The 56754-nt window shown below is 71.7% G+C and carries 50 protein-coding genes, 1 tRNA gene and 1 pseudogene (2 of these 52 running past the window's edge); 32 read left to right on the top strand and 20 right to left on the bottom strand.

The genetic code is table 11. The features are described from left to right. The 4 genes from OHS82_RS26980 to OHS82_RS26965 all read left to right on the top strand — a co-directional run. Window positions 1-893, top strand: the final stretch of a protein-coding gene (locus tag OHS82_RS26980; RefSeq protein WP_057574558.1) for an ABC transporter permease/substrate-binding protein. The gene continues 1063 nt to the left of window position 1, outside the view; the window shows 893 of its 1956 coding nt (coding positions 1064-1956); its start codon lies off the left edge, out of view; its stop codon occupies window positions 891-893. Window positions 894-974: 81 nt separating this feature from the next. Next, the gene (locus OHS82_RS26975; RefSeq protein WP_057574557.1) at window positions 975-1904 is read left to right on the top strand and encodes a ribokinase; all 930 of its coding nucleotides are present in this window, start codon (window positions 975-977) and stop codon (window positions 1902-1904) included. After that, window positions 1901-2290 carry a D-ribose pyranase gene (gene rbsD / locus OHS82_RS26970; RefSeq protein ID WP_057574556.1) on the top strand — a complete coding sequence of 130 codons (390 nt, stop codon included), beginning with the start codon at window positions 1901-1903 and terminating at the stop codon, window positions 2288-2290. The genes OHS82_RS26975 and rbsD overlap by 4 nt, the downstream gene beginning before the upstream one ends. 387 nt (window positions 2291-2677) lie before the next feature. Then, window positions 2678-3889 (top strand): esterase/lipase family protein, encoded by a 1212-nt coding sequence (locus OHS82_RS26965; RefSeq protein ID WP_057574555.1) that lies wholly within the window; start codon window positions 2678-2680, stop codon window positions 3887-3889. An 89-nt stretch (window positions 3890-3978) separates the two neighbouring features. On the opposite strand, the gene OHS82_RS26960 is transcribed toward OHS82_RS26965, so the two are convergent. Beyond that, on the bottom strand, window positions 3979-4251 hold the full coding sequence (locus OHS82_RS26960) for a GntR family transcriptional regulator (RefSeq protein ID WP_328434695.1): 273 nt from the start codon (window positions 4249-4251) through the stop codon (window positions 3979-3981). A gap of 19 nt (window positions 4252-4270) precedes the next feature. Next, window positions 4271-4555, bottom strand: coding sequence for a GntR family transcriptional regulator (locus OHS82_RS26955; protein WP_057574553.1), 285 nt, complete (start codon window positions 4553-4555; stop codon window positions 4271-4273). 292 nt (window positions 4556-4847) lie between these two features. Between OHS82_RS26955 and OHS82_RS26950 the strand changes: the two genes are divergently transcribed. The 4 genes from OHS82_RS26950 (at window position 4848) to OHS82_RS26935 (ending at window position 5947) form a co-directional block, all read left to right on the top strand. Next, the gene (locus OHS82_RS26950) at window positions 4848-5009 is read left to right on the top strand and encodes a hypothetical protein (protein WP_242432909.1); all 162 of its coding nucleotides are present in this window, start codon (window positions 4848-4850) and stop codon (window positions 5007-5009) included. Further along, window positions 5006-5266, top strand: coding sequence for a hypothetical protein (locus OHS82_RS26945; RefSeq protein ID WP_057574551.1), 261 nt, complete (start codon window positions 5006-5008; stop codon window positions 5264-5266). Before OHS82_RS26950 ends, OHS82_RS26945 begins: the two co-directional genes overlap by 4 nt. A 151-nt stretch (window positions 5267-5417) precedes the next feature. Next, window positions 5418-5690, top strand: coding sequence for a type II toxin-antitoxin system Phd/YefM family antitoxin (locus OHS82_RS26940; RefSeq protein WP_057574550.1), 273 nt, complete (start codon window positions 5418-5420; stop codon window positions 5688-5690). Beyond that, window positions 5687-5947 (top strand): Txe/YoeB family addiction module toxin, encoded by a 261-nt coding sequence (locus OHS82_RS26935; protein ID WP_057574549.1) that lies wholly within the window; start codon window positions 5687-5689, stop codon window positions 5945-5947. Before OHS82_RS26940 ends, OHS82_RS26935 begins: the two co-directional genes overlap by 4 nt. A gap of 92 nt (window positions 5948-6039) precedes the next feature. Here OHS82_RS26935 and OHS82_RS26930 read toward each other — a convergent pair whose 3' ends face one another. Genes OHS82_RS26930 through OHS82_RS26920 form a run of 3 tightly spaced genes read right to left on the bottom strand, consistent with a single transcriptional unit; the run spans window position 6040 to window position 9184 of the window. Next, window positions 6040-6879: a sugar phosphate isomerase/epimerase family protein gene (locus OHS82_RS26930; RefSeq protein ID WP_057574548.1), complete on the bottom strand. Its 840-nt coding sequence runs from the start codon at window positions 6877-6879 to the stop codon at window positions 6040-6042. Beyond that, window positions 6876-8030 carry a dihydrodipicolinate synthase family protein gene (locus OHS82_RS26925; RefSeq protein WP_057574547.1) on the bottom strand — a complete coding sequence of 385 codons (1155 nt, stop codon included), beginning with the start codon at window positions 8028-8030 and terminating at the stop codon, window positions 6876-6878. The genes OHS82_RS26930 and OHS82_RS26925 overlap by 4 nt, the downstream gene beginning before the upstream one ends. After that, window positions 8027-9184: a Gfo/Idh/MocA family protein gene (locus tag OHS82_RS26920; protein WP_057574546.1), complete on the bottom strand. Its 1158-nt coding sequence runs from the start codon at window positions 9182-9184 to the stop codon at window positions 8027-8029. Before OHS82_RS26920 ends, OHS82_RS26925 begins: the two co-directional genes overlap by 4 nt. A 157-nt stretch (window positions 9185-9341) precedes the next feature. Here OHS82_RS26920 and OHS82_RS26915 point away from each other — a divergent pair. Next, window positions 9342-10526 (top strand): annotated as a pseudogene (locus OHS82_RS26915) (LacI family DNA-binding transcriptional regulator); the annotation flags it as partial. Between the two features lie 355 nt (window positions 10527-10881). Beyond that, on the top strand, window positions 10882-11682 hold the full coding sequence (locus OHS82_RS26910) for a sugar phosphate isomerase/epimerase family protein (RefSeq protein WP_057574545.1): 801 nt from the start codon (window positions 10882-10884) through the stop codon (window positions 11680-11682). A gap of 166 nt (window positions 11683-11848) precedes the next feature. Here the strand turns inward: OHS82_RS26910 and OHS82_RS26905 are convergent, their stop codons facing one another. Continuing rightward, window positions 11849-12481: a GNAT family N-acetyltransferase gene (locus OHS82_RS26905; RefSeq protein ID WP_328434694.1), complete on the bottom strand. Its 633-nt coding sequence runs from the start codon at window positions 12479-12481 to the stop codon at window positions 11849-11851. Further along, window positions 12478-13749 (bottom strand): 3-phosphoshikimate 1-carboxyvinyltransferase, encoded by a 1272-nt coding sequence (gene aroA, locus OHS82_RS26900; RefSeq protein ID WP_057574543.1) that lies wholly within the window; start codon window positions 13747-13749, stop codon window positions 12478-12480. Before aroA ends, OHS82_RS26905 begins: the two co-directional genes overlap by 4 nt. A gap of 375 nt (window positions 13750-14124) precedes the next feature. Here aroA and OHS82_RS26895 point away from each other — a divergent pair, with 375 nt between their 5' ends. After that, entirely contained in the window at window positions 14125-15909 is a 1785-nt protein-coding gene (locus tag OHS82_RS26895; RefSeq protein ID WP_057574542.1) for a glycoside hydrolase family 3 protein, read from the top strand. Between the two features lie 129 nt (window positions 15910-16038). Here the strand turns inward: OHS82_RS26895 and OHS82_RS26890 are convergent, their stop codons facing one another. From OHS82_RS26890 to OHS82_RS26875, 4 genes are all read right to left on the bottom strand, one after another. Then, window positions 16039-17454, bottom strand: coding sequence for a S28 family serine protease (locus OHS82_RS26890; RefSeq protein WP_057574541.1), 1416 nt, complete (start codon window positions 17452-17454; stop codon window positions 16039-16041). 113 nt (window positions 17455-17567) lie between these two features. Further along, window positions 17568-17981 carry a hypothetical protein gene (locus OHS82_RS26885; RefSeq protein ID WP_057574540.1) on the bottom strand — a complete coding sequence of 138 codons (414 nt, stop codon included), beginning with the start codon at window positions 17979-17981 and terminating at the stop codon, window positions 17568-17570. Window positions 17982-18096: 115 nt separating this feature from the next. Continuing rightward, window positions 18097-21816, bottom strand: coding sequence for an ABC transporter ATP-binding protein (locus tag OHS82_RS26880; protein WP_328434693.1), 3720 nt, complete (start codon window positions 21814-21816; stop codon window positions 18097-18099). A gap of 228 nt (window positions 21817-22044) precedes the next feature. Beyond that, entirely contained in the window at window positions 22045-22899 is an 855-nt protein-coding gene (locus OHS82_RS26875; RefSeq protein ID WP_057574539.1) for a serine hydrolase, read from the bottom strand. A 212-nt stretch (window positions 22900-23111) separates the two neighbouring features. On the opposite strand from OHS82_RS26875, the gene OHS82_RS26870 reads away from it, so the two are divergent. Then, on the top strand, window positions 23112-25373 hold the full coding sequence (locus tag OHS82_RS26870; protein WP_443061801.1) for a glycosyltransferase family 39 protein: 2262 nt from the start codon (window positions 23112-23114) through the stop codon (window positions 25371-25373). A 190-nt stretch (window positions 25374-25563) separates the two neighbouring features. Further along, entirely contained in the window at window positions 25564-26370 is an 807-nt protein-coding gene (locus OHS82_RS26865; RefSeq protein ID WP_057574537.1) for an endonuclease I family protein, read from the top strand. Window positions 26371-26440: 70 nt separating this feature from the next. Here OHS82_RS26865 and OHS82_RS26860 read toward each other — a convergent pair whose 3' ends face one another. From OHS82_RS26860 to speB, 3 genes are read right to left on the bottom strand one after another with little or no spacing between them, the layout of a single operon-like run. Next, window positions 26441-27118 (bottom strand): DinB family protein, encoded by a 678-nt coding sequence (locus OHS82_RS26860; RefSeq protein WP_057574536.1) that lies wholly within the window; start codon window positions 27116-27118, stop codon window positions 26441-26443. Window positions 27119-27130: 12 nt separating this feature from the next. After that, window positions 27131-28831: a thiamine pyrophosphate-binding protein gene (locus OHS82_RS26855; RefSeq protein ID WP_328434692.1), complete on the bottom strand. Its 1701-nt coding sequence runs from the start codon at window positions 28829-28831 to the stop codon at window positions 27131-27133. Beyond that, window positions 28828-29796, bottom strand: a complete 969-nt coding sequence (gene speB / locus OHS82_RS26850) for an agmatinase (RefSeq protein ID WP_057574534.1) — start codon at window positions 29794-29796, stop codon at window positions 28828-28830. Before speB ends, OHS82_RS26855 begins: the two co-directional genes overlap by 4 nt. Window positions 29797-30109: 313 nt before the next feature. Here speB and OHS82_RS26845 point away from each other — a divergent pair, with 313 nt between their 5' ends. Continuing rightward, on the top strand, window positions 30110-30895 hold the full coding sequence (locus tag OHS82_RS26845; RefSeq protein WP_057574841.1) for a phosphatase: 786 nt from the start codon (window positions 30110-30112) through the stop codon (window positions 30893-30895). A gap of 39 nt (window positions 30896-30934) precedes the next feature. Here OHS82_RS26845 and OHS82_RS26840 read toward each other — a convergent pair whose 3' ends face one another. The 3 genes from OHS82_RS26840 to OHS82_RS26830 form a co-directional block, all read right to left on the bottom strand. Further along, window positions 30935-31816, bottom strand: a complete 882-nt coding sequence (locus OHS82_RS26840; RefSeq protein WP_057574533.1) for an acyl-CoA thioesterase — start codon at window positions 31814-31816, stop codon at window positions 30935-30937. Between the two features lie 36 nt (window positions 31817-31852). After that, window positions 31853-33010 carry an acyl-CoA dehydrogenase family protein gene (locus tag OHS82_RS26835; RefSeq protein ID WP_057574840.1) on the bottom strand — a complete coding sequence of 386 codons (1158 nt, stop codon included), beginning with the start codon at window positions 33008-33010 and terminating at the stop codon, window positions 31853-31855. A 180-nt stretch (window positions 33011-33190) separates the two neighbouring features. Then, the gene (locus OHS82_RS26830) at window positions 33191-33787 is read right to left on the bottom strand and encodes an SACE_7040 family transcriptional regulator (protein ID WP_057574532.1); all 597 of its coding nucleotides are present in this window, start codon (window positions 33785-33787) and stop codon (window positions 33191-33193) included. Between the two features lie 97 nt (window positions 33788-33884). Here OHS82_RS26830 and OHS82_RS26825 point away from each other — a divergent pair, with 97 nt between their 5' ends. The 11 genes from OHS82_RS26825 to OHS82_RS26775 all read left to right on the top strand — a co-directional run bounded on the left by OHS82_RS26825 (window position 33885) and on the right by OHS82_RS26775 (window position 48055). Then, complete coding sequence (locus OHS82_RS26825) at window positions 33885-35501, top strand: carboxyl transferase domain-containing protein (RefSeq protein ID WP_057574531.1); 1617 nt, start codon at window positions 33885-33887, stop codon at window positions 35499-35501. Between the two features lie 12 nt (window positions 35502-35513). Next, window positions 35514-37466 carry an acetyl/propionyl/methylcrotonyl-CoA carboxylase subunit alpha gene (locus OHS82_RS26820; RefSeq protein ID WP_057574530.1) on the top strand — a complete coding sequence of 651 codons (1953 nt, stop codon included), beginning with the start codon at window positions 35514-35516 and terminating at the stop codon, window positions 37464-37466. Next, window positions 37463-38410, top strand: coding sequence for a hydroxymethylglutaryl-CoA lyase (locus OHS82_RS26815; RefSeq protein WP_057574529.1), 948 nt, complete (start codon window positions 37463-37465; stop codon window positions 38408-38410). The genes OHS82_RS26820 and OHS82_RS26815 overlap by 4 nt, the downstream gene beginning before the upstream one ends. Window positions 38411-38417: 7 nt before the next feature. Further along, window positions 38418-39578, top strand: coding sequence for an acyl-CoA dehydrogenase family protein (locus OHS82_RS26810; RefSeq protein WP_328434691.1), 1161 nt, complete (start codon window positions 38418-38420; stop codon window positions 39576-39578). Between the two features lie 363 nt (window positions 39579-39941). Next, window positions 39942-40991, top strand: a complete 1050-nt coding sequence (locus OHS82_RS26805; protein WP_057574527.1) for an ABC transporter substrate-binding protein — start codon at window positions 39942-39944, stop codon at window positions 40989-40991. 61 nt (window positions 40992-41052) lie between these two features. Further along, complete coding sequence (locus tag OHS82_RS26800) at window positions 41053-41874, top strand: siderophore-interacting protein (RefSeq protein ID WP_057574526.1); 822 nt, start codon at window positions 41053-41055, stop codon at window positions 41872-41874. Between the two features lie 179 nt (window positions 41875-42053). Then, entirely contained in the window at window positions 42054-43496 is a 1443-nt protein-coding gene (desA, locus tag OHS82_RS26795) for a lysine decarboxylase DesA (protein ID WP_328434690.1), read from the top strand. Beyond that, window positions 43480-44763: a lysine N(6)-hydroxylase/L-ornithine N(5)-oxygenase family protein gene (locus tag OHS82_RS26790; RefSeq protein WP_057574524.1), complete on the top strand. Its 1284-nt coding sequence runs from the start codon at window positions 43480-43482 to the stop codon at window positions 44761-44763. The genes desA and OHS82_RS26790 overlap by 17 nt, the downstream gene beginning before the upstream one ends. After that, complete coding sequence (locus tag OHS82_RS26785; protein ID WP_057574523.1) at window positions 44760-45320, top strand: GNAT family N-acetyltransferase; 561 nt, start codon at window positions 44760-44762, stop codon at window positions 45318-45320. The genes OHS82_RS26790 and OHS82_RS26785 overlap by 4 nt, the downstream gene beginning before the upstream one ends. Next, window positions 45317-47086 (top strand): IucA/IucC family protein, encoded by a 1770-nt coding sequence (locus tag OHS82_RS26780; protein WP_328434689.1) that lies wholly within the window; start codon window positions 45317-45319, stop codon window positions 47084-47086. Before OHS82_RS26785 ends, OHS82_RS26780 begins: the two co-directional genes overlap by 4 nt. Window positions 47087-47155: 69 nt before the next feature. Further along, complete coding sequence (locus OHS82_RS26775) at window positions 47156-48055, top strand: DUF4429 domain-containing protein (protein ID WP_328434688.1); 900 nt, start codon at window positions 47156-47158, stop codon at window positions 48053-48055. A 106-nt stretch (window positions 48056-48161) separates the two neighbouring features. On the opposite strand, the gene OHS82_RS26770 is transcribed toward OHS82_RS26775, so the two are convergent. Further along, window positions 48162-49724 carry a purple acid phosphatase family protein gene (locus tag OHS82_RS26770; protein WP_328434687.1) on the bottom strand — a complete coding sequence of 521 codons (1563 nt, stop codon included), beginning with the start codon at window positions 49722-49724 and terminating at the stop codon, window positions 48162-48164. 186 nt (window positions 49725-49910) lie between these two features. Here OHS82_RS26770 and OHS82_RS26765 point away from each other — a divergent pair, with 186 nt between their 5' ends. Both OHS82_RS26765 and glmS read left to right on the top strand, forming a co-directional pair. After that, on the top strand, window positions 49911-50168 hold the full coding sequence (locus OHS82_RS26765; RefSeq protein ID WP_057574519.1) for a hypothetical protein: 258 nt from the start codon (window positions 49911-49913) through the stop codon (window positions 50166-50168). Window positions 50169-50192: 24 nt separating this feature from the next. Next, complete coding sequence (gene glmS / locus OHS82_RS26760; protein ID WP_266718047.1) at window positions 50193-52010, top strand: glutamine--fructose-6-phosphate transaminase (isomerizing); 1818 nt, start codon at window positions 50193-50195, stop codon at window positions 52008-52010. A 97-nt stretch (window positions 52011-52107) separates the two neighbouring features. On the opposite strand, the gene OHS82_RS26755 is transcribed toward glmS, so the two are convergent. Then, window positions 52108-52674: a GPR1/FUN34/YaaH family transporter gene (locus OHS82_RS26755; protein ID WP_057574517.1), complete on the bottom strand. Its 567-nt coding sequence runs from the start codon at window positions 52672-52674 to the stop codon at window positions 52108-52110. 150 nt (window positions 52675-52824) lie between these two features. Beyond that, window positions 52825-53352, bottom strand: a complete 528-nt coding sequence (locus OHS82_RS26750) for a universal stress protein (protein ID WP_057574516.1) — start codon at window positions 53350-53352, stop codon at window positions 52825-52827. Between the two features lie 391 nt (window positions 53353-53743). Between OHS82_RS26750 and OHS82_RS26745 the strand changes: the two genes are divergently transcribed. The 5 genes from OHS82_RS26745 to OHS82_RS26725 all read left to right on the top strand — a co-directional run. Then, the gene (locus tag OHS82_RS26745; RefSeq protein WP_057574515.1) at window positions 53744-54085 is read left to right on the top strand and encodes a hypothetical protein; all 342 of its coding nucleotides are present in this window, start codon (window positions 53744-53746) and stop codon (window positions 54083-54085) included. A 386-nt stretch (window positions 54086-54471) separates the two neighbouring features. After that, on the top strand, window positions 54472-55692 hold the full coding sequence (locus OHS82_RS26740; RefSeq protein ID WP_057574514.1) for a helix-turn-helix domain-containing protein: 1221 nt from the start codon (window positions 54472-54474) through the stop codon (window positions 55690-55692). Window positions 55693-55820: 128 nt separating this feature from the next. Beyond that, window positions 55821-56423: an oligoribonuclease gene (orn, locus tag OHS82_RS26735; RefSeq protein WP_063894180.1), complete on the top strand. Its 603-nt coding sequence runs from the start codon at window positions 55821-55823 to the stop codon at window positions 56421-56423. A gap of 84 nt (window positions 56424-56507) precedes the next feature. Continuing rightward, window positions 56508-56580, top strand: a tRNA-His gene (locus tag OHS82_RS26730). Window positions 56581-56646: 66 nt separating this feature from the next. After that, a protein-coding gene (locus OHS82_RS26725; protein ID WP_328434686.1) for a GNAT family N-acetyltransferase crosses the window boundary here: on the top strand, window positions 56647-56754 show its 5' end (the start). The gene runs 411 nt beyond the window's last position; the window shows 108 of its 519 coding nt (coding positions 1-108); the start codon lies at window positions 56647-56649; its stop codon lies beyond the right edge, outside the window.

Genomic DNA, 56754 nt, shown 5'->3' with positions numbered 1-56754 from the left:
TGGCGATCGTGGGCGCGACCTCGTTCCTGCACGGCGGCGGCTCGTCGACCGCGAACCCGCGGATCGGTCTGGCCCTGTCCACGCTGAACAACCCGTTCTTCGTGCAGATCCAGTCGGGCGCGAAGGCCGAGGCGAAGAAGCTGGGCGTCGACCTGACCGTCACCGACGCCCAGAACGACGCCTCGCAGCAGGCCAACCAGCTGCAGAACTTCACCAGTTCGGGCCTCGACTCGATCATCGTCAACCCGGTGGACTCGGACGCGGCGGGCAACTCGGTGAAGGCCGCCGACAAGGCGAAGATCCCGGTCATCGCGGTCGACCGGGGCGTCAACAAGGCCACGGTGGACGCGTTGGTCGCCTCCGACAACGTGGCGGGCGGCGAGCTGGCCGCGAGGACGGTCGCCGAGAAGCTCGGCGGCACCGGCAAGATCGTGATCCTCCAGGGCCAGGCCGGCACATCGGCGGCGCGGGAGCGGGCGGAGGGCTTCGCCAAGGGGCTGAAGGCCTACCCGGGCATCCAGGTGCTCGCCCAGCAGCCGGCCGACTTCGACCGCACCAAGGGGCTCGACGTGATGTCGAACCTGCTCCAGGCGCACCCGGACGTGCAGGGCGTCATCGCCGCCAACGACGAGATGGCGCTCGGCGCGATCAAGGCGCTCGGCGCGAAGGCCGGCACGTCGGTCCAGGTCGTCGGTTTCGACGGAACCCCGGACGGGCTGAAGGCCGTTGAACAGGGGACGCTGTACGCGTCCGTCGCGCAGCAGCCGTCGCAGCTGGGGAGGATCGCCGTGGACAACGCGGTGAAGGCGCTGCAGGGCAAGAAGGTCGAGGAGACGGTGAAGGTGCCGGTGAAGGTGGTCACGAAGGAGAACGTGGCCGGCTTCAGCGGCTGACATTCGGCGGGCGGGCGGCGGTCGCCCCGGGGACTTCTCCGGGGGCCGTCGCCCCGAGTCACGTATCAGGGGAGTCACTTCATGTACGACCACGACCTTCTGGTCGTAGGGTCGGCCAACGCCGACCTGGTGATCGGCGTCGAGCGCAGGCCCGCCGCCGGGGAGACGGTCCTCGGTTCCGACCTGGCCGTCCATCCCGGCGGCAAGGGCGCGAACCAGGCCGTCGCGGCCGCCCGGCTCGGCGCCCGTACGGCCCTGCTGGCCCGGGTCGGCGACGACGCCCACGGGCGGCTGCTGCTCGACTCCCAGCGGGCGGCCGGGGTCGACACGGCCGGCGTCCTCGCGGGCGGGGCTCCGACGGGCGTCGCGCTGATCACCGTGGACCCGTCGGGCGACAACAGCATCGTGGTGTCACCGGGAGCCAACGGGCACCTGACACCGGCGGACGTCCGCGCGGCGGCGGGTCTCGTCCACGCCTCACGGGTGGTGTCGGCGCAGCTGGAGATCCCGCTGGAGACGGTCGTGGAGGTGGTGCGGAACCTGGCGCCCGGCAGCCGGTTCGTGCTGAACCCGTCCCCGCCGCGCCCCCTGCCGGCCGAGGTGCTGGCAGCCTGCGACCCGCTGATCGTCAACGAGCACGAGGCGAAGGTCATCCTCGGCGAGGAGCTCCCCGGCGGGAAGCCCGAGGACTGGGCGCGGACCCTGCTCGCCAGGGGGCCGAAGTCGGTGGTGGTGACGCTGGGCGCGGAGGGCGCGCTGGTCGCCTCGTCCGATCAGGACGTCACGCGGGTGCCGTCGGTGCGGGTGGACGCCGTGGACACGACGGGTGCGGGCGACGCCTTCACGGCGGCGCTGGCGTGGCGGCTGGGCACGGGGTCCTCCCTGGCCGAGGCGGCGGCGTACGCGGCCCGGGTCGGGGCGGCGGCCGTGACCCGGCCAGGAGCGCAGGAGTCGTTCCCGACGGCGGACGAGGTCGCGGCGCTCACCTCCGGGGACGGGGAGGTCCGGTGAAGAAGGCCGGGATCCTCAACCGTCATCTCGCCGGGGCGCTGGCCGAGTTGGGGCACGGCGACGGGGTGCTGGTGTGCGACGCCGGCATGCCGATCCCGGACGGTCCCCGGGTCGTCGACCTGGCGTTCCGGGCGGGCGTGCCGTCGTTCGCGGAGGTGGTCGACGGGCTGCTGGACGAGCTGGTCGTGGAGGGGGCGACGGCGGCGGAGGAGGTCCGGGAGGCGAACCCGGCCGCGGCCGGACTGCTGGCGGGCCGCTTCCGGGCGCTGTCGTACGTCTCGCACGAGGAGCTGAAGGAGCTGTCGGCCGGAGCCCGGCTGGTGGTGCGCACGGGCGAGGCCCGGCCGTACGCGAACGTGCTGCTCCGGTGCGGGGTGTTCTTCTGAAATCCGTCCCCGGCGGCCCGCCGGCCGGCGGGAAAAGCTTCGAGGGGGTCTGGTCTGTCGACCAGGCCCCCTCGGCTTTTCCCCTCCGTACCAGAACCCCCGCGATCCCCCCGGATCCCCCTCCAGAAGCCCTGATGCCACATACGACACACGGTGGTGCGGAAGGGTTGCACGGCTTCCGGAAAATTTCTGGCAGCGCGTGCGACGCCCACAGCGGTGCGAACAGCGGAGCGAACAGAACAGGCCGAAGGCACATGCCAGACGCATCAAACACCTTCCGGGCTCATTGCATCACTTGTAATGAACCGCGCTGGTCAAACGGGTGATCCGGGCAAATCGCCCCCCATGATGTGGTCGTTCACCATCCCTCCCACAAGGAGCACGACCATGTCGGAGACAGCCGAGCCCAACGTCGGCGCGTTCACCCTCGGTGCCGCCGTCACCGCCGCACCCGCCAGCCCGGTCGCGGTACCGGACCACGAGGACTGGACCCTGCCGAACGGCTTCGCCTGGATCTTCCGGGGCGAGGGCAACACCACCCCCGGCAATCTCGTCCGTCCCGTGATCATGGCCGACGGCTTCAACCTCGGCCGCAGCGAGCTCGACAAGCTGTACCAGGGGCTGGAGGGCGGCTTCCCCTTCATCAGCGAACTGCGCCGACGCGGCAGGGACGTGATCCTGCTCGGGTTCGAGGAGCGCCACGCGTCGATCCTGGACAACGCGGAAGCCGCGGTGGCCGCGATCATGCGCGCCAACGCCGAGAAGCAGGGCGACGCACCCCTGGTCGTCGGCGGGTTCAGCATGGGCGGCATCGTCACCCGTTACGCGCTGGCCAAGCTCGAGACGCAGCGGATGCACCACCAGACCGCGCTGTACTTCTCGTACGACAGCCCGCACCGCGGCGCCTCCATCCCCATCGGCGTGCAGGCGTTCTCGTACTTCATCCCGTTCGCGAACGACTTCGCGAAGCAGATGGACAGCCCGGCGGCCCGTCAGATGCTGTGGCGGCACTACGACAAGGACACCGGGAAGATCGACGTCGCCCCGGAGCGCACCGAGTTCCTGGCCGCGCTCGACCGGGTGGGCGGCTGGCCGCGGATCCCGCGCACCCTCGCCATCGCCAACGGACGCGGCGACGGGATCGGCCTGCCGGACGTCGCGCCCGGTGACATCGCGCTGCGGATCGACCGGATCTACCCGGGCACCACCTTCTACACGCAGGCCCAGGGCGACGACGTGACGGTCGCCTACCTGAACCGGCGCTTCCCCCCGGCCGAGGACACCATCACCACCGACGGCTTCCCGGAGCTGGACGGCGCGCCTGGCGGCACCCTGCACACGTACAAGATCCTCGCCGACGCGATGGAGAAGCTCGGCGGCACGGTGGACCTGCGGCACGAGGAGGTCTGCTTCGTACCGTCGGTGAGCGCGGTCGCCATCCGTGACTTCGAGACGCAGGCGGACCTGTACGCAAAGGTCGACGAACTGTCCCCGGACGACAGCGAGCTGGACGAATTCGTCTGTTCGTCGGCGACCACGCCGCACACCGGGATCACCGAGGAGCTGTGCACCTGGCTGCTGGACCGCCTGCCCGACTGATCCGCCGCGTCACGCCCTGACGTCACCGGGGCCGCCCACCGCTCACACCGGCGGGGGCGGCCCCTTCGTCACTCCCGGAGCCGGCGGCACTAGGCAGGCGGCACGGGCGCCCCGGGCGCGGGCGGCAGGGGGTCGGAGACGAACGAACCCCGGGCTCGTACGGTCACCACCAGGCCTCTGTCCCGAAGGATGTCCAGAGCGCGGCGCACCGTGCCCGGACCGACCTTGTGCTCGTGCGTCATGGTCAGTTCACCCGGCAGCCTGGTGCCCGGCGGGTACTCACCGGAACGGATCTTCCGCTCGATGATCGCGGCGAGCTGTTCATAGACGTACTGCGGCGAATCTGGGCTGATCTTGTCCACCCGCTGACCGTACCAACCACTACTGGGCAGGCGGCGCGGGCGATTCGAGGGCGGGCGGCAGGGGGTCGGAGACGAACCAGCCGCGTTGTGGAACGGCGTACACCCAGCCTTCGTCCGCCAGCAGGCCGAGTCCTCGCCGCACGGTCGTCCGCGCAATGCCGTACCTCTGCACGAGCTGAGCTTCGCTCGGCAGCATCCGCCCGGGCTGCCAGTCGCCGCGTCGGATCTGCGCCCGCAGAATCTCGGCGAGCTGCCGGTACGGGGTCAGTGGCGCGCCATGGTCGATTTCAGCGTCGGGGTTCATGGAGTCGACGCTAGGCAACGGGCGTACTCCCCACACTTTGAGATACGTATCGCGACGAGTCGATACAAGGCGATACGATGAGGACCGTCCAATGAAAGCGCCCCGGCGGGAAGGGTGAGAGCTTCCATGCCGGGGCTCAGCCGACGCTAGGAGTCGACCTGTGCGCAGCCTACTTGCCGCGATCCTGAGCCTGTTCCTGCCGCCCCGCGGAGCGCACCGCGCACCCGGCCGCCCGGCGCTTCGGACCGCGCGACCCGTCCCCCCGTGCCGTAGGCGGCCGTGCCCCGCGGACGTGCTCCTCGCCGACGGCCTGCCGCTGGTGAGGCCGTACCTCGCCGTCTGGGAACGCGAACGTGACGCGCTGGACCGCGAGCGGCTTCAGCGGGAGCGGCGGCGCGCCGCGGTCCTCGCCACCATGGGGCAGGACTACGTCCCCGTGCGGGCCGCCGTATGAGCGCGAAGCGATTCCGCAGCGTCGGCGTCGACCCCGCCACCGGCAAGGAGGCGTTCGTGCTCACGCAACCCGGCGGTGTGCTGGAGGAACTGGCCGACGCGCACGCGCTGAAGGCCTCCGCCGTCCTGGTGACGGTCGTCGGGGCCGTGCTGGAGGCCGGCAGGTCGTCCGACGCCGAACTCGCCGCGTTCGTACCGTCGCTGCACGCCGCGCTCGAGGAATGCGTCGGCATCATGGCGGCGGACAGGGAGCGCTGACGGGGAAGAGCCTGCGGGCACCGCACGTCCCAGCGGCCGTCGCACGGCACCCGCGGCAAGGCACCGTCCTCTGACGGCCGCTTCTGGTACCAAAAACTCGCACCACTACTGGTACCGTTTTCTTGTACCGGCATGAGAAGAGGAGTCCACGATGTCGATAAGTGCCAGCGAGGCGAGGAAGACCCTGTTCCCCCTCATCGAGCAGGTCAACAACGACCACACCGTCGTGGAGATCACCTCCAGGTCGGGCGACGCGGTACTGATGTCCGCCGATGACTACCGGGCATGGCAGGAAACCGTGTACCTCCTGCGGTCCCCCGCCAACGCGGCGCGCCTGATGAGGGCGGTCGCAGCCTACAAAGCCGGGGAAACCGTCGAGAAGACCGTCGACGAGCTGTACGCCGCCGCGGAGGGTGAGGGGTGAGAGACATCCGCTTCACTCCCGACGGATGGGACGACTTCGCGTATTGGGCGACGGCCGATCCGAAGATGTGCCGCCGTCTGGCGAAGGTGATCGACGACTGCCGACGCGATCCCTTCGCGGGGATCGGGAAGCCGGAGCCCCTGAGGGGCGAGCTGTCAGGGTTCTGGTCCCGCCGGATCAATGACGAGCACCGTCTGGTGTACGCCGTGGAGGACAAGGCTGTCGTGGTTCTCAAGGCCCGATACCACTACGGCTGACCGCTCGCCGCAGCGACACGAGCAGCCCTCGGGCCGTCCCGGACCCGGTGGGCCGTGTGGTCCGGGACGGTGATCCCTCTGGTGACGGGGGGCTACCGGTTCACGTGCGCCAGGAACCGCTCCGCCGTCTCCGTCAGGACCTCGCGGCCGTCCCGCGCCCACAGGCCGTCGTTGAACAGCTCGACCTCGATCGCGCCCGTGTAACCGGCCGCCTCCACGTAGCCCTGCCACTCACGCATGTCGATCGCGCCGTCGCCGATCTGGCCGCGGCCGGTCAGGACGCCCTCGGGCAGCGGCGTCGTCCAGTCGGCGAGCTGGAAGGTGTGGATGCGGCCGCCCGCACCTGCCCGGGCGATCTGTGCGGGCGCCTGGTCGTCCCACCAGATGTGGTAGGTGTCGACCGTGACGCCGACCTGGTGGGCCGGGAAGCGTTCGGCCAGGTCGAGGGCCTGGGCGAGCGTCGAGACCACACAGCGGTCGGCGGCGTACATGGGGTGCAGCGGTTCGATGGCCAGCTTCACCCCGTGCTCCTCGGCGTACGGGCCGAGTTCGGCGAGGGCGTCCGCGATGCGTTCACGGGCGCCGTGCAGGTCCTTGGACCCGGCGGGCAGGCCTCCGGACACCAGGACGAGCACCTCGGTGCCGAGGGCCGCCGCCTCGTCGACCGCCCGGCGGTTGTCGGCGAGGGCCGCCGCCCGCGCGTCCGGGTCGATCGCGGTCAGGAAGCCGCCGCGGCACAGGGTCGTCACCGTCAGGCCCGCGTCGCTGACCAGCTTCGCGGTCGCCTCCACGCCGTAGGTCTGCACCGGCTCGCGCCACAGGCCGACGTTCGTCACGCCCAGGTCACCGCAGGCGGCGACCAGTTCGGGCAGCGACAGCTGCTTCACCGTCATCTGGTTGATGGAGAAGCGGGTCAGATCCGGGTCGCTCACTGGGACACTCCGTACAGGGCGAGCAGGTTCCTCATCCGCTCCTCGGCCAGCTTCGGGTCGGGGAACAGGCCCAGACCGTCGGCGAGTTCGTAGGCGCGGGCGAAGTGCGGGAGGGAACGGGCCGACTGCAGGCCGCCGACCATCGTGAAGTGCGACTGGTGTCCTGCCAGCCAGGCCAGGAACACCACACCCGTCTTGTAGAAGCGGGTGGGGGTCTGGAAGAGGTGGCGGGAGAGTTCGACCGTCGGGTCCAGCAACGAGCGGAAACCCGTTACGTTCCCCGTGTCGAGGACGCGGACCGCCTCCGCCGCCAAGGGGCCCAGCGGGTCGAAGATGCCGAGGAGGGCGTGGCTGAAGCCCTTCTCGTCGCCCGCGATCAGCTCCGGGTAGTTGAAGTCGTCGCCGGTGTAGCAGCGCACGCCCTGCGGCAGCCTGCGCCGGATGTCGATCTCGCGCCCGGCGTCCAGCAGCGAGACCTTGATGCCCTCCACCTTGTCGGGGTGGGCGGCGATGACCTCGAGGAAGGTGTCCGTGGCCGCGTCCAGGTCGGAGGAGCCCCAGTAGCCCTCCAGCGCCGGGTCGAACATCGGGCCCAGCCAGTGCAGGATCACCGGCTCGGCGGACTGGCGCAGCAGATGGCCGTAGACGTCCAGGTAGTCCTCGGGGCCCGTCGCCGCCGCGGCCAGGGCGCGCGAGGCCATCAGGATGGAGTGCGCGCCGGAGGCCTCGACGAGGGCGAGCTGCTCCTCGTAGGCCGCGCGGACCTCGGCGAGCGTCCCGCCGGCGGTGAGCTGGTCGGTGCCGACGCCGCAGGCGATACGGCCGCCGACGGCCTTGGCCTCGGCGGCGGAGCGGCGGATCAGTTCGGCCGCGCCCGCCCATTCCAGGCCCATGCCGCGCTGCGCGGTGTCCATCGCCTCGGCGACGCCGAGTCCGTGGGACCACAGGTGGCGGCGGAAGGCGAGGGTGGCGTCCCAGTCGACGGCGGCGGGCGAGTCGGGCGACACGTCCGCGAAGGGGTCGGCGACGACGTGCGCCGCCGAGTAGACCGTGCGGGAGGTGAAGGGTGCGCCGGTGGTGAGGGCGAGCGGCTCGGTGCGGGGTTCATAGGTCCGCAGGCCGCCGTCGGCGTCGGGCAGCCGGAGGGTCACAGCGTGACCTCCGGGACCTCGAGGCGGCGGCCCTCGGCGGAGGACTTCAGGCCGAGCTCGGCGAGCTGGACGCCGCGGGCGCCGGCCAGCAGGTCCCAGTGGTAGGGGGCGTCGGCGTAGACGTGCTTGAGGAACAGCTCCCACTGGGCCTTGAAGCCGTTGTCGAACTCGCCGTTGTCGGGGACCTCCTGCCACTGGTCGCGGAAGACCTCGGTGGCGGGGATGTCGGGGTTCCAGACCGGCTTGGGGGTCGCGGAGCGGTGCTGGACGCGGCAGTTGCGCAGTCCGGCGACGGCCGAGCCCTCGGTGCCGTCGACCTGGAACTCGACCAGCTCGTCGCGGTTGACGCGGACGGTCCAGGAGGAGTTGATCTGCGCGATGGCCCCGCCGTCGAGCTCGAAGACGCCGTAGGCCGCGTCGTCGGCGGTGGCGTCGTAGGGCTTGCCCTGCTCGTCCCAGCGCTGCGGGATGTGGGTGGCGGTGAGTGCCTGGACGGACTTCACCCGGCCGAACAGCTCGTGCAGGACGTACTCCCAGTGCGGGAACATGTCGACGACGATGCCGCCGCCGTCCTCCGCGCGGTAGTTCCAGGACGGGCGCTGCGCGGCCTGCCAGTCGCCCTCGAAGACCCAGTAGCCGAACTCGCCGCGGATGGAGAGGATCCGGCCGAAGAAGCCGCCGTCGATGAGGCGCTTGAGCTTGAGCAGGCCCGGCAGGAAGAGCTTGTCCTGGACGACGCCGTGCTTGACGCCGGCGGCGGTGGCCAGCCGGGCCAGCTCCAGGGCGCCTTCGAGACCGGTCGCGGTGGGCTTCTCGGTGTAGATGTGCTTGCCGGCGGCGACCGCCTTCCTGATCGCCTCCTCGCGGGCGGAGGTGACCTGGGCGTCGAAGTAGATCTCGACGGTCGGGTCGGCGAGGACCGCGTCGAGGTCGGTGGAGACGTTCTTCGGGTCCAGTCCGTGCTGTGCGGCAAGCGTCTTCAGGGCGTGTTCACGACGGCCGACGAGGACCGGTTCCGGCCACAGCACGGTGCCGTCGCCGAGGTCGAGGCCGCCCTGCTCGCGGAGGGCCAGGATGGAGCGGACGAGGTGCTGGCGGTACCCCATGCGCCCGGTCACGCCGTTCATGGCGATACGCACCGTCTTGCGTGTCACGTCGATCCCTTCGTAGGCGTCGTGCGCAGCGTGCCTGCGCGTTCCGTACGCGGTTGTGCGCGCCGCGTACGCCTCATTCCTGATCAGCGTTACAGCAAGCGCTTTCTATACAGGAAGAAGCTAGCCTCTGACCGGTGGTCCGGACAAGACCGTGTCCATCCCGAGTTGTTCGAGGGGGCGAACAACAGGGGTCCCGGGCCGTAAGGTCTGCTCGACACGCCCGGAACCGCGCTCACCACGGCACGGTCCACCAGGGCGGATGACGACGTACGACGAGATGCGTGACCGGAGGACTGACGAGATGACGGTGACCCTGGCGGACGTGGCGGCCCGCGCGCAGGTCTCGCCCGCGACGGTGTCGCGCGTGCTGAACGGAAACTATCCCGTCGCCGCTTCCACCCGGGAACGGGTGCTGCGAGCGGTCGACGAGCTGGACTACGTGCTGAACGGGCCGGCGAGCGCGCTGGCGGCGGCGACCTCCGACCTCGTGGGCATCCTGGTGAACGACATCGCGGACCCCTTCTTCGGGATCATGGCGAGCGCGATCCAGTCGGAGATCGGGGGACCGGGCGGCCGGGCCGGGGGCGAACGGCTCGCGGTGGTCTGCAACACCGGGGGCTCGCCGGAACGCGAGCTGACCTATCTGACGCTGCTCCAGCGGCAGCGCGCCGCGGCCGTGGTGCTGACCGGCGGGGCCGTGGAGGACGAGCCGCACGCGTCGGCGGTGGCGTCCAAGCTGCGCAGACTCGGCGAAGCGGGCACCCGCGTGGTCCTGTGCGGCCGGCCGCCGGCTCCGGACACCTCGGCCATAGCGCTGACCTTCGACAACCGCGGGGGCGGGCGTGAGCTGACCGAGCACCTCCTCGGCCTCGGACACCGGCGGCTCGGCTACATCGCCGGACCCGAGGAGCGCACGACCACCCGGCACCGGCTGGAGGGCCATCGGGCGGCACTGGCCGCGGCCGGCGTCGAGGAGGACCCGCGCTGGACCGTGCACGGGCCCTACGACCGGCGGGCCGGCTACGAGGCGACGCTGGAGCTGCTGCGCCGCGACCCGTCCCTGACGGCGGTGGTGGCCGCCAACGACTCCGTCGCCCTCGGCGCCTGCGCCGCCCTGCGCGACTCGGGCCTGCGCATCCCGGACGACGTCTCGGTGGCCGGCTTCGACGACCTGCCCTTCAGCATCGACGTGGTGCCCTCCCTGACCACCGTGCGGCTGCCGCTGGCCGAGGCGGGAGCGCGGGCGGGCCGCATCGCCATGGGCCGCGAGGAGCCGCCGCCCGGCGGTATCGCCACGGTGCGGGGCGAGTTGATGGTGCGGGGGTCCTCGGGCGTACCGCGAGCGGCCTCGGAGGAGAAGCGGACGACCCGGGCCGCACAGCGGGGCGCCGCCGGCGAGAAGCAGTCGGCTCGGGCCGGACAGCCGGCCGCTTCCGGCGAGGCGGCCCAGGCAGCGCAGCCGGCGCCGTCCGGCGGCCCGCAGGCGTGAGCCTTCCCGCCGACTGCGGGAGGGCCGGGCTCCTCGAACTCCTCGAACTCCTCGAGGTCGTCCGGTCGGCCGGGGCTGGGCCCTGAGCCGATCCGTGGCCCGGGCCGGGCCCTCAGGGGGTGGGGCGGCGCAGCGCCGGGCGACGCCATCGACGGCCGCATGTCCCGCCTTACTGGACCCGGCCCCGGGTCCGGGTGAGAGTGGAGGCATGAAGTTCGCCTTCTCCACTCTCGGTGTTCCCGGTCTGCCCCTCCCCCAGGTGCTGCGGCTCGCGGTCGCGCACGGCTATCACGGCGTGGAGCTGCGCGCCCATCCCGAGGAGCCGGTCCATCCGGGGCTGAGCCCCGACGAGCGGTCCGAAGCGGCCGCCGCGTTCAAGGCGGCCGGCGTCGAGGTGCTGGGGCTCGCCGGGTACGCGCGCGTCGCCGCGCCGGGAGACGACGAGGCCGTCATCGACGAGATCCGCGCCCTCGCCGGTCTCGCCCGCGATCTCGGGGCGCCGTTCGTCCGCGTCTTCCCCGGCGGCGCGGACGGGCAGTCCCCCGCCGAGGCCGACGCCGTCGCCGCCCGACGGCTCGCCGTCGCCGCCGAGTTCGCCGCCGACCTCGGCGTGCGCGTCCTGCTGGAGACCCACGACTCCCATCGCACCGGCGCGGACGCCACCCGCGTGCTCGGCCTCGTCGGGCACCGGCAGGTCGGCGCGCTGTGGGACGTGATGCACACCTGGCTGGGCGGCGAACAGCCGCAGGAGACGTACGCGGCACTCGCCCCCTACCTCGGCTATGTGCAGGTCAAGGACATCGCGTCGGCCGACGACACCACGCCGCTGGCCCTGGGCACGGGGGTGCTGCCGCTCGCCGAGTGCGTGGAGGTGCTGACGCGCCACGAGTGGGACGGGTGGCTGTGCTGGGAGTACGAGAAGCGCTGGTACGAGGCCGCCGCGCCACTCGAGGGGCTCCTTGACGCCGGACGCGCGCACCTCGGCCGGCTCCTGAACGACTCCGCCTGAGGCCTGGCCGGGCCAGGACCTCCCCGGGCCGGTCGGAGCGCCGTGCCGCGTCCCGCGCGGTGCTCACCGTGCGGCGTAGCTCGCGGAGCTCACCGTGCTGCCTCCCGCGCGGTGCTCACCGTGCGGCATAGCTCGCGGAGCTCACGTGCGACGTACCTCGCTGTGCTCACCGTGCCGCCGGCAGGAACCGCGCCACCCGCTGCGCCAGCCGCCGCTCGCAGTCCTGCCATTCGTCGGCCGTGACCGCGAACATCGCGGAGTCGCGCAGGAGGCCGTCCTCGCCCGGCGCCCAGGAGCGGGACCAGTTGCGCAGGACGCCCTCGAAGCGGGCGCCGACGCTCGCGATGGCGGCGCGGGAGCGGCTGTTGCGGGCGTCCGTCTTCAGGTCCACCCGGGAGACGCGCCACTGTTCGAAGGCGTGCCGGAAGAGGAGCAGTTTGGCCTCGGCGTTGATGCCCGTGCCCTGGGCGGAGCCGGCCAGCCAGGTGTAACCGACTTCCACGGCGTCGAGTTGTTCGTCGGTCCGCCAGGAACGCGGCTCCAGGTACGCGGTCGCGCCGACCACTCGGCCGGAGGCGAGGGACATCTGCGCGTAGGGCGCGAGCCGGCCCGTGGCCGCGCGGGCGAGCTGGGCGTCGACGTAGTCGCCCATCTCGTCCGCGCGCGGGACCCAGGTGAAGGCGTACGTCTGCCGGTTCTCCTCGGCGGCCGCCGCCAGTCCGGCCGCGTGCCGGTGCTCCAGCGGCTCCAGGCGCACCAGCGCGCCCTCGAGCACCGGTCCCTCCAGTGTGAAAGTCACCCGACGACGTCCTTCCGCAGTGCCTTCGCCAGCTGCCCGAACGCCTCGTGGAAACCGGGGAAGGTCTTGCGGACGCAGCCGGGGTCGTCGAACGAGATTCCGGGGACACGCAGTCCCGTCACCGCGAAGGACATGACGATGCGGTGGTCGCCGTAGGTCTTGATGTCGGCGCCCGTGGGAGCGCCGGGGGCGGGAGAGCCGCTCGCGTCGGGCCGGATCTCGATCCAGTCGGGGCCGGTGGCCACCTCGACGCCGAGCCGCCGCAGGTTCTCCGCGCAGGCCTCCAGCCGGTCGCACTCCTTCACGCGGGTGTTCGCCACGTCCTCGATGCGCACCGGGCCGGTGGCGAAGGGGGCGAGCGCGGCGAGGGTCGGCATGGTGTCGGAGACGTCCCGCATGTTGACGGTGACGCCCCGGAGTTCGCCGGTCCCCGCCACGGTCGTGCGGTCCGCGCCGACGTCGACCCGGGCGCCCATCCGCCGCAGCACCTCCACGAAGCCGAGGTCGCCCTGGAGCGCGTCCTCGCCGAGGCCCGGCACGGTCACCTCGCCGCCGGTCAGCGCCGCCGCCGCGAAGAAGTAGCTCGCGGTGGAGGCGTCCGGCTCGATCGCGTACGTCGTGGCGCGGTAGCCGCCGGGCGGGACGACGTACGTGTCCCCCTCGCGTCCGACCTGCACCCCGAACGCCCGCATCATCGCGAGCGTGATCTCCACGTACGGCGCCGAGACCAGGTCGGTGACGGTGACGCGCAGACCGGTGCGGGTCAGGGGGCCGAGCAGGAGGAGGGCGGTCAGGTACTGGGAGGACTGGCCGGCGTCCAGCACCACCTCGCCGCCCTCGACGCCGGCCGCCCGCACGGTCAGCGGGTGGTGGCCCTCCGCCTCCTCGTGGCGCACGTCCACGCCCAGATCGCGCAGGGCGCGGGTGAGCGGGAGGAGGGGGCGCCGGCGCATCTGCGGGGAGGCGTCGAAGCGGTACACGCCGTGGCCTGCCGCGGCGAGCGCCGGCAGGAAGCGGGCGGTGGTCGCGCCGTCCCGGCAGAAGACGTCGGCCTCGGCGAGCGCCGGCCCCTGCGGACGGCCGTCGATCTGCCAGGCGTCCGGCGTCCGGCCGACGCGGTAGCCGAGCCGCGTCAGGCCCTCGGCGAACCCCTCGGTGTCGTCGGAGCGGAGAGGGCGCTGCAGCGTGGTGACGCCGTCGGCGGCCGCGGCCAGGAACAGGGCGCGGGCGGTGATGGACTTGGAACCGGGGATGTCGACGAGGACCATGCCCCTCATGATCCCGCGCCGCTCGCCCGCGGTGCCGGTACGTCCACGGGATGGACGAGCGACGAGACGGTTCCGTCCAGGTGAACGGCCGGGTCGACGGCGGGTCGGTTGCGGGTGGGTTGCGGATCGACGGCTTGGTCCGCGGCGATCCGGCGGCGGGTGAGCGCGGGTCCGCGGCCGGGGCGCCGAACGGTTCGGCGCACGAGCCCGCGGGCGGGTCGGGGGCCGTGGGGTGCGGGCTTTGCGGCCTCACTGGGGGCCGCACGGTCGGTCGGTGTCGGCGCGCCCCGTCCAATGCGCCGATGGCGGCGGCCGCGCGGGTAGCGTGCGCCACCGGTTCCCCACCCCGCCGTCCCCCCACCGGAAGGAGCGCCGATGCCCTCCAGACGCACCGTCCTCGCCGCCACCGCCGGCGTCACCGCCGCACTCGCCGTCCGAAGTCCCGCGCACGCGGACGAGCGCCGGCCGCGCGAGCTCCTCTCCCGTATGACGCTGGAGGAGAAGGTCGGCCAGGTCTTCGTCTCGCGGGTGCACGGCCACTCGGCGACCGCCCCCGACCCTGCCGACGCCGAAGCCAACCTCGCCGACTTCGGCGTGCGCACCGGCGCCGAACTGCTCGCCCGCTACCGGCTCGGCGGCGTCATCTACTTCGCGTGGGCGCACAACACCCGCGCCCCGCAGCAGATCGCGGACCTCTCCGACGGCCTCCAGCGGGCCTCGCTCGGGCAGCCGCGCGGTCTGCCGGTGCTGATCACCACCGACCAGGAGCACGGCGCGGTGTGCCGGGTGGGCCGGCCTGCCACCCTGTTCCCCGGCGCGATGGCGATCGGCGCGGGCGGTTCCCGCGACGACGCCCGCACCCTCGGCCGGATCGCGGGAACCGAGCTGCGGGCGATGGGCATCCGGCAGAACTACTCCCCCGTCGCCGACGTCAACGTGAACCCGGCCAACCCGGTGATCGGGGTCCGCTCGTTCGGCGCCGGCCCCGACGCGGTGGCCGCGCTGGTCACGGCGGAGGTCGAGGGCTACCGGGCGGCGGGGGTCGCGGCGACCGCCAAGCACTTCCCCGGGCACGGGGACACCACCGTGGACAGCCACACCGGCTTCCCCGTCATCACCCACACCCGTCAGGAGTGGGAGGCGCTGGACGCGGCGCCGTTCCGGGCGGCGATCGCGGCCGGCGTCGACTCGCTGATGACCGCGCACATCGTGGTGCCCTCGCTGGACGCCTCCGGCGACCCGGCCACCCTCTCCCGGCCCGTCGTCACCGGGCTCCTGCGCGAGGAGTTGGGGTACGACGGCGTCGTGGTCACCGACGCCCTGGACATGGCGGGCGTGCACACGAAGTACGGCGACGACCGGGTCCCGGTGCTCGCCCTCAAGGCCGGCGTCGACCAGCTGCTCAACCCGCCCAAGCTGGACGTCGCCTGGAACGCGGTCCTGAAGGCCGTCCGGGGCGGGGAGCTCGCCGAAGGGCGACTCGACGAGGCGGTGTTGCGCATCCTGCGGCTCAAGGAACGGCTGGGGCTGTTCGACGATCCGTACACCGACCCGGCCGGGGTCGCCCGGACCGTCGGCGCCCCCGAGCACCTCGCGACGGCCGACCTGCTCGCCGAGCGGACGACGACGCTCCTCGTCAACGAGGGCGGCGTGCTCCCGCTGTCGCCCCGCTCGCACCCCGCGCTGCTGGTCGTCGGCGCCGATCCCGCCTCGCCCACCGGCACCACGGGCCCGCCCACCGGCGTCCTCGCCGCCGCCCTCGCCGCACAGGGCTTCCGGACGACGACCCTGCCCACGGGCACGGCCCCCTCCGCCGAGACGATCGCGCAGGCGGTCGCGGCGGCGGGCGAGGCGTCCGCCGTGGTGGTCACCACCTACAACGTCACGGCGGACAGCGCCCAGAGGACACTGGTCGAGCGGCTGTCGGCGACCGGCCGGCCGGTGATCGCGGTGGCGGTCCGCAATCCCTACGACGTGGCACGGCTGCCGTCCGTCACGGCGTGCCTGGCGACGTACTGCTGGACCGACGTCGAACTGCGGGCCGCGGCGCGGGTGATCGCCGGGACGGTCCGGCCGCAGGGGAAGCTGCCGGTGCCCGTGCAGCGGGCGGATGATCCGACGCACGTGCTCTACCCGATCGGCCACGGCCTGACGTACTGAACCCGGGGCCGGCCGGGGGAACGACGGGAGCCGTGGACGCCGGACTCCCGGTGACCCCGTGTCGGGCCTGGTCGGCCGCACGCACCCGGGCGGGTGCGCGCGGCCGGCGGGGCGGCCGGTCCGGGCTGCTCACGGGCGCAGCGCGGGCTCCCGTTCCACATCGCGCACGTCCAGCTTCGGGTCGAACTTCGCGAGGGGCTTCGCCCGGTCCACGGCCGGCGCCGGGACGCCCGCCCAGTCCAGGATGCGGGCCGTGGCCAGCGCCTTCTGGTCCGCGACCAGGCCGGCCACGTTCGCGCCGTGGTTCAGGCCGGGGGCGGTGAAGACGTAGCTGTCCTTCGCGCCCTTGCCGAGCCGGAACCGCTCCGAGCCCCACGGGTCGTTCTGGCCGTAGACGAAGAGCATGTGGCGGGCGTTGTGCCGCACCCATGTGTCGACGTCCCGCATCGCCCCGGGCTGGAACCGCATCGGGATGTCGCGGGGGACGAAGTTGCGCGGCGGCTGGTAGCCGTAGCGGATGTACTTCTTCTCGATGGCCGGGAAGTGGATGGTGGGGGCGCCGAGCTGGGTGCCCGCCTGGTAGTAGTACGGCGTGTACGTGGCCAGGCCCTGGTCGGTGTAGGCGGAGAAGCCGGAGATCGCGTCGACCGAGTCCCAGATCTCGTCGTCGGTCGCGGTGGGCGCGTCGGCCGGGATCGACGCGCAGTCGGACAGCAGGCTGTACTGCCAGAAGCCCCAGACGTAGTCGAGGACGACCGCCTCGTAGGCGCGGTCCAGGCTGCCGATGGTGGTGAAGGTGTAGCCGTTCGCGGCCGTCTCCGCCGCGTATCTGCGCTCCAGGGGCTCCCGGCGCACCAGGGCCTCGCGCTGGACGGCGTTCAGCCGGTCGCGGCACTCCTTCGTGCCGACGGAGGCGAAGAAGCGGTCGTAGGCCGAGTCCTCGTGGTCGACGACGTCGTCGGGGGCGACGTAGGCGACCACGCCGTCCATGTCCCGGGGGTAGAAGCGCTCGTAGTACGTCGCCGTCATGCCGCCCTTGGAGCCGCCCGTGGAGAGCCAGTTCTTCGCGTAGATCTTCTTCAGCGCCGCGTAGACGCGGTGCTGGTCGCTCGCGGCCTGCCAGATGTCCAGCTTGGACCAGTCGGCGGGGGCCGGGCGGGACGGGGGGAAGAAGCGGTATTCCAGGGAGACCTGGTTGCCGTCCACGATCTGGGTGGGCTCGCGGCGGCCGGGGTTGGTGGAGACGTTGTAGCCGCTGGTGTAGAAGACCGTCGGGCGGCTGACGTCCTTGTGCAGCACCGTGATGCGCTGCTGGAAGGCGCCCTTGGAGGGGTGCCGGTGGTCCACCGGCTGGGTGAAGTTCAGGACGAAGAAGCGGTACCCGGGGTACGGCTTCTCCTCGATCAGGCTGACGCCCGGGATCGCGAGCAGCCGGTCCTTGATGTCGGTGGCCTCCGGCGTGGGGGCGGCGGTCGCCGCTCCCGCCGTGCTCAGCGCGCCTATGAGCACCGTGAGCGCGAGCAGCCATCTGAGCGCCTTGCGCATGCGCGTGCACCCTCCTTGTGAGACAGATGTGCGTCGCCGGAAGCTATCGGAGCAACACCGGTCACACCAGAAGGGGTTGGCGCGTCACGAGTACGGCGTGGCCGCCGCCCGGGTCAGCACAGGAACCAGCCCGACCGGTACGAGACGCTGCCCACCGCTGCCGTCACCCGCACGCGCCGGTGGCCGGCGTACGTCTTCGCGACCGGTGAACTGCGCGTGTGCATGCGCGACTTGTGCACGGCGACCAGTCCGCGCGCCTGGACGCTCACGGACACCAGCCGCTTGACGCCGGGCCGCTTCTGCACGGTGACGGCGCAGACCACGCCGCCGTCCCGGTAGATCAGTACGGAGCCGGTCGAGAAGGACAGGGTGCGCACCTTGCGTCCGGTGCAGGACGAGCCGGCGGTGGCCGCCTGGGCGCTGCCCGGGACGGCGACGGCGAGCACGACGGCCGCGATCAGCGCGGCCAGCGCCGCCGTCAGTCGTCGGACCGTCGCGCTCCGTGCGCGTTCCGCACCTGTGCCCACGGCCTTGGCCCCCTCCCGCGTCCGTCGTACGCGACGGCCGACTGTGCCCCGGCCGTGCGCGCGAATCCCGTACTGATGTACGGACGCCCGAGATGTGCCGATGGTTGCGCGACCGTCACCGGGACGCGCTCACCGGCTCCTCGGGCTCGGCCGCGCCCACGAAGGTGCGCCACAGGCGGGCGTAGCGTCCGTCCAGGGCGACGAGCTCGTCGTGGGTGCCGTCCTCGACGACCCGGCCGTGGTCCATGACCACCACCCGGTCCGCGCGCGCGGCGGTGGTCAGCCGGTGGGCGACCACGAGGGTGGTGCGGCGGCCCGTCAGACGGTCGGTGGCCTGGTTGACCTGTGCCTCCGTCGCCAGGTCGAGGGCGGCCGTGGCCTCGTCGAGCAGCAGGACGTCCGGGTCGACGAGTTCGGCGCGGGCCAGCGCGATCAGCTGGCGTTGGCCGGCGGAGAGGTTGCGGCCCCGCTCGGCGACCTCATGGAGGTAGCCGCCGTCGAGCGTGGCGATCATCTCGTGCGCGCCGACCGCCCGCGCCGCCGCCTCCACCTCGGCGTCGGAGGCGTCGGGCCGGCCGTAGGCGATCGCGTCGCGGACGGTGCCGGGGAACAGGTACGCCTCCTGCGGGACGACGCCCAGCCGGTGACGGTAGGAGGTCAGATCGAGGGAGCGCAGGTCCCGGCCGTCCACGGTGACCCGGCCGTCCGTGGGGTCGTAGAACCGGGCCACCAGCTTGACCAGGGTCGACTTACCGGCGCCGGTCTCGCCGACGAACGCGACGGTCTGGCCGGCCGGGATGCGCAGGTCGATCCCGGTGAGGGCCTCCTCCTCGGTGCCGTAGCGGAAGTGCACGTCCTCGAAGGCGATCTCGCCACTGAGCGAGCGCACCTCGTGCGGCCGTTCGGCGGACCGCGTGGACGTCGGCTCGCGGAGCAGTTCCTGGATGCGGCCCAGCGAGACGGTCGCCTGCTGGTAGCCGTCGAAGACCTGCGAGAGCTGCTGCACGGGGGCGAAGAACAGGTCGATGTACAGCAGGTAGGCCACCAGGGCGCCGGTGGTGAGCGTCGCCGCGTCGACCCGTCCCGCGCCCGCGATCAGCACGGCCGCCGCCGCGACCGAGGAGAGCAGCTGCACGAAGGGGAAGTAGATCGAGATCAGCCACTGTCCCCGGATGCGGGCCCGGCGGTAGCTGTCGGAGCGTTCCGCGAACCGTGCCGCGCCGTCCCGCTCGCGCCGGAAGGCCTGCACGATCCGCAGCCCGGACACCGACTCCTGGAGGTCGGCGTTGACCGTCGACACCCGCTCGCGGGCCAGTTCGTACGCCTTCACGCTGGCCTTGCGGAAGAAGTAGGTGGCGATGATCAGCGGCGGCAGCGTCGCGAAGACGACCAGCGCCAGCTGCACGTCGATCACCAGCAGGGCGACCATGATGCCGAAGAAGGTGACGACCGAGACGAAGGCGGTGACCAGCCCGGTCTGCAGGAACGTGGACAGGGCGTCGACGTCCGTCGTCATCCTCGTCATGATCCGGCCGGTCAGCTCCCGCTCGTAGTAGTCGAGGCCGAGACGCTGGAGCTGGGCGAAGATCTTCAGCCTGAGCGTGTAGAGGACGCGTTCGCCGGTGCGTCCGGTCATCCGGATCTCGCCGGTCTGCGCGACCCACTGCGCCACCACGGCCAGCAGGGCGAGCAGGGAGGCCGTCCAGACGGCGCCCAGCGCCGCCTGGGACACGCCCTGGTCGATGCCGTGCCGGATCATCACCGGCAGCAGCAGGCCCATGCCGGCGTCGACGGCGACCAGGGCGAGGCTGACCAGGAGCGGCGCGCCGAAGCCCTGCAGCAGCCTGCGCAGGCCGTACGACGCCTCCGGGAGGACCGCCCGCCGTTCGTCGACGCCGGGGGTGTCGGCGGCCGGGGGCAGCGCCTCGACCTGGGCGAGGAGCTCGGGGGTGGCGGGCGTCCCGGACAGCGCCGTGTCCTTCGGCTCGCGGTCGCCGGTCCACAGCCGGGGGGTGACCCCGCGTTCGGCGTCGAACTCGGCGTCCAGCTCGTCGCGGACGGAGGTGTCCTCGCCGGGGGCCTCCGGCCGGGCGTGGCCGGGCGACACGCCGCCGAGCTCGTCGGGGTCGGTGAGCAGCCGGCGGTAGAGCGCGGAGCGCTCCTGGAGCTCCTCGTGGGTGCCGAGGTCGGCGAGTCGGCCGGCGTCGAGGACGGCGATGCGGTCGGCGAGGCCGAGGGTGGAGCGGCGGTGGGCGATCAGCAGCGTGGTGCGGCCCTGCATGACCTGCCCCAGCGCCTCGTGGATCTCGTGCTCGACGGCCGCGTCCACGGCGGAGGTCGCGTCGTCGAGGACCAGCAGGCGCGGGTCGGAGAGGATCGCGCGGGCGAGCGCGACGCGCTGGCGCTGGCCGCCGGAGAGGGTGAGGCCGTGCTCGCCGACCTTCGTGTCGTAGCCCGCGGGCAGCTCGGCGACGAACCGGTCGGCCTGGGCGGCGCGGGCGGCCTCCTCGATCTGCTCCTGGGTGGCGTCGGGGCGGCCGTAGGCGATGTTGGCGCGGATGGTGTCGGAGAAGAGGAAGGAGTCCTCGGGGACGAGGCCGATCGCGGCCCGCAGCGAGTCGAGGGTGAGCTCGCGCACGTCGTGGCCGCCGATGAGGACCGCGCCCCGGGTGACGTCGTAGAAGCGGGGCAGCAGCAGTGAGACCGTGGACTTGCCGGAGCCGGAGGAGCCGACGACGGCGAGGGTCTCGCCGGGGCGGATCTCGAAGCTGAGGCCGTCGAGGACGGGACGCTCGGGGTCGTAGCCGAAGGAGACGTCGTCGAACTCGACGGTGGCCGGGGCGTCCGCGGGGAGTGCCTTGGCGCCGTCCGTCATCGACGGCTCGGTGTCGATGAGCTCCAGGACGCGCTCGGTGCCCGCGCGGGCCTGTTGGCCGACGGTGAGGACCACGGCCAGCATCCGGACCGGGCCGACGAGCTGGGCCAGGTAGGTGGAGAACGCGACGAAGGTGCCGAGGGTGATGTGGCCGCCGACGGCCAGCCAGCCGCCGAGCGCCAGCATCGCGACCTGACCGAGGGCGGGCACGGCCTGCAGGGCGGGGGTGTAGGCGGCGTTCAGCCGGATCGTGCGCAGCCGCCCCGCGAAGAGCCGGCGTCCCACCTCGCGGAGCTTCCCGGTCTCCTGCTCCTCCTGCCCGAAGCCCTTCACCACGCGCACGCCGCTGACGGCGCCGTCGACCACGCCTGCCACGGCCGCCGCCTGGGCCTGGGCGTACCAGGTGGCGGGGTGGAGCTTGGTCCGGCTGCGCCCCGCGATGTACGCGAGGGCGGGCGCCACGGCGAGGGCGACCAGGGTGAGCGGGAGCGACAGCCAGGCCATGATCACGAGGGAGATCAGGAAGAGCAGCAGGTTCCCGATCGTCATCGGGAGCATGAAGAGCAGGCCCTGGATCAGCTGGAGGTCGCTGGTCGCACGGCCGACGACCTGGCCGGTGGACAGCTCGTCCTGACGACGGCCGTCGAGCCGAGTGATCGTCTCGAACATGTCGGTCCGCAGGTCGTGCTGGACGTCCAGGGCGAGACGGCCGCCGTAGTAGCGGCGGACGTAGGTGGCGGCGTAGACGAGGACGGCGGCGGCGAGGAGGGCTCCCGCCCAGGGGGCCATGTCACGGGAGTGGTCGCCGATGACGTCGTCGATGATCACCTTGGTGACCAGCGGGACCAGCGCCATGACGGCCATGCCGACGAGCGAGGAGCCGAGGGCCAGGGCGACGTCCGCAGGGTGGCGCCGGGCGTAGCCCGCCAGCCGTCGTGCCCATCCCCGTTGCTCCGTCACGCCGGTGCCTCCGCTTCCTCGAGCTGACCTGATCTGCCGGAAGGCACCAACGCCGGGGGGTGCGGATTTCATCCCTCCGCAACAATCCTCTTCTCGGTGCGCGGGGCGCGCCTGCGGAGAGCACATACGGTCACCGGCCCGTGACCGGGGTGAATCGGCGGCGGGCCGGTGACCGGCGGGGCGATCATGCGCGTGTGCACGGGGGCGCGATCATGCGCGGGGCCGCGCTCAGGAGGCGGCCAGATCCTTGTGGACGACCTTGGCGACGCCCTGGATGGTCGCGATGCCGTAGTTCATGGTGCTGTTGCCGTGCGTGAGGACGGTCATCACGTAGTCGTGTCCGCCGCCCTTGAACGTGCCGACGCTGTGCACCCGCCAGCCCTGCGTGGCACGCGACAGCCAGCCGTTCTTCACGTGCCAGGAGACGTTCGCGGGCCGGCCGTACGGGGTGCCCCAGCGCTGCGCGGAGACGACCTTGCCCATCAGGGTGGTGACGTAGGACCTCGAGGCGTCGGTCAGCACCGTGTTCCGGGCGTGGATCAGCTTGAGCAGCTTCTGCTCGTCGGTGACGGTGATCTGCGTCAGCCCCCAGTAGTTGTTCGCACCGGGCTTGGTCTGGGTCATCTTCGCGGCCGTCAGGAACTTCTTGATCTTCGTCACGCCGAGCTGCTTCCACAGGGTGGAGGTGGAGGCGTTGTCCGACTTGGTGATCATCGCGGTGGCGAGCGTCTTCTCACGGCTGGTCAGCGTGCGGCCGGCGTTCTGCGCGTCCCACAGCAGCGCGGACAGGACCGTCACCTTGACCACGCTGGCCGAGTCGTAGGCGGTGGAGGCGCGCAGGGTGCAGGTGGTGTTCGTGCTGCGGTCGTAGAGACCGACGGCGATCGTGCCCTTGCGGCCCACCAGCGCCGCGGTGATGTCCTTCTTCAACTTGGCGGCGAGCGCGGCCTTGCTCGACGTGCAGGTGACGGTGGGCGTGGCGGCGGAGGCGGGCGCGGCGGTGGCCACGCCGGTGACGAGGACGGCGGCGCCGAGCGCCGTGGCGACCAGTCCCCTTCTGTTTCTTGCGGTCCGGTGAGTCATGCCACGTTGACTCACACATCTGACCGATAGTTGTACTTCCGTTCGACACGCGGGAGTTCGTAACAGGCTCGTCGCCGGCCGGAGACACACCGCGGACCGCGACGAGAAGTCCGAGTCGCGACGGAGGCGCTCTCACGGGTTTTTCACCCGGTCACAGCTCGTCCCCAGGCGGAGCACAGCCCCCGCTCATCGGCCGTGCGCATCGTGCAGTGGTGACATCTGCCACCGATCCCCTCCCTCACCCGACCGTGACCCCCGCCGGGTCTTCCGCCGTGTCCCCGGACCGGTCGCCGCCGGCCTCCTCCGAGACGGTTCCCCCGGCGCCCCCGCCGGCGAAGGTGCCCCGCTGGTCGCTGCCCGCGCTGATCGCGATCCTGGTCCTGGCGGGGGTGCTCTACGGCTGGAACCTGTCCGGCAACAGCCTCAACAGCTTCTACAGCGCCGCCGTCTACAGCGGCACACAGAGCTGGAAGGCGTGGTTCTTCGGCTCGCTCGACGCCGGGAGCTTCCTCACCGTCGACAAACCGCCGTTCGCACTCATGATCATGGGCCTGTCCTGCCGGGTCTTCGGCTTCGGCACCTGGCAGATGATGGCCCCGGAGATCGCGGCGGCGCTGGGCACGATCTGGATCCTGCACTCCTCCGTGAAGCGGGCGTTCGGGCACGTCGCGGCAGCCGTCGCGGCGCTGGTGCTCGCGCTGACGCCCATCACCGTCGCCATCAACCGCGACAACAACCCCGACACGATCCTCGTCCTGCTGATGGTGGCGGGCGCCGCGCTCGCCCTGCGCGCCACCCGCGACGACAGGCTGCTGCCGCTCGTCGGCTCCGCGGTCTGCTTCGGCCTCGCCTTCAACACCAAGATGCTCCAGGGCTACATCGCCCTGCCCGCCGTCTTCGCCGTGTACCTGTACGCGTCGCGGCTCGGATGGCGCAGGAAGGCCGTCAACCTGGCGCTGGCCGCCGTGGCACTGGCCGTCTCGAGCTTCTGGTGGGCGACGGCCGTCTCGCTCGTGCCGGCCGACGACCGCCCGTACATCGGCGGTTCGACCGACGGCAGCGCCTGGGACCTGATCATGGGCTACAACGGCCTCGGCCGGGTCCTCGGCGGCGAGGGCAACGGCGGGGGCGGCGGAGGCGGGGGCGCCACCTTCGCCGGGACCGCCGGCATCGGCCGGATGTTCAACGACGTGCTCGGCGGCCAGATCTCCTGGCTGATCCCCTTCGCGGGCGTCGCGCTGGTCGCCGGCCTGGTGCGGTGCGGCCGGGCCCCGCGCACCGACGCGACGCGTGCCGCGCTGGTGATGTGGGGCGGCTGGCTCGTCCTGCACTACCTGACCTTCGCCATGGCCGAGGGCACCATGCACCCCTACTACACGACCGCGCTGGCCCCGGGCATCGCGGCGCTGTGCGGGGGCGGCGGCGTCCTGCTGTGGCGCGCCTTCCGCGGCGGCGACGCCCGCTGGTCGTGGGTGCTGCCCGCGGGCCTCGCGGTCACCGGCGTCTGGGCGGTCGTGCTGCTGCGCCGGGCGACCGGCTGGAACACCTGGCTCTGGCCGGCGGTGGGCGTGGTGACGGTGCTCGCGCTCGTGGGCCTGTTCGTGCTGCGGTCGGCGACCTCGGGCACGAGGCTCCGGCTGCTCGGGGTGTCCGTCGCGGCGGCCCTCGTGGCGGGCCTCGCGGGCCCGACGGCCTACGCGGCCTCGCCGGCCTTCGGCTCCTCCGGCGGCATGATGGGCGGCACCAACCCGACCGCGGGCCCTTCCACCGGCGGCGGCATGGGCGGCCCCGGCGGCGGTGGCCGGGGCGGCTTCGGCGGGGGTGGCGGCAACGGCGGCGGCCCCGGCGGCCAGATGCCGGGCGGCACGCAGCAGGGCGGCCAGGTCGGCGGGGAGGCTCCCGGCGGCGGCAACGCCGAGACGGCGCCCGGTGGCGGCACCGGCGAACTCCCGCAGGGCGGCGGAGCAGGGGAGTTCCCGGGCGGCTCACAGGGCGGCGAGAACGGCACGGCTCCCGGCGGCGCGGCGGGCGGCGCGCCCGGCGGCATGGGCGGAGGCGGCGGCATGGGCGGCGCCGACAGCGGGCTGGTCTCGTACCTGGAGAAGCACCAGGACGGCGCCACCTGGCTGATCGCGGTGTCCAACTCGCAGAGCGCGGGCCAGCTGATCCTGAGCACCGGCAAGCCCGTCATCTCGATGTTCGGCTTCACCGGCTCCGACAACGCGATGACGCTGACCCGTCTCGAGGAACTGGTGAAGAAGGGCGAGCTGCACTACATCCAGCTCGGTGGCGGCGGCGGTCCCGGCGGCGGCGACAACAGCCTGCTGGCCGAGATCACCACGTGGGTGCAGAAGAACGGCACGGCGGTGAAGGCGAGCGAGTACGGCGCGACTTCGGCCTCCGAGGCCGGTTCCGGGACCGGCGCATCCGCCACGTCCACCGTCTACCGTCTGGACCCCTCCGACGTGAGCTGACCCGCACACCCCGGCGGCCCCCGACTCTTTCGTCGGGGGCCGCTCTGCGCCTGTCAACTCGCGTAGACAAAGGACAGTTTGCCGGTTCTCGTCATCTGAAAGACATGTCAGATTCATTGCCATGACTGCATGTGCATGTCACTCTCCCGATTGCCGCCTTCAATCAACCCGCGTAGATCGGACACCCCACATGCTGGCGACACGCATACGCCGATGGAAGTCGGTGGCGCTTGCCACCACTGCCGTCCTGGTCGGCCTCACCGCCCCCGCGCTCACCGCGTCCCCCGCCGCGGCGACCACGACGGCGTACGACTCGACGTACTACAAGAACGCGGTCGGCAAGACGGGCACGAGCCTGAAGTCCTCCCTGCACACGATCATCAGCGCCAACGTCTCGAAGATCTCGTACTCCGCGGTCTGGAACGCCCTGAAGGTCACCGACCAGGACCCGAACAACAGCAGCAACGTGATCCTGCTGTACAGCGGCGTCTCCCGCAGCAAGTCCCTCAACGGCGGCGACGTCGGCGACTGGAACCGTGAGCACGTCTGGGCCAAGTCGCACGGCGACTTCGGCGAGGTGACCGGTCCCGGCACGGACCTGCACCACCTGCGTCCCGCGGACGTGACGGTCAACAGCATCCGCGGCAACAAGGACTTCGACAACGGCGGCAGCACCGTCTCGGGCGGCGGCGGCAGTCTCACCGACTCCGACTCCTTCGAGCCGCGCGACGCCGACAAGGGCGATGTGGCCCGCATGATCCTCTACATGGCGGTCCGCTACGACGGCGGCGACGGCTTCGCCGACCTGGAGCCCAACGAGAAGGTCAACAACGGCAGCAACCCGTACATCGGCAAGCTCTCCGTGCTCAAGCAGTGGAACGACGAGGACCCGCCGAGCGCCTTCGAGGAGAAGCGCAACCAGACCATCTACGACACCTACCAGCACAACCGCAACCCGTTCATCGACCACCCGGAGTGGGTCGAGGCGATCTGGTAGGAACGCGGCACGCACACCCGAAAGGGGCTGAACCTCCTTGTCGTCAAGGGAGGTTCAGCCCCTTTCGGCGTCACCCGCGGGGAGCCCCGTGCCAACGCCACCGCGTGAGGCGCGCACGCCCCGACAGCTCGCCCCGGCCGGTCGCCCACAGCAGGGTGGGCCACGGGCCGGTGTCGGTCGGGGCGTCGGGGAAGAGCCGCGCCAGCACCCGGCCGCACAGTCCGGCGTCCGGCTCCCACCGCACCCCGAGCCCCTCGGCGACGTCGTGCAGGTGCACCAGCGTCTCGACGACGCCCATGGCGGCGAAGCCCTCGGGGTCGGAGGCCCCGAACACGTGGTGCGACCTGACGTCCGGCGGGGCGGTGCACACCATGGCCGTCAGCAGAGCGCCGCTCGCCTCCAGCACCTGCACCAGCCCGGCGGCTCCGGCGGCGCGGTCGGCGAAGACGACGTTGGCCGGTCCCCCGGGCCTTCGCGGGCTCCAGACGAAGGGGACCTCCCGGTCCGACGGCGGCTGCTCGGGCCCCAGTTGGGCGGCGTAGGCGAAGAGATCGTCGGCGAGGTGCTCGACGGTCTCCCAGCAACTCCATTCCAGGGAACCGGCCCTGACGTCCCAGTCGGCCTCCCCCGCCCCCCGCAGCACGACCACGGCCGCCCGAACCACGTCCCGCACGTCGTCGGCGGTGACGGGGCCGGGGTGGGGGTCGGGGCGGGTGCCGGGGCCGGGTGATCCGGGTGCTTCAGACATGCCGGGACGGTATCAACGGCCGTCGCCGGTCCCGGTGTGCGTCGGCGCGAACATGCGCAGCGCCGCCGGGAGGACGACCACCGACGGGCCGGGCTCGGACAGGGCCTTCGCCAGGTCCGCCGCCAGGGTCTCGGGGGACGTCCGCACGGCCGGCACGCCGAAGGACTCGGCCAGCGCCACGTAGTCCGGGCGGGCCAGTTCGGTGCCGGTGGCCGCGCCGAAGGAGTCCGTCATGTACTCGCGCAGGATGCCGTAGCCGCCGTCGTCGACGATCAGCCAGGTGACGTCCAGATCGTGCTGGCGGGCCGTGGCCAGCTCGGCGACCGAGTACGACGCCCCTCCGTCACCCGACACCGCCAGCACCGGTCGCGAGGGGTCGGCCACCGCGGCGCCCAGGGCGGCGGGGAAGCCGTAGCCCAGACCGCCGGCGCCCTGGGCGGAGTGGAGCAGGTTGGGGCCCTTGGCGTCGAACGCCGACCAGGCCCAGTACGCCAGGATCGTCATGTCCCAGAAGGACGGGGAGTCGGCGGGGAGCGCCCTGCGCACCGACGCCAGCACCTCCTGCTCCAGAGTGAGATCCTGGGCGGCGATACGGTCGGCGACCTTCGCGAGAACGGTACGGACCCGGTCGGCGGCCTCGGCGTCCTCCCTCGGGGACACCGTCTCCAGCAGCGCCTGCAACGCCAGTCGCGCATCCGCGTGGATGCCGAGCGCGGGATGGTTGGACTCCAGCTTGCCGAGGTCCGCCTCGATCTGGATCACCCGGCCCCGGGGCTTGAACGTGTGGTAGTTGGACGACAACTCCCCCAACCCCGAGCCCACCACCAGGAGTACGTCCGCGTCCTCCAGGAAGTCCGTGGTGTGGCGGTCCTCGATCCAGGACTGGAGGGACAGGGGGTGTGTCCAGGGGAAGGCTCCCTTGCCGCCGGGGGTCGTGACGACGGGCGCCTTGAGGGTCTGCGCCAGCTGCCGCAGCTTGCCCGAGGCGTCGGAACGTACGACTCCCCCGCCCGCGATGATCGCCGGGCGGGCGGCGTTCGACAGCAAGTCGGCCGCCACCGCCGTCAGTTCGGGGCGCGGCGGCAACTCCTCGGGGAAGGCGTCACCGCCCGTCACCACCGGGATCGACGTCTCGGCGAGCAGCACGTCCTGCGGGATCTCCACCCACACCGGCCCGTGCGGGGCGGTCAGCGCCGACTTCCAGGCCGCCTCGATCGCGGAGGGGATCTGGGACTGGGCGCGAACGGTGTGGACGGACTTCACGACGCCCCTGAACGAGGCCGCCTGGTCCGGGAGTTCGTGCAGATAACCGCGCCGGCCGCCGCCCAGCCCGGCCGTCGGGACCTGGCTGCTGATCGCCAGGACCGGGGCGGAGGCCGCCGCCGCCTCGTGCAACGCGGCGAGGGAGGTGAGCGCGCCCGGGCCCGTCGACAGCAGCAGCGGCGCCGCCTCCCCGGTGATCCTGCCGTACGCGTCCGCCGCGAAGCCCGCGTTGTTCTCCATCCGCAGGCCGACGTAGCGCAGCGAGGAACGGCGCAGGGCGTCGAACACGGCGAGCGCGTGCTGGCCGGGCAGGCCGAACACCGTCGTCGCGCCGAGCCCGGCCAGGGTCTCCACGACCAGGTCTCCTCCGGTGCGGCCGGGGGGAGGGTTCAGTGCGGCCTCCGTCTGCGCGGCTGTCGGGCGGAGCACCAGGTCGTGGTCGTGAGTCACTTCGCGCGAGCCTCGGCAATCTGTCGGGACATGATCGTGGTGAGTTCGTACGCCGTGTGGGACGCGGCCACCGACGTGATCTCCGCGTGATCGTACGCGGGTGCCACCTCGACGACGTCCGCCGAGACCAGGTTGCAGGAGGCCAGGCCGCGCAGGATCTCCAGCAGCTCGCGGGAGGTCATGCCGCCGGCCTCCGGCGTGCCGGTGCCGGGTGCGTGGGCCGGGTCGAGGCAGTCGATGTCGATGGAGATGTAGAGCGGGCGGTCGCCGATGCGCTGCCGCAGCTGGTCGGCGATCTCGTCGGCGCCGCGCCGGTAGACGTCCGCCGAGGTGACGATGCCGAATCCCATCTTCTCGTCGTCGGTCAGGTCCTGCTTGCCGTACAGGGGACCGCGGGTGCCGACGTGGGACAGCGCCTCGGTGTCGAGGATGCCCTCCTCGACGGCCCGGCGGAACGGCGTGCCGTGCGTGTACTCCGCGCCGAAGTAGGTGTCCCAGGTGTCGAGGTGGGCGTCGAAGTGGAGCAGGGCCACGGGGCCGTGCCTGCGGGCGACCGAGCGCAGCAGGGGCAGGGCGATGGTGTGGTCGCCGCCCAGGGTCATCAGGCGCGCGCCCGTGCCGAGCAGGTCGTCCGCGGCCGCCTCGATCGTGTCGACGGCCTCGTGGATGTCGAACGGGTTCACCGCGATGTCGCCGCCGTCCGCGACCTGGGCGAGGGCGAACGGGGAGGCGTCCTGCGCCGGGTTGTACGGCCGCAGCAGCCGGGACGCCTCACGGATCGCGTTGCCGCCGAAGCGGGCGCCGGGCCGGTAGGAGACGCCCGAGTCGAACGGCACGCCCACCACGGCGACGTCGGCGCGGCCGACCTCGTCGAGGCGGGGCAGCCGGGCGAAGGTCGCGGGGCCGGCGTACCGCGGGATGCGGGAGGAGTCGACGGGCCCGCGGGGCGTCTCGTTGCCGTTCATGGTCGAATGCTCTCTTTCTCACGCTTCGTCGCGCATGCACTGCTTGTCGCCAGACCCTACGGGGACCGGACCTACGGGGACCGGGTCGAGGGCTCCCGTCAACCCTAGGCAGCCGAGCGACGGCTGCGAACTGTACGTTTCGTCCATCAGGGGGCCGTCGACCGTCCGGGACTGTACGAACCGTCCGGGACCGAACGGGACCGTCCGGGAGCGGCAGGGGTCCGGCAAGGACCGGGACGGGGAGCGCGTGACGCGTGTCCCAGCGTCCGGAACAGCCGGGACGCCCGCAGCCCGCTGCCCCACAATGGAGACCATGCCGATATCCGCGACGCCCAGCCGCGTCGAACTCGTCGACCACCTCGTCAGAACCCGTATCGCCGGGGACGTCGCCACCCCGCGCGAGAACAACCTCTCGCACTACCGCCAACTCGCGAACGGCGTGCGCAACTTCTGGCTGGGCCTGGAACTCGGCGACCGCTGGACCGACGAGCAGGACGTGCTCGCGGTGATGGCCGAACGGGTGGGCGTCAACGACGATCCCGAGTACCGCTACGGCCAGGACACCATCGACCCGGAGCTGACGGTCGACGGCCTGAACCGGATGGCGGCCCGGCTGCGCAAGGCGGCCGAGGGACGGCAGCGGGTGCTGTTCGCCACCGGCCACCCGGGCGGCCTGCTGGACGTGCACCGCGCGACCGCCGCCGCCCTGCGCGCGGCGGGCTGCGAGATCGTCGTCATCCCGCCGGGTCTGCAGACCGACGAGGGGTACGTCTGGCAGGTCGCCGACGTGGCGGTGCTCGAGCACGGGGCGACGCTGTGGCACACCCATTCGGGCGAGCCGATGAAGGCCGTCCTGACGGCGCTGGAGCGCGCGGGGCGCCCGCTGCCGGACCTGGTCGTCGCCGACCACGGCTGGGCGGGCTACGCCGGCCGGCACGGCGTGGACTCCGTCGGCTACGCCGACTGCAACGACCCGGCGCTCTTCATCGGCGAGGCCGAGGGCGTCGTCCAGGTGGCGGTCCCCCTGGACGACCACGTCGTCAGCCCGCGCCACTACGACCCGATGGTCGCCTACCTGCTCGCGGAGGCGGGCCTGTAGGACGGACGGGGTCACGGACGGGGGTCCAGGACAGGAAGCTCAGTCCGCCCGGGGGACGCGGACCACGCCCTCCTGGATCACCGACACCGCGAGCCGGCCGTCCTGCGTGTAGATGCGGCCCTGGCCGAGGCCGCGGCCGCCGTGCGCGGAGGGCGACTCCTGGTCGTACAGGAGCCACTCGTCGGCGCGGAACGGGCGGTGGAACCACATCGCGTGGTCCAGGGACGCCCCCACCACGTCTCCCACGGCCCAGCCACCGCGCCCGTGCGCGAGCAGCACCGAGTCGAGCAGGGTCATGTCGGAGACGTAGGTGGCGAGGACCACGTGCAGCAGCGGTTCGTCGACGGCACCGCCCAGCTTGCCGTTGGTGCGGAACCACACCTGGGAGTGCGGCTCGCGCGGCTCGCCGAACTTCCCGTACGGCGGCTCGTCGACGTAGCGCAGGTCGATCGCCTCGCGGGCCTCCAGGAACCGCTCCACGACCGCCGGGTCGAGGTGGCCGTAACCGCGCAGCCGCTCCTCGGAGGTGGGCAGCGCCACCGGGTCCGGCGAGGCGGGCATCGGCGCCTGGTGGTCGAGGCCCTCCTCGTGCGCCTGGAAGGACGCCGACAGGGAGAAGATCGGCCGGCCGTGCTGGATGGCGACCACGCGGCGGGTGGTGAAGGAACGGCCGTCCCGGATGCGCTCGACGTCGTAGACGATGGGCGCACCGGGGTCCCCCGTACGCAGGAAGTACGCGTGGAGCGAGTGGGCCGGCCGGTCCTGCGGGACCGTCCGCCCGGCGGCGACCAGCGCCTGGGCCGCCACCTGCCCGCCGAAGACGCGCGGGACGACTGCGGACCGGGACCGGCCGCGGAAGATGTTCTCCTCGATCTGCTCCAGGTCGAGCAGATCGAGGAGATCCTGTAGTGCGTGGCTCATGGCGTCCAGTTGTACCGGGCGGTAGTTGCCGGGGCCTTACAGACCCATGTCCTTGGCGATGATCGACTTCATGATCTCGCTGGTGCCGCCGTAGATGCGGTTGACGCGGTTGTCCGCGTACAGGCGGGCGATCGGGTACTCGTTCATGAAGCCGTAGCCGCCGTGCAGCTGGAGGCAGCGGTCGATCACCCGGTGGGCGACCTCGGTGCAGAACAGCTTGGCGCTGGCGGCCTCGGCCGGGGTCAGCTCGCCGGCGTCCAGCGCCTCCGTGGCGCGGTCGGCGACGGCCTCGGCCGCGTCCACCTCGGCCTGGCAGGCGGCCAGCTCGAACTTGGTGTTCTGGAAGTGCGCGACCGGCTTGCCGAAGACGGTGCGCTCCTGCACGTACTGCTTGGCGAACCGGACGGCGGCCTTGGCCTGCGCGTACGCGCCGTAGGCGATGCCCCAGCGCTCGGAGGCCAGGTTGTGGCCGAGGTAGTAGAAGCCCTTGTTCTCCTCGCCGAGGAGGTTCTCGACGGGCACCTTGACGTCGACGAACGCCAGCTCGGCGGTGTCGGAGGTCTTCAGGCCGAGCTTGTCCAGCTTGCGGCCGATCGAGTAGCCCTCGGACTTGGTGTCCACCACGAGGAGGGATATGCCGTGCCGGCGGTCGTCGGCGCTGGGCGCGTCGGTCCGGGCGCAGACGATCATCTGGTCGGCGTGGACGCCGCCGGTGATGAAGGTCTTGGAGCCGTTGAGGACGTAGTGCGTGCCGTCCTCGCTCAGCTTGGCGGTGGTCTTCATGCCCGCGAGGTCGGAGCCGGTGCCCGGCTCGGTCATCGCGATCGCCCACATCTCCTCGCCGGAGACGAACTTCGGCAGGTACCGCTTCTTCTGCTCGTCGGTGGCGAGCAGCTTGATGTACGGCAGACCGAGCAGCACGTGCACGCCGGAGCCGCCGAACGTGATGCCCGCGCGGGCCGTCTCCTCGTACAGGACGGCCTCGAACTTGTACGAGTCGATGCCGGCGCCGCCGTACTCCTCGTCCACCCGGATGCCGAAGACGCCCAGCTCGGCGAGCTTGTAGTAGAAGTCGCGCGGCGCCTGGCCGGCCGCGAACCACTCGTCGTAGACCGGGACGACCTCGGCCTCGATGAAGGCCCGGAGGGTCTCCCGGAACGCCTCGTGGTCCTCGTTGAACACCGTACGGCGCACCGCCGCCACCCTTCTGTGCGCCTAAACCGGCGCCGCTCTCGCGTACCTGGTTGCTCGCCGTGGGGGTACCTCAACCGGTGGTTGCGGTCACCTACGGCTAAGCGCTCGCTCAGGGATAACCGTACCGGCGGGTAGGGAAGAGCGTCCAGACCCCTCGGGGCTCGGCGCCCGTAACGCTCGTCACTCCGCCGCGGCCGCCGCGAACGCGCCGCGGGCCATGCGGTGCAGCAGCTCCGCCGTGGCCGCGCGGCCGGGAAGGGAACCCGGGCGGCCGAGGTGCGGGGTGGAGTTCAGCAGACCGAAGACCGAGTGGACTGCGGAGCGGGCCGCGGGCTCGGCGAGGTCCGGGTACAGCGCACGCAGCGCCTCCACCCACAGCTCGACGTACTGCCGCTGCAGCTGGCGGACCAGCTTGCGGTCGCTGTCGCGCAGGCGGTCCAGCTCCCGGTCGTGCAGGGTGATCAGGGGACGGTCGTCGATCGCGAAGTCGATGTGCCCCTCGACGAGCGAGTCCAGCACCGCCTCCGCCGGGTGGCCGTCGGCCTCCGCCAGGCGGCGCCTGGCGCCGGTCAGCAGCTGTCCGCTGATGCCCACCAGCAGTTCCGCGAGCATCGCGTCCTTGCCGGGGAAGTGCCGGTACAGACCGGGGCCGCTGATGCCGACCGCGGCGCCTATCTCGTCCACCCCGACGCCGTGGAACCCGCGCTCGGCGAACAGCCGCGCGGCCTCCCTGAGGATCTGCTCGCGCCGGGTGGGGGCGTCGGTTCTCGTGGCCATGGGAACAATTCTAGACAGGGAGGTTAGCGGTCGTTAACCTGAAGGAAATGGTTAACGCTCATTAACAGTCGATCACTGGCGTGAGGGGACCGCGAGGATGGAAGAGGCACCGGAGCTGACGAGCGCGGGCGACCCCGCGTCGGAGGCCTGGCGGGCCAACGAGGACGCGCACCGCGCACTCGCCGAGGAACTGCGCGGCAAGCTGGCCGCGGCCCGGCTGGGCGGCGGTGAGAAGGCGCGGGCACGGCACACCGCGCGCGGCAAGCTGCTGCCCCGGGACCGGGTCGACACCCTCCTGGACCCGGGGTCGCCCTTCCTCGAGCTCGCCCCCCTCGCCGCCGACGGGATGTACGACGGGCAGGCCCCGGCCGCCGGCGTGATCGCCGGGATCGGCCGGGTCAGCGGGCGCGAGTGCGTGATCGTGGCCAACGACGCCACCGTCAAGGGCGGCACCTACTACCCGATGACGGTGAAGAAGCATCTGCGCGCCCAGGAGGTCGCGCTGGAGAACCGCCTGCCCTGTCTGTACCTGGTCGACTCCGGCGGGGCGTTCCTGCCGATGCAGGACGAGGTGTTCCCCGACCGCGAGCACTTCGGGCGGATCTTCTACAACCAGGCCCGGATGTCGGGGGCCGGCATCCCGCAGATCGCGGCGGTCCTCGGGTCGTGCACGGCCGGCGGGGCCTATGTGCCCGCCATGAGCGACGAGGCGGTCATCGTCCGCGGTCAGGGCACCATCTTCCTGGGCGGCCCGCCGCTGGTGAAGGCCGCCACCGGCGAGGTCGTCACCGCGGAGGAACTGGGCGGCGGCGAGGTGCACTCCCGGGTCTCCGGGGTGACCGACCATCTCGCGCAGGACGACGCGCACGCGCTGCGGATCGTGCGGAACATCGTCGCCACGCTCCCCGCGCGCGGACCTCTGCCCTGGCAGGTGCGGCCGTCCGTGGAGCCCAAGGTCGACCCCTACGGGCTGACCGGCGCCGTGCCGGTCGACTCCCGCACCCCCTACGACGTACGCGAGGTCATCGCGCGCGTGGTCGACGGCTCGCGCTTCGCGGAGTTCAAGTCCGAGTTCGGGCAGACCCTGGTCACCGGCTTCGCCCGGATCCACGGCCACCCCGTCGGGATCGTCGCCAACAACGGCATCCTGTTCTCGGAGTCCGCCCAGAAGGGCGCCCACTTCATCGAGCTGTGCGACCAGCGTGGGATCCCGCTGGTGTTCCTGCAGAACATCTCCGGCTTCATGGTCGGCAAGGACTACGAGGCCGGGGGCATCGCCAAGCACGGCGCCAAGATGGTGACGGCGGTGGCGTGCACGCGCGTGCCGAAGCTGACGGTCGTCGTCGGCGGGTCGTACGGCGCGGGGAACTACTCCATGTGCGGCCGGGCCTACTCGCCCCGCTTCCTGTGGATGTGGCCCAACGCCAAGATCTCGGTCATGGGCGGCGAGCAGGCCGCCTCCGTCCTCGCCACCGTCAAGCGCGACCAGCTGGAGGCCGGCGGCCAGGAGTGGCCCGCGGCGGACGAAGAGGCGTTCAAGGACCCGATCCGCGCGCAGTACGAGCGGCAGGGCAACGCCTACTACGCGACCGCCCGGCTGTGGGACGACGGGGTCATCGAACCGCAGGAGACCCGGCAGGTGCTGGGCCTGGCCCTGACGGCCTGCGCCAACGCGCCGCTGGGCGAGCCCCGGTTCGGCGTCTTCCGGATGTGAGGAGGGGACTTCATGTTTGACACAGTGCTCGTGGCCAACCGGGGCGAGATCGCCGTCCGCGTCATCCGCACGCTGCGCGCCATGGGCGTGCGCTCGGTGGCGGTCTTCTCCGACGCCGACGCGGACGCCCGGCACGTCCGGGAGGCGGACACCGCCGTGCGGATCGGCCCGCCGCCCGCCGCGATGAGCTATCTGTCGGTCGAGCGGCTGCTGGAGGCGGCCGCGCGGACCGGTGCCCAGGCCGTCCACCCGGGATACGGCTTCCTGGCCGAGAACGCCGGCTTCGCGCGTGCCTGCGCCGACGCCGGGCTGGTCTTCATCGGGCCGCCCGCCGAGGCCATCGCCCTGATGGGCGACAAGATCCGGGCCAAGGCCACCGTGCGGGAGGCCGGGGTCCCGGTGGTGCCGGGATCGAGCGGCAGCGGCCTGACGGACGACCAGCTCGTCGCCGCCGCCCACGAGATCGGCGTGCCCGTGCTGCTCAAGCCCAGCGCGGGCGGCGGCGGCAAGGGCATGCGGCTGGTGCGGGACACCGCGGCGCTGGCCGAGGAGATCGCGGCCGCCCGTCGCGAGGCCCGCGCCTCCTTCGGCGACGACACGCTCCTCGTCGAACGGTGGATCGACCGCCCCCGGCACATCGAGATCCAGGTCCTGGCCGACGGCCACGGGAACGTGGTGCACCTCGGCGAGCGCGAGTGCTCGCTCCAGCGCCGGCACCAGAAGATCGTCGAGGAGGCGCCGAGCGTCCTGCTCGACGAGGCCACGCGCGCGTCGATGGGCGAGGCGGCCGTGCAGGCGGCGCGCTCGTGCGGGTACCGGGGCGCGGGCACGGTGGAGTTCATCGTGCCGGGCGACGACCCGTCGGCGTACTGCTTCATGGAGATGAACACCCGCCTCCAGGTGGAGCACCCGGTCACCGAACTGGTCACCGGCCTCGACCTGGTGGAGTGGCAGCTGCGGGTGGCGGCGGGCGAGCCGCTGTCCTTCGGCCAGGAGGACGTGCGGCTGACCGGGCACGCGGTGGAGGCGCGGATCTGCGCCGAGGACCCCGCGCGCGGCTTCCTGCCGTCCGGCGGCACGGTGCTCAGGCTGCACGAGCCGCAGGGCGACGGTGTGCGCACCGACTCCGGGCTCAGCGAGGGCGCCGAGGTCGGCAGCCTCTACGACCCGATGCTGTCCAAGGTGATCGCCTACGGCCCGGACCGGGAGACCGCGCTGCGCAAGCTGCGTGCGGCCCTCGCGGAGACGGTCACGCTGGGCGTGCAGACCAACGCCGGGTTCCTGCGGCGGCTGCTGGCGCATCCGGCGGTCGTGGCGGGCGATCTGGACACCGGGCTGGTGGAACGGGAGTCGGAGTCGCTCGTCTCCACCGACGTGCCGGAAGCGGTGTACGAGGCCGCGGCGGCCGTACGGCTGGACTCCCTGCGCCCGGCCGGCGACGGCTGGGTCGACCCGTTCTCGGTGCCCAGCGGCTGGCGGCTGGGCGGCGTCACGCGGCCGCCCGCCTTCCCGCTGCGCGTCACCGACCCGGTGGAGCACACCCCGCGCGGCACGCATTCCGTCGCCGGCGACCGGGTGTCGGTGACGCTGGACGGCGTCCGGCACACCTTCCACCGGGCCGCCGACTGGATCGGGCGCGACGGCGACGCCTGGCACGTGCGCGACCACGACCCGGTCGCCGCCTCGCTCACCGGGGGCGCCCACGCGGGCGCGGACTCGCTCACCGCGCCCATGCCGGGCACGGTGACGGTCGTCAAGGTGGCCGTCGGCGACGAGGTGGCCGCCGGCCAGAGCCTGCTGGTGGTGGAGGCGATGAAGATGGAGCACGTCATCTCCGCCCCGCACGCGGGCACGGTCGCCGAACTCGACGTGGCGCCGGGCTCGACGGTCGCCATGGACCAGGTGCTCGCCGTCATCGCCCCGGCAGCCGCCGCGGCCGCCGCCGCGGTGAAGGAGGAGCGATGACACTCCCCATGGTCGTACCGGAGCCGGACCTGCCGGCCCGGGTGCGCGTCCACGAGGTCGGCGCGCGCGACGGACTGCAGAACGAGAAGACGACCGTGCCGACGGCCGTCAAGGCGGAGTTCGTGCACCGGCTCGCCGGCGCGGGCCTCACCACCATCGAGGCCACCAGCTTCGTCCATCCGAAGTGGGTGCCCCAACTCGCGGACGCCGAGCAGCTGTTCCCGCTGGTGAGTGATGTGGACGCCGCACTGCCGGTGCTCGTGCCGAACGAACGCGGACTCGACCGCGCGCTCGCCCTGGGCGCCCGCCGGGTCGCCGTCTTCGCCAGCGCCACCGAGTCCTTCGCCAAGGCCAACCTCAACCGCACGGTGGACGAGGCGCTGGCCATGTTCGAGCCGGTGGTGGCGCGCGCCAGGGCCGAGGGCGTGCACGTGCGCGGCTATCTGTCCATGTGCTTCGGCGACCCGTGGGAGGGCGCGGTGCCGGTCGACCAGGTCGTGCGGGTCTGCCGCGCCCTGCTCGACCAGGGCTGCGACGAGCTGAGCCTGGGCGACACCATCGGGGTCGCCACCCCGGGCCACGTCCGGGCGCTGCTGACCGCGCTGAACGAACAGGGCGTGCCCACCGACGTGCTGGGCGTGCACTTCCACGACACCTACGGTCAGGCGCTCGCCAACACCCTCGCCGCCCTCCGGCACGGCGTCACCACCGTCGACGCGTCGGCGGGCGGTCTCGGCGGCTGCCCGTACGCCAAGTCCGCCACCGGAAACCTCGCCACCGAAGACCTCGTGTGGATGCTGCAGGGCCTCGGCATCGACACCGGGGTCGACCTCGGCCGTCTCGTCGCCACAAGCGAGTGGATGGCCGGCCACCTGGGCCGACCCAGCCCGTCCCGCACCGTACGAGCCCTCGGTAACACGACACAGCCCCACAAGGAGCAGTGACCCCGACATGGACCACCGTCTCTCCCCCGAACTGGAAGAACTCCGCCGCACCGTCGAGGAGTTCGCGCACGACGTCGTCGCGCCCAAGATCGGCGACTTCTACGAGCGGCACGAGTTCCCGTACGAGATCGTCCGCGAGATGGGCCGGATGGGCCTGTTCGGGCTGCCGTTCCCGGAGGAGCACGGCGGCATGGGCGGCGACTACCTCGCCCTCGGCCTCGTGCTGGAGGAACTGGCCCGGGTCGACTCGTCGGTGGCGATCACCCTGGAGGCGGGCGTCTCGCTGGGCGCCATGCCGATCCATCTCTTCGGGACGCCGGAGCAGAAGCACGAGTGGCTGCCGCGGTTGTGCTCCGGCGAGATCCTCGGCGCGTTCGGGCTGACCGAGCCGGACGGCGGCTCGGACGCGGGCGCGACGCGCACGACGGCCCGCCTCGACCCCGACACGGACGAATGGGTCATCAACGGTTCCAAGTGCTTCATCACCAACTCGGGCACGGACATCACGGGGCTGGTCACCGTCACGGCGGTGACGGGGCGCAAGCCGGACGGCAGGCCGCTGATCTCGGCGATCATCGTGCCGGCCGGCACCCCGGGCTTCACCGTGGCGAGCCCTTACTCGAAGGTCGGCTGGAACGCCTCCGACACCCGTGAGCTGTCCTTCTCCGACGTGCGCGTCCCGGCGGCGAACCTGCTGGGCGAGGAGGGGCGCGGGTACGCGCAGTTCCTGCGCATCCTCGACGAGGGGCGCATCGCCATCGCGGCGCTGGCGACCGGACTCGCCCAGGGGTGTGTGGACGAGTCGGTGAAGTACGCGAAGGAACGGCACGCGTTCGGCCGTCCGATCGGCGCCAACCAGGCCATCCAGTTCAAGATCGCCGATATGGAGATGAAGGCCCACACGGCCCGCCTCGCCTGGCGGGACGCGGCCTCTCGGCTGGTGGCCGGCGAGCCCTTCAAGAAGGAGGCCGCGCTGGCGAAGCTGTACTCGTCGACGATCGCCGTCGACAACGCCCGCGACGCCACCCAGGTGCACGGCGGTTACGGCTTCATGAACGAGTACCCGGTGGCCCGGATGTGGCGCGACTCCAAGATCCTGGAGATCGGCGAGGGCACGAGCGAGGTCCAGCGGATGCTGATCGCCCGCGAGTTGGGTCTGACGGACTGATCCGGCGGGGGCCCGGGGGCCGCGCCGCTTGCGCAGATGGCCGGAAGCAACCCTGCCTTCCGCGCCCTTCGCGCCCCGCACGCTCCCGCGTCGGACAACTCGCTTGCCGCGGCGGCCTCGTGGACACATCACGAGGCCGCCGCGGCGTTCTTCGCTTCGACGGGCGAACAGCCGGACAGCCCCCGGCCCGCTCTCCTGACGCCCACTCAGCCTTCGATGCACAGGCTTTGCACAGACAACGCGCGGGCGCCGTCCTCGGCGTCCCGCGCCCTGGGGCTGCCTTCTGGACATCAGGTGAGGTTAGGCTAACCTATGTTCGAACCGTCCCCGGGTGATCCACCCCGTTCGAAAGTAGCCAGAGACATGTCCAACGTCAGAGCCGCCCGCCTCTCCCGCCGCGGCATCCTCGCCGCCGGTGGCGCCCTCGGCCTCGGCGCCGCGCTCGCAGCCTGCGGGGACGACGACGCGAAGAGCACGGGCTCCGGGTCCTCGGCGAGCGCCTCTGCCAAGTCCGGCCCCTGGAGCTTCAAGGACGACCGCGGCACCACGGTGAAGCTGGACGCGATCCCCGCGAACATCGTCGCCTTCACCGGCGTCGCCGCCGCCCTCTTCGACTACGGCATCCAGGTCAAGGGCGTCTTCGGACCGACGAAGACCGCCGCGGGCAAGGCCGACGTCCAGGCCGGCGACATGGACGTCAGCAAGGTGACGGTCCTCGGCAACGTCTGGGACGAGTTCAACGTCGAGAAGTACGCGGCCCTCGCGCCCGACGTCCTGATCTCCACGATGTTCGACAGCGCGGGCACCCTCTGGTACGTCCCCGAGGCCTCCAAGGACAAGATCGCGGGGCTCGCCCCGAGCGTCGGCATCTCGGTCTACGACCGTCAGCTGACCGCTCCGCTGCAGCGCTTGTGGGAGCTGGCCGAGTCGCTCGGCGCCGACATGACGGCGGCCGCGGTCACCGACGCGAAGAAGAAGTTCGAGGCCGCCGCCGCCCGGCTGCGCGCCGCCGCCAAGGCCAAGCCCGAGATCAAGGTGATGGCCGGTTCCGCGAGCGCCGAGCTGTTCTACGTCTCCGGCACCAACCTCTCCGTCGACCTGGAGTACTTCAAGTCCCTCGGCGTGAACTTCGTCGAACCGCCGGAGAAGGCGAAGGCCCAGGGCGGCGGCTGGTACGAGTCGCTGAGCTGGGAGAACGTCGACAAGTACCCGGCCGACATCATCATGATGGACGACCGCTCCTCGACGATCCAGCCCGCCGACATCACCGAGGCGACCTGGAAGAAGCTGCCCGCGGTGAAGGCCGGTCAGGTCATCGCGCGCTCGCCCGAGCCGATCCTGTCGTACGACAAGTGCGTGCCGCTGCTGGAGAACCTCGCCGCCGCGCTGGAGAAGGCGAAGAAGGTTTCCTGACCATCGGGTGGCTCGGGTGAACGCAGGTGAGCCACCTCTCCCCGCCGACAGGAGCACCTCCGTGACCACTGCCGTCGCTGCACCTTTCCGCTTCTTCTCCCTCCAGGTCGTGCGGACCCGGCGGTCCGGGTCCTCGCTCGTCCGGGTCACCTTCGCCGGGGAGGACCTCGAGCACTTCCTCTCCGACGGGCATGACCAGTCGCTGTCGCTGTTCCTGCCCCACCCCGGACAGGACGCGCCCGCCGTGCCCTTCGAGCTGGGGGACGGATGGTGGCAGGCATGGCGTGAACTGCCGGACGGAGTGCGGGCGGTGATGCGGTCGTACACCCTGCGCGCCCTGCGCCGCGACGCGCTCGGCCGCACCCGGGAGATCGACGTCGACTTCGTGCTGCACACCCCGGCCGGTCCCGCCTCCGCGTGGGCCGCGCGTGCCGCCGCAGGGGACCGGGTCGTCCTGCTGGGCCCGGCCGTGGCCGACAACCGGGCGATCCGGTTCCGGCCGCCGCACGACAGCGACCTGGTGCTGCTGTGGGGGGACGAGAGCGCCCTGCCTGCCGTCGCCGCGATCCTGGAGTCCCTGCCGGCCGGGCAACGTGCCCGGGTGTGGCTCGAGACGCACGACGCCGGAAACGTACGGGAGTTGACGACGGCGGCGGACGCCGAGGTCACCTGGGTGGTCGGGGAGGGCTCCGTCGACGCCGTCCGCGCCGCCCGGCTCCCGGCCGCGACGCGTCCGTACGCCTGGATCGCGGGCGAGTCGGGGTGCGTGAAGGCGCTGCGGCGGCACTTCGTCCAGGAGCGCGGCTTCGACCGGCGCCGCGTCACCTTCGTCGGGTACTGGCGCCGGGGCATGAGCGAGGAACAGCTCCGCGAGGCGGAGTAGGCGCTCCGACCACCGTGCCCCCGTGGGCAGTCGCGCCGGGCGTGGACGTGACCACGGTCACGGCCCGGGCATGACCTTGATCGTCTAACTTAGGTTAGGCTAACCTAAATTGAATCCGCGGTTCCGTCCCTTCGCCGTCCACCCGCGGACCCCGTCCCCACCCCCGGAGGACCCCCACCATGCGCTCGCACCTGCTCAATGACACGACCGCTGAGCAGTACCGCCGCTCCGTGACCGAAGGAGTGGAGCGGGTCGCCGCCAAACTGGCCGCCACCCAACGGCCGTTCACCGGCATCACGGTCGACGCCCTCGCACCCCGCATCGACGCGATCGACCTCGACCGGCCGCTGGGCGACACCACCGCCGTGCTGGACGAGCTGGAGGAGGTCTACCTCCGCGACGCGGTCTACTTCCACCACCCCCGCTATCTCGCCCACCTCAACTGCCCGGTCGTGATCCCCGCCGTCCTGGGCGAGGCGGTCCTGTCCGCCGTCAACTCCTCCCTGGACACCTGGGACCAGTCGGCGGGCGGCACCCTCATCGAGCGCAGACTGATCGACTGGACGACCGCCCGCACCGGCCTCGGGCCCGCCGCCGACGGCGTGTTCACCTCCGGCGGCAGCCAGTCCAACCTCCAGGCACTGCTGCTCGCCCGCGAGGAGGCGAAGTCCGACTCCCCGGCGAAACTGCGCATCTTCGCCTCCGAGGTCAGCCACTTCAGCGTGAAGAAGTCCGCGAAGCTGCTGGGCCTCGAGCCGGACGCCGTGATCAGCGTCCCCGTCGACCACGACAAGCGCATGCAGACCGTCGCGCTCGCCCACGAGCTGGAGCGCTGCAAGCGGGACGGACTCGTCCCCATGGCCGTCGTCGCCACCGCCGGCACCACCGACTTCGGCTCGATCGACCCGCTGCCCGAGGTCGCCGAGCTGTGCCAGCAGTTCGGCGCCTGGATGCACGTCGACGCCGCCTACGGCTGCGGGCTGCTCGCCTCCGTCAAGCACCGGGACCGGATCGACGGCATCGAGCGCGCCGACTCCGTCACCGTCGACTACCACAAGTCCTTCTTCCAGCCCGTGAGTTCGTCCGCGCTGCTGGTGCGGGACACGGCCACGCTGCGCCACGCCACCTACCACGCCGAGTACCTCAACCCGCGCCGCATGGTGGACGAACGCATCCCCAACCAGGTGGACAAGTCTCTGCAGACCACCCGCCGGTTCGACGCGCTCAAGCTGTGGATGACCCTGCGGACCATGGGCGCCGACGGCATCGGGCAGCTCTTCGACGAGGTCTGCGACCTGGCCGCCGAGGGCTTCGACCTGCTGGCCGCCGACCCGCGCTACGACGTCGTGGTCCGCCCGTCGCTCTCCACCCTCGTCTTCCGCTACATCCCCGCCGCCGTCACCGACCCGGCCGAGATCGACCGGGCCAACCTCCATGCCCGCAAGGCCCTGTTCGCCTCCGGCGACGCCGTGGTCGCGGGCACCAAGGTCGGCGCCCGCCACTACCTGAAGTTCACCCTGCTCAACCCCGAGACGACGACCGACGACATCACGGCCGTCCTCGACCTGATCGCCGGCCACGCCGAGCAGTACCTGGGAGACTCCCTTGACCGCGCTTCCTGAGCCCGCCCCCGTGACCGGGACCCACGACTTCATCGGCATCGGACTCGGCCCGTTCAACCTCGGCCTCGCCTGCCTGACCGAGCCGATCGACGCGCTCGACGGCGTCTTCCTGGAGTCCAAGCCGCACTTCGAATGGCACTCCGGGATGTTCCTGGACGGCGCCCACCTGCAGACCCCGTTCATGTCGGACCTGGTCACCCTGGCCGACCCGACCTCCCCGTACTCCTTCCTGAACTACCTGAAGGAGAAGGGCCGACTCTACTCGTTCTACATCCGCGAGAACTTCTACCCGCTGCGCGTCGAGTACGACGACTACTGCCGCTGGGCCGCCGACCAGCTGAGCAGTGTGCGGTTCTCCACCACCGTCGCCGAGGTCACCTACCGGGACGAACTGTACGTCGTGCGCACGACCGCCGGCGAGGAGTTCCGCGCCCGTCACCTCGTCCTCGGCACCGGGACGCCCCCGTACGTCCCCGAGGCCTGCGCGGGACTGGGCGGCGACTTCACGCACAACTCGCGCTACCTCCAGCACAAGGCGGAGCTGCAGAAGAAGGAGTCGATCACGCTGGTCGGCTCCGGACAGTCGGCCGCCGAGATCTACTACGACCTGCTCAGCGAGATCGACGTCCACGGCTACCGGCTGAACTGGGTCACCCGCTCCCCGCGCTTCTTCCCGCTCGAGTACACCAAGCTCACGCTGGAGATGACCTCCCCGGAGTACGTCGACTACTTCCGCGAGCTGCCGGAACAGACCCGCTACCGGCTCACCGCCGAGCAGAAGGGCCTGTTCAAGGGCATCGACGGCGATCTCGTCAACGAGATCTTCGACCTGCTCTACCGCAAGAACCTCGGCGGCCCGGTGCCCACCAGACTGCTCACCAACTCCTCGCTCACCGGGGCGACCCACGCCGACGGCGCCTACACGCTGTCCTTCCGCCAGGAGGAGCAGGGCAAGGACTTCGAGCTGACCTCACAGGGGCTCGTCCTGGCCACCGGCTACCGGTACGCCGAGCCGGAGTTCCTCGCGCCGGTCCGGGACAGACTGCGCTACGACTCCCGGGGCAACTTCGACGTCGGCCGCAACTACGCCGTCGACGTCACCGGACGGGGCGTGTTCCTGCAGAACGCGGGCGTGCACGCGCACAGCGTCACCTCCCCCGACCTCGGCATGGGCGCCTACCGCAACAGCTACATCATCCGCGAGCTGCTCGGCAGCGAGTACTACCCCGTCGAGAAGACCATCGCGTTCCAGGAGTTCGGCGTATGAACACCGTCACCGCCACGGCCCCCGTCGGCCGGCTGGCCTTCCGCCCCCTCGACCCCCTCCGGGACGCCGAGCTGCTGCACCGCTGGGTGACGCACCCGAAGGCCGCCTACTGGATGATGCAGGAGGCACGACCCGTCGACGTCGAGCGGGCCTACAGGGAGATCGCGGCCGACGAGCACCACCACGCGCTGCTCGGCCTGCACGACGGGGAGCCCGCGTTCCTCATGGAGTACTACGACCCCCGCCACCGCGAGCTGGTCGGCCTGTACGAGCCGCGGCCCGGGGACGTCGGCATGCACTTCCTGGTCGCCCCCACCGACCGGCCCGTCCACGGGTTCACGCGTGCCGTGATCACCGCCGTCATGGCCCGCCTCTTCGAGGACCCGGCCGTCGTCCGCGTCGTCGTCGAGCCGGACGTGTCCAACAAGGCCGTGCACGCGCTGAACGAGGCCGTCGGGTTCGTGCCCGAACGGGAGATCCAGAAGCCGGAGAAGCCGGCGCTGCTGAGCTTCTGCACCCGCGAACAGTTCGCCGCGGCCACGGGGGTGACGGCATGAGCCTCGCCGACGCCGTGACGCACCTGTCCCCCGAGCGCTGGGCGCAGGCCAACCGCCTGCTCGTCCGCAAGGCCCTCGCGGAGTTCGCGCACGAACGCCTGATCACCCCCGAGGAGCAGGACGGCCGGTACGTCGTGCGCAGCGACGACGGGCTGACGGCCTACCGGTTCACCGCCGTCCGCCGCGCCCTGGACCACTGGCAGGTGGACGCCGGCTCGATCACCCGCACCCGCGAGGGGGCCGAACTCCCGCTGGAGGCGCTGGACTTCTTCGTCGAGTTGCAGAAGACGCTGGGCCTCAGCGACGCGATCCTGCCGGTCTACCTGGAGGAGATCTCCTCCACCGTCTCCAGCACCTGCTTCAAGCTGACCAAACCGCCGCTGACGTCGGCGCACCTGGTCAGGAGCGGCTTCCAGGACATCGAGACCGGGATGACCGAGGGCCACCCGTGCTTCGTCGCCAACAACGGGCGGCTCGGTTTCGGCGTCCACGAGTACCTGGCGTACGCCCCGGAGGCGGCGAGCCCGGTCCGGCTGGTGTGGCTGGCGGCCCACCGCTCGCGGGCCGCGTTCACCGCGGGCGTCGGGATCACGTACGAGTCGTTCGTGCGCGAGGAACTGGGCGAGGAGACGGTCGACCGGTTCGACGGGATCCTGCGCGAGCGGAACCTGGACCCGTCCGACTACCTCCTCATCCCCGTCCACCCCTGGCAGTGGTGGAACAAGCTCTCCGTCACCTTCGCGGCCGAGATCGCCCGCGGGAACCTGGTGTGTCTCGGCGAGGGCGACGACGAGTACCTGGCGCAGCAGTCCATCCGGACGTTCTTCAACCGGTCCCACCCCGCCAAGCACTACGTCAAGACGGCCCTGTCCGTGCTCAACATGGGCTTCATGCGGGGGCTGTCGGCCGCCTACATGGAGGCGACCCCGGCCATCAACGACTGGCTGGCCCAGCTCATCGACAACGACCCGGTGCTGAAGTCGAGCGGCCTGTCGATCATCCGGGAGCGGGCGGCCGTCGGCTACCGGCACCTGGAGTACGAGGCCGCCACGGACCGCTACTCGCCGTACCGCAAGATGCTGGCCGCGCTGTGGCGCGAGAGCCCCGTCCCCGCACTGCGGGACGGCGAGTCGCTCGCGACCATGGCCGCGCTGCTCCACGTCGACCACGAGGGCAGGTCGGCGGCGGGCGCGCTGATCGAGCGGTCCGGGCTGCACCCCGCCGAATGGCTGCGCGGCTACCTGGAGGCGTACTACACGCCGTTGCTGCACTGCTTCTACGCCTACGACCTGGTCTTCATGCCACACGGCGAGAACACGATCCTGGTGCTCAGGGACGGCGTCGTGCAGCGGGCGGTCTACAAGGACATCGCCGAGGAGATCGCCGTCCTGGACCCGGACGCGGTGCTGCCGCCCGAGGTCCGGCGCATCCGCGTCGAGGTGCCCGACGACACGAAGCTGCTGTCCGTCTTCACGGACGTCTTCGACTGCTTCTTCCGCTTCCTCGCGGCCGGCCTCGCCGACGAGGGAATCCTGGGGGAGGACGACTTCTGGCGCACGGTCGCCGAGGTCACCCGCGCCTACCAGGAGGCGCACCCCGAGCTGGCCGACAGGTTCCGCCAGTACGACATGTTCGCCCCCGAGTTCGCCCTGTCCTGCCTCAACCGGCTCCAGCTGCGCGACAACGAGCAGATGGTGGACCTGGCGGACCCGTCGAGCGCCCTCCAGCTGATCGGCACCCTGAGAAATCCCGTCGCGGGGTTCTGATCGGGCGCGCGGGCGCCCCCGGGTACGGTCCCCGGGGGCGCCCGTCGCCGTGTTTGGAAGAATCCCCCCATGGCGGAAATCATCCAGCGCGACGGAACATGGGTCTTCGACGGTGACGCCCTGCGGCTGACCCCGGGCCGGGACAAGAACGTCAGCCTGCTCCGCCGGACACTGGGCGAACTGACCGTTCCCCTGGCCGCGTTGGCCGGCATCTCGTTCGAGCAGGGCAAGAAGGCCGGACGGCTCAGGCTGCGGCTGCGCGACGGCGCGGACCCCCTGCTGCACGCGACCGGCGGCCGGCTGACCGAACCCCACGACCCCTACCAGCTGACCGTCGAGTCCGACCGGTACGGCGTCGCCGAGTACCTCGTGGACGAGGTGCGCCGGGCGCTGCTGCTCGACGGGGTCCCGGCCGGCCCGGTGGACGCCTATCTGCTGCCCGGCCCCGCCGTGCCCCTGTCGGTCTCCGCCGGGGACGGCACCGCGGGCTTCGACGGCGAACGGGTGCGCCTGGAGTGGAACTGGAAGACGGAGGAGTCCAAGGCCTCGGCCGGCGCCCGCAGTATCGGCGTCGCCGAGATCGAGGGCGTGGAGTGGCGGCCCGCGGTCGGTCTCGAGAACGGTTGCCTGCGTTTTCGGCTGCGGCACGCGCCGACGGGGACGCCGGCCAAGTACGACCCCAACGCCGTGGAACTGTGGGGGTTCAAGAAGGATCCCCTGATGGCGCTCGTCGCCGCGGCGGTGCAGGCCCGGCTGCCCCACCCGGCCGCCGCCCCCGAGGACGCGCCGCCGCCGTCCGCGTCCGGCGCGCCGGGCCTGCCGCCGGGGGCCGTGCCCTCCCCCGCATCCGGTCACGACCACGACGCCCTGCTGCGCCGGCTGCGCGAACTCGGCGAACTGCACCGTGAGGGCGTGCTGACGGACGACGAGTTCGCCCTGGCCAAGCAGGCGGTCCTGCACCGCATGTGACGCGGACGAGGACCGCCTGCCGGCCGGCGCCGGTGCCAGTGCCGAACCGGTGCCGGAACCGGTGCCGGGGAGGTGCGCGCCCCGCCTTCCGGGCGCGCCGGCCCCGCTACTTCGCCCTGCGGGCCACCGTGAAGTGGTCGATGCGGTCGCCGGTCTCCGCGATGCCCTGGACCTTCAGGGTCGTGTAGTGGCCCTTGGGCGCGGGAGTGACGTCCACGCGCAGGAACGAGTAGTTCAGATAGCGCACCCGCGACCAGGCGACGGTCTCGTTCTGCTTGCCGCCCTTGAGGTTGACGAACGAGGCCACCGAGTCGACCTCGTTCTCGTGGCCCTCGTACGAGTCCGGCGCGGTGAAGGCGTACAGGCTGCGGCCCGCCGCGCCCGCCGTCACGTAGACGACGCCCTCGGTCTCGGGGTAGGCCGTGCCGCCGATCGGCAGCTTCTTGGTGACCGTGTCGCCCTTGATGACGTCGGTGCGCTCGTACTGGTGGTTGTGCCCGTTGATGACCAGGTCCACCTGGTACTTGTCGAACAGCGGCACCCACTCCTGGCGCACGCCCCCCTCCGAGGCGTGCGCGGTGGAGGTGCAGTAGGCGCAGTGGTGGAAGAACACCACGACGAAGTCGATGTCCTTCGCGGCGCGGAACTTCTTCAGCTGCGCCTCGAACCACTTGGTCTGGGTGCCGCCGGAGATGCCGAGGTTGGCCGGGATCTCGAAGGAGACGTCGTTGGGGTCCAGCGAGATGACCGCCGTGTTGCCGTAGACGAAGGAGTAGACGCCCGGGAGGTTCTTCTTGTCGGGGCCGTTGTCGGGGAGGTTCCAGCGGGCCTCCTCGCCGCCGTAGCCGTTGGGCGAGTACCAGGCCTCCATGTCGTGGTTGCCGTACGACACCATCCACGGCACCGACTTGGACACGGACTCGGTCTGGGCGAGGAACTGGTCCCAGGTACGCGAGTCGAAGACGGTGTCCGAGGTCTTGCCCTGCCCGGCGGGGTCGCCGTAGGCGATGTCGCCGGCGTGCAGGTGGAAGGCCGGGTTCTGGCCGAGGATCAGGCTGTCGTTGGCCAGCGCGTGGTAGCTGACGCCCTGGTCGCCGAAGGCCGTGAAGGTGAAGGGCGCCTTGTGGGCGGGGGCCGTGGTGAAGGTGCCAAGGGTGCCCAGCAGGTGCGGCGCGGCCGGGTCGAAGCCCGCGTGGCCGACGCCGAAGTAGTAGGTCCTGCCCGGCTTGAGGCAGGTGAGCTCGGCGTGCACGTAGTACTGGGTGTGGTCGCCGCTGGCGCCGACGCCGGCCGGGGTGTACAGGGTGCGCACCTCGGCCTCGATCTTGCGGGAGAGGTCCCAGGGGTGGGCGCCGATGCGGATGAACGGCTTCTGCACCGCGACCGGCACCTGCCAGGAGACGGTCATCTCGGTGCGCGGGTCGTTGCCGTAGGCCAGGTGACGCCCGAAGGGGGCGACGAGAGCGCCGTCGACGGTCTCGGTGTGCGAGAGCGGCTGGGTGGGAACGGCGGCCTGGGCCGTGGCGCCCGTCACGAACGCGCCACCGGTGACGGCGCCCAGCGTGACCGCGCCGCCTCTGATCATCGTGCGCCGGGAGAACCTGGTGCGCAGGTACTCGTGCTGCTCGGCCATGCTCATGCGTTCGGCGAGCCGGTCGGGTACGCCCATGCGAGGAGTGTCCATGACGTCTGAAAGTCGTCGCTGCGGACGACGGGCCGCCGGACGCCACATGGACGGCGCACGAACAGGGGCTCATAACACATTCAATGTTCCGCCAAGGCTCCTTAACAGGGGCCTGCCCGGAATCGGGCAGGTTTCTTGCGAAACTGGCTCTCGTACTCCAGGATCTACCGGGTGCACGACGAACTTGTTGATCACCTGACGCGTTCCACGCCCCTCCAGCGGGGCGAGGCGCTGCGGGTGATCCAGGATGTGCTCGCCTACTTCGACGAGACGACCGAGAACTACGTCCGTCGCCGCCATCGCGAGCTCCAGGCCCAGGGCCTGGTGAACGCGGAGATCTTCGGACAGATCGAGGCGGACCTGAAATACCGGGCGGTCGCACCGCCGGAGCTCTCGCTCCGGCAGCTGCGGCGCATCGTCTACGGCTGATCGAAAGCTTGGGGATACCTTTATATGTGCGGAATCGTCGGATACATCGGCAAGCGCGACGTCGCGCCCCTGCTGCTGGAAGGGCTGCAGCGCCTGGAGTACCGCGGGTACGACTCCGCGGGCATCGTCGTCACCTCCCCGAAGACGGCCGGCCTGAAGATGGTCAAGGCCAAGGGCCGGGTCCGTGACCTGGAGGCCAAGGTCCCGGCGCGCTTCAAGGGCACGACCGGCATCGCGCACACCCGGTGGGCCACTCACGGCGCCCCCTCCGACGTGAACGCCCACCCGCACATGTCGGCCGACCTCAAGGTCGCCGTCGTCCACAACGGCATCGTCGACAACGCCTCCGACCTGCGCAGGAAGCTCGAGGCGGACGGCGTCGAGTTCCTCTCCGAGACGGACACCGAGGTGCTCGTCCACCTCATCGCCCGCTCCCAGGCCGAGAAGCTCGAGGACAAGGTCCGCGAGGCGCTGCGCGTCGTCGAGGGCACCTACGGCATCGCCGTCATGCACGCCGACTTCAACGACCGCATCGTCGTGGCCCGCAACGGCTCGCCGGTCGTCCTCGGCATCGGCGAGAAGGAGATGTTCGTCGCCTCGGACATCGCCGCGCTGGTCGCCCACACCCGTCAGATAGTCACGCTCGACGACGGCGAGATGGCCACCCTCAAGGCCGACGACTTCCGCACTTACACCACCGAGGGCACCCGCACCACCGCCGAGCCCACCACCGTCGAGTGGGAGGCCGCCTCCTACGACATGGGCGGCCACGACACCTACATGCACAAGGAGATCCACGAGCAGGCCGACGCCGTGGACCGCGTGCTGCGCGGCCGCATCGACGACCGCTTCTCCACCGTGCACCTCGGCGGCCTCAACCTGGACGCCCGCGAGGCCCGCCAGATCCGCCGCGTGAAGATCCTCGGCTGCGGCACCTCGTACCACGCGGGCATGATCGGCGCCCAGATGATCGAGGAGCTGGCCCGCATCCCCGCGGACGCCGAGCCGGCCTCCGAGTTCCGCTACCGCAACGCGGTAGTGGACCCCGACACCCTGTACATCGCCGTCTCGCAGTCCGGTGAGACGTACGACGTGCTGGCGGCCGTGCAGGAGCTGAAGCGCAAGGGCGCGCGGGTGCTGGGCGTGGTCAACGTGGTCGGCTCGGCGATCGCCCGCGAGGCGGACGGCGGCGTGTACGTGCACGCGGGACCCGAGGTCTGCGTCGTCTCGACGAAGTGCTTCACCAACACCACGGTCGCGTTCGCCCTGCTCGCCCTGCACCTGGGCCGCACCCGCGACCTGTCGGTGCGCGACGGCAAGCGGATCATCGAGGGGCTGCGCAAGCTGCCTGGCCAGATCGCGGAGATCCTCTCCCAGGAGGAGGAGATCAAGAAGCTGGCCGAGGAGTTCGCCGAGGCCCGCTCGATGCTCTTCATCGGTCGCGTCCGGGGTTACCCGGTGGCCCGTGAGGCCTCCCTGAAGCTCAAGGAGGTCTCGTACATCCACGCCGAGGCCTACCCGGCCTCCGAGCTCAAGCACGGCCCGCTGGCCCTCATCGAGCCCGCCCTGCCGACGGTCGCGATCGTCCCGAACGACGACCTGCTGGAGAAGAACCGCGCGGCCCTGGAGGAGATCAAGGCCCGCAGCGGCCGGATCCTCGCGGTGGCCCACGAGTGCCAGGAGAAGGCCGACCAGACGATCGTCGTCCCGAAGAACGAGGACGAGCTCGACCCGATCCTCATGGGCATCCCGCTCCAGCTCCTCGCCTACTACACGGCGAAGGCGCTCGGCCGGGACATCGACAAGCCGCGCAACCTCGCGAAGTCGGTGACGGTCGAATAGCCGGACCGGACACCAAGCGGCCCCCCGCGTGCGCCACCTGCACGCGGGGGGCCGTTCTCGCACCGGGGACGCCCGGCGCCCCGACGCCGGCTGCCGGTCAGCCCGCGGCCGTCACTCCGGGGCGGGCAGCACGTCGGGAGAACGCGGTGGGCCAGTGGGCCAGCGCCGCCGTGGCCGCGTACCAGGCGACCGCGCCCGCCGCGACGGCGAACCAGCCGCCGGCCTTGGTCAGACCGTCGCTGTCGGCGAACCGGGCGACGGCCATCAGCACGAGCCCCGCGCAGAACAACCCGTAGGCGCCCTGCCCGAGTTGGTCGCCGCCGGCGAGGGTCAGGGAGAGCGCCACGAGGGCGAACAGCAACAGGAAAAGCCCCGCCGCGTTGTCGGAGGCCTGGGTTCCGGCGGAGACGGCCCAGGTGAACCAGAAGGCGCCGAGAACGGTGTAGGCGGTGCCGGTGGCCGTGTCACGGTCCCGGAGGGCGAACAGGCCGGCGACGAACAGGGCGACGCCGCCGATGTAGTGGGCGATGGACACCGCGTCCGCCGCCGTCACACCGTCGATGAGGTCGGTGTACCCGAGACCGAAGGCCAACAGGGTGACGCCGAGGGCGAGTCGGCCGGCGATGGTGGTGGTGCTGCTTCCCGCAGAGACGTCGTTGTCCACGGCGGGGCTCCCTTCAGGCATGTGCAGTTGTGTGAGCGATATATGCCCTTCACAAAGGCACAAACACCTCTACGCGTCAGTAGGTTCACGCTGCGCGCACAGGGGGCGGGAGCGACCCCGGGATCGCATCTCACCTGGAAGGACGGCGGGTCACGGAATGACGATGACGGGCCGCTTCGCCCGCTTGGCGAGCCGCCCCGCGACGGAGCCGAAGAGCCGGCCGACGAGGCCGTGCGTCGAGCCGACGACGATCGCGTCGGCCTCGTACTCCCGCCCCACCTCTTCGAGTTCGTGGCAGATGTCGCCGCCCCGCTCGACCAGGATCCAGGGCACCTCGGCGAGATAGTCCGCACACGCCAGCTCCAGACCCAGCACCTCGGTGCGGTGGTCCGGCACGTCGACGAAGACCGGCGGCTCACAGCCGGCCCACACCGTGGTGGGCAGCCGGTTGGCGACATGGACGATGATCAGCCCCGAGCCGGAGCGATGCGCCATGCCGACGGCGTACGCGAGAGCGCGCTCGCTGGACGTGGAGCCGTCGAAGCCCACGACCACACCGTGCTTGAAGGCGGGATCGCAGGAATGACGTGCCTCTTCCGCCGCCAGGGGCTCGGCCGCCGTGGGATCGGCGACGGGCCGCTTGCGGTCCGCGGGTTCGAAGAATTCGTGACCGGCCATGGCTGTCTCGGCGTATCGATCCTTATACGGGTGCGACGACAGTGAGCGGCGGAGCTGTCCGGGAATGGTCTTCCCAACCCCATACCCCCAAGGGTACGGCGGCACGCCTCCTGGGCCCAGAGCCCGCACACCCTCGGTGGGGGTTCCAGGGAGCATGCACGAGCGGACGCCCGTAACGCAATGGTTGCTGCCCCGTACAGGCGGTTTGCACAGAGTTCGCCTGTACGGAACGCGCCGCGGCAGTGACCGACCGCTCGAACAGGCGTTGAACCCCTTGCACCGCCGCCCGCCCCACCGCCGACCTCCCTTCGACTCACCACCCGCCCCGCCACCCGCCCCCTTCGCCCGCCCCCTCGCCCCGCCGCCCGCCGCCCGGGAAGGAGCCCGCCCCGTGCCCTCGCCCCGCCTCCGCCGCGAGAACCGCCCCGCGAACCGCCCCGGCGACGACCGGGCCGCCGACCTGATCCGCTGGGCGGCCTTCACCTGCGTGCTCGTCCCGGTGGTCCTGCTCTGGTACGGGACCTCACTCGCCGGCACGGCCGGAACGGCCCTGGGCCTCGCCGCCGTCACGGCCGTCTGCCGGCTGCTGCTGCGCCGGTCCGAGCGGTATCCGGCCCGGCTGCTCGCCGGGGAGCAGGCGCCGCAGGCGCACCATCGCGGGCGCCGCCAGCGGACCGGAACGGGGTCGCACCGTGGCGGTCGTCACTCCGGGGCAAACTCACCGGTCGGTTGACCGGTTTTCACACATGGACCCGCTTCTTTTCAGCCAACTTCCGGCACCTGTGCATCTCTTGCCGTAACCACCCCCCACCCCCCGTTCCACCTGCACGGAAAGGGTCTTCGGGGCCCTGCGCACCCTACGGGGATTGGCCACCCCACCGAGGCGCACTTCCCTGCACGGCCCACGAGTGCAACGCTTCGTGATCGAATGCTTCACGCCAAGTTGCCATGTCGACAATCCGCCGGATGGGGAACTGGCCACGCCGGCATTGTGCGACACGTTAGATTCGATCTTGACTGTCTACGGCGGGGGACTCGTGCAGGACCGAGGGGAAACGTGCTGGAGCGACAAGCCCGACAAGTTAGGGGCGCCGCGACCACCGAGGGGGGCTTAGCAGGATGAGCCACGACTCCACCGCCGCGCCGGAAGCCGCGGCCCGGAAGCTTTCCGGGCGACGCCGCAAGGAGATCGTCGCGGTGCTGCTGTTCAGCGGCGGCCCCATCTTCGAAAGTTCCATTCCGTTGTCGGTGTTCGGGATTGACCGCCAGGACGCCGGCGTACCGCGCTACCGCTTGCTGGTGTGCGGCGGTGAGGAAGGCCCACTGCGGACCACAGGGGGCCTGGAACTCACCGCGCCACACGGCCTGGAGGCGATCGCACGGGCGGGCACGGTCGTCGTGCCGGCCTGGCGTTCGATCACCTCGCCGCCGCCGGAGGACGCGCTCGACGCACTGCGCCGGGCGCACGAAGAGGGCGCCCGGATCGTGGGCCTGTGCACCGGCGCGTTCGTACTGGCCGCGGCCGGCCTGCTGGACGGCCGTCCGGCCACCACGCACTGGATGTACGCGCCGACGCTGGCCAAACGCTATCCGTCGGTGCACGTCGATCCACGAGAGCTCTTCGTGGACGACGGCGACGTGCTGACGAGCGCCGGCACCGCGGCCGGAATCGACCTCTGTCTGCACATCGTGCGGACGGATCACGGCAACGAGGCGGCCGGCGCGCTGGCCCGTCGCCTGGTCGTCCCGCCGCGCCGCTCGGGCGGTCAGGAGCGCTATCTCGACCGGTCTTTACCCGAGGAGATCGGCGCCGACCCGCTCGCGGAGGTCGTCGCCTGGGCGCTGGAGCACCTCCACGAGCAGTTCGACGTGGAGACGCTGGCGGCACGCGCCTACATGAGCCGCCGCACCTTCGACCGCCGTTTCCGGTCGCTGACCGGCAGCGCGCCGCTGCAGTGGCTGATCACCCAGCGGGTGCTGCAGGCGCAGCGGCTGCTGGAGACCTCGGACTACTCGGTGGACGAGGTCGCCGGCCGGTGCGGCTTCCGCTCACCGGTGGCCCTGCGCGGCCACTTCCGCCGCCAGCTCGGCTCGTCGCCCGCGGCGTACCGGGCGGCCTACCGGGCGCGCAGGCCGCAGGGCGAACGCGCGCCGGACAGCGAGCCGTCGCCGCCACCGCCACCTCCGTCGCTGCACCCGGAGACGCCCGGCCCGGTGCCGCCGCAGGTCCGGCGCACGGCAGGACCGGTGAGCGCGTCCGCGTCGCTGCCGTCCGAGCACGCCCGCGAGGCCTACCTGGCGTCACGGGCGAGCCTTCCGGGGCAGCGCAGCGGCCTGTGACCGGATGACAGCAGTGTGTGGACGCCGGACGGGCATCTCGGCCCGTCCGGCGTCCGCGTCCGCGGCGGGCGAGCCCCGTGGCCACCGCGGACGCATCAAAAGCCGACGTCAGCTTTAGGGTGGGTCGCATGAACGATCGCATGGTGTGGATCGACTGCGAGATGACCGGCCTCTCGCTGTCGGACGACGCTCTCATCGAGGTTGCCGCCCTCGTCACCGACTCCGAGCTGAACATCCTCGGCGACGGCGTGGACATCGTCATCCGGCCGCCGGCCGAGGCGCTGGAGACGATGCCGGAGGTGGTGCGTCAGATGCACACCGCGTCCGGGCTGCTCGACGAGCTGGCGGGCGGGACGACGCTCGCCGCGGCCGAGGAGCAGGTGCTGGCGTATGTCCGCGAGCACGTGAAGGAGCCGGGCAAGGCGCCGCTGTGCGGGAACTCCGTCGGCACGGACCGCGGATTCCTGGCACGGGACATGACGTCCCTCGAGGGCTACCTGCACTACCGGATCGTCGACGTCTCGTCGATCAAGGAGCTCGCCCGGCGCTGGTACCCGCGGGCGTACTTCAACAGCCCCCCGAAGAACGGCAACCACCGCGCACTCGCCGACATCCGCGAGTCCATCGCGGAACTGCGGTACTACCGCGAGGCCGTCTTCGTGCCGCAGCCGGGACCCGACTCCGACACCGCGAAGTCGATCGCCGCGAAGCACGTCCTGCCCGCCCCGTAGAAAGCCGTGCGCGAGCACCCCTTCGGACCCTGTACACTTTTTCTCGGCCGGTAGGGAGACCGCAAAGTCCAACTGCCGGGCGTGGTGGGTGTAGCTCAGCTGGTAGAGCACCTGGTTGTGGTCCAGGATGCCGCGGGTTCGAGTCCCGTCACTCACCCTGAGTCATCAGCCGGTGACTTCCCGCGAGGGAGGTCACCGGCTGATGTGTTTCCCGGGAGCAGCCATGCGCTCAGTCCTCCGTCCCGAGCCGATCCGCACCGCGCGGCTCGACCTGCTCCCGCTGCGCGTCGACCACGCGGCACGCATGGCGACCGTCCTCGCCGATCCGGCC

The sequence above is a fragment of the Streptomyces sp. NBC_00425 genome, from assembly GCF_036030735.1.
Lineage (GTDB): Bacteria > Actinomycetota > Actinomycetes > Streptomycetales > Streptomycetaceae > Streptomyces.
This window is presented reverse-complemented; position numbering and strand designations above follow the sequence as displayed.

What these genes read in the sequence shown, in the direction of transcription:
- OHS82_RS26910 (WP_057574545.1), top strand. Translation starts at nt 10,882, where the DNA reads ATGAAGTTCGCCTTCTCCACTCTCGGTGTTCCCGGTCTGCCCCTCCCC.
- OHS82_RS26830 (WP_057574532.1), bottom strand. Translation starts at nt 33,787, where the DNA reads ATGGCCACGAGAACCGACGCCCCCACCCGGCGCGAGCAGATCCTCAGG.
- OHS82_RS26740 (WP_057574514.1), top strand. Translation starts at nt 54,472, where the DNA reads ATGAGCCACGACTCCACCGCCGCGCCGGAAGCCGCGGCCCGGAAGCTT.
- orn (WP_063894180.1), top strand. Translation starts at nt 55,821, where the DNA reads ATGAACGATCGCATGGTGTGGATCGACTGCGAGATGACCGGCCTCTCG.
- OHS82_RS26825 (WP_057574531.1), top strand. Translation starts at nt 33,885, where the DNA reads ATGGAAGAGGCACCGGAGCTGACGAGCGCGGGCGACCCCGCGTCGGAG.
- glmS (WP_266718047.1), top strand. Translation starts at nt 50,193, where the DNA reads ATGTGCGGAATCGTCGGATACATCGGCAAGCGCGACGTCGCGCCCCTG.
- speB (WP_057574534.1), bottom strand. Translation starts at nt 29,796, where the DNA reads ATGAACGGCAACGAGACGCCCCGCGGGCCCGTCGACTCCTCCCGCATC.
- desA (WP_328434690.1), top strand. Translation starts at nt 42,054, where the DNA reads ATGCGCTCGCACCTGCTCAATGACACGACCGCTGAGCAGTACCGCCGC.
- OHS82_RS26975 (WP_057574557.1), top strand. Translation starts at nt 975, where the DNA reads ATGTACGACCACGACCTTCTGGTCGTAGGGTCGGCCAACGCCGACCTG.
- OHS82_RS26895 (WP_057574542.1), top strand. Translation starts at nt 14,125, where the DNA reads ATGCCCTCCAGACGCACCGTCCTCGCCGCCACCGCCGGCGTCACCGCC.
- OHS82_RS26860 (WP_057574536.1), bottom strand. Translation starts at nt 27,118, where the DNA reads ATGTCTGAAGCACCCGGATCACCCGGCCCCGGCACCCGCCCCGACCCC.
- OHS82_RS26815 (WP_057574529.1), top strand. Translation starts at nt 37,463, where the DNA reads ATGACACTCCCCATGGTCGTACCGGAGCCGGACCTGCCGGCCCGGGTG.
- aroA (WP_057574543.1), bottom strand. Translation starts at nt 13,749, where the DNA reads ATGGTCCTCGTCGACATCCCCGGTTCCAAGTCCATCACCGCCCGCGCC.
- OHS82_RS26805 (WP_057574527.1), top strand. Translation starts at nt 39,942, where the DNA reads ATGTCCAACGTCAGAGCCGCCCGCCTCTCCCGCCGCGGCATCCTCGCC.
- OHS82_RS26770 (WP_328434687.1), bottom strand. Translation starts at nt 49,724, where the DNA reads ATGGGCGTACCCGACCGGCTCGCCGAACGCATGAGCATGGCCGAGCAG.
- OHS82_RS26875 (WP_057574539.1), bottom strand. Translation starts at nt 22,899, where the DNA reads ATGACTCACCGGACCGCAAGAAACAGAAGGGGACTGGTCGCCACGGCG.
- OHS82_RS26955 (WP_057574553.1), bottom strand. Translation starts at nt 4,555, where the DNA reads ATGAACCCCGACGCTGAAATCGACCATGGCGCGCCACTGACCCCGTAC.
- OHS82_RS26775 (WP_328434688.1), top strand. Translation starts at nt 47,156, where the DNA reads ATGGCGGAAATCATCCAGCGCGACGGAACATGGGTCTTCGACGGTGAC.
- OHS82_RS26945 (WP_057574551.1), top strand. Translation starts at nt 5,006, where the DNA reads ATGAGCGCGAAGCGATTCCGCAGCGTCGGCGTCGACCCCGCCACCGGC.
- OHS82_RS26820 (WP_057574530.1), top strand. Translation starts at nt 35,514, where the DNA reads ATGTTTGACACAGTGCTCGTGGCCAACCGGGGCGAGATCGCCGTCCGC.
- OHS82_RS26750 (WP_057574516.1), bottom strand. Translation starts at nt 53,352, where the DNA reads ATGGCCGGTCACGAATTCTTCGAACCCGCGGACCGCAAGCGGCCCGTC.
- OHS82_RS26780 (WP_328434689.1), top strand. Translation starts at nt 45,317, where the DNA reads ATGAGCCTCGCCGACGCCGTGACGCACCTGTCCCCCGAGCGCTGGGCG.
- OHS82_RS26940 (WP_057574550.1), top strand. Translation starts at nt 5,418, where the DNA reads ATGTCGATAAGTGCCAGCGAGGCGAGGAAGACCCTGTTCCCCCTCATC.
- OHS82_RS26965 (WP_057574555.1), top strand. Translation starts at nt 2,678, where the DNA reads ATGTCGGAGACAGCCGAGCCCAACGTCGGCGCGTTCACCCTCGGTGCC.
- OHS82_RS26845 (WP_057574841.1), top strand. Translation starts at nt 30,110, where the DNA reads ATGCCGATATCCGCGACGCCCAGCCGCGTCGAACTCGTCGACCACCTC.
- OHS82_RS26785 (WP_057574523.1), top strand. Translation starts at nt 44,760, where the DNA reads ATGAACACCGTCACCGCCACGGCCCCCGTCGGCCGGCTGGCCTTCCGC.
- OHS82_RS26865 (WP_057574537.1), top strand. Translation starts at nt 25,564, where the DNA reads ATGCTGGCGACACGCATACGCCGATGGAAGTCGGTGGCGCTTGCCACC.
- OHS82_RS26890 (WP_057574541.1), bottom strand. Translation starts at nt 17,454, where the DNA reads ATGCGCAAGGCGCTCAGATGGCTGCTCGCGCTCACGGTGCTCATAGGC.
- OHS82_RS26840 (WP_057574533.1), bottom strand. Translation starts at nt 31,816, where the DNA reads ATGAGCCACGCACTACAGGATCTCCTCGATCTGCTCGACCTGGAGCAG.
- OHS82_RS26810 (WP_328434691.1), top strand. Translation starts at nt 38,418, where the DNA reads ATGGACCACCGTCTCTCCCCCGAACTGGAAGAACTCCGCCGCACCGTC.